Consider the following 56,935-nt stretch of genomic DNA (forward strand, 5'->3'; position numbering starts at 1 on the left):
TTAGTCATTTTAATATTTTTATTTTAGTTACTATATAAATTTAAAAGGGATGCAAATATAGGAATTTAAAATTCAATATTTCAAACCTAATTCATTAAAATTTAAGATTATAAACGTTTATTTTTGCACGTTCTATAAATTCAATTAATGAGAGTCTCAAAAATATTAAACCATTGGTATTCAAATAATAAGAGAGATCTTCCGTGGAGGCAAACAAATAACCCATATTATATATGGTTGTCAGAAATTATTTTACAACAAACACAAATTAAACAAGGGTTACCATATTATGAGTCATTTATAGAGAATTTCCCAACAGTTTTTGATCTTGCGAATGCTGATGAAAGTGAGGTCTTAAAGTTATGGCAAGGTTTAGGATATTACTCAAGAGCAAGAAATTTACATGCAACTGCAAATTATATTGTAGATGAATTAAATGGAATATTTCCTACTAATTATAAGGATTTATTGAAATTAAAAGGTGTTGGTGATTATACGGCAAGTGCAATTGCTTCTATTTGTTTTAATCAGCCAACTGCCGTAGTTGATGGAAATGTTTATAGAGTATTATCACGGTATTTTGGTATCAAAACACCCATAAACTCTTCAAATGGGATTAAAGAATTTAAGCAACTGGCTCAAGAGTTAATAGACTATAAAAATCCAGCCGATTATAATCAAGCTATCATGGAATTTGGTGCGGTGCAGTGTAAACCACAAAACCCTGATTGCAATGTTTGCCCGTTTCAAAATAGATGCGTGGCATTCCAAAAAAACCTAGTTGATATATTGCCTGTTAAAAAAAAGGCGAAAAAGGTTTCAAAGAAACACTTTAATTTTTTAGTAATTATTTCCAACAACAAAACATTTTTAGAAAAAAGACAAGGCAAGGGTATTTGGCAAAATTTATATCAATTCCCGCTAGTTGAAACAGAAAAAGAGGTCACTCATAATGAGGTTAAAACAATTTTAAAAGATTTTAATTTTTTAAAAGGTTTTAATTTTGATTTGTCTCTTTACAATAATCAACCTGTTGTGCATAAACTATCTCATCAACATTTATATACTAAATTTTGGATTTTAACTACGAATGATGATATATCTCATGGTATTTTTTTTAAGGATGTGCACACGTATCCGGTGCCAATTTTAATTGAGAATTTTATCAGAGATTTTAATTTTTAAGGCTTTCTTATATAAATCATATTTTTTTATTAATTTTAAGAAAATGAGAAGCAATTACTTAATTTTGCTTTTTAAATTAAATAAATTTTATGGCAGGTACATTAAATAAAGTAATGCTTATTGGGCATTTGGGTGATGAAGTAAAAATGCATTATTTTGAAGGTGGTGGTTGTGTTGGCCGTTTTCCGTTAGCAACAAATGAAACCTATGTAAGTAAGCAAACTAATGAGCGCGTTAGCAATACAGAATGGCACAATATTGTAGTTAGAAACAAGGCTGCTGAAATTTGTGAAAAGTATTTAAGTAAAGGTGATAGAATTTATGTTGAAGGACGAATAAAAACAAGAAAATGGCAAGATGATAGTGGGAATGAAAGATATTCAACCGAAATTCAATGTACGGATTTCACGTTTTTAACCACTAAAAAAGAAAGTGAAGGCCAAATGGCTAGTAAGGCTCAAGAACCAAAGCCAGCTAATAATCAAAATGAGACGAAAGAGTCTGTTGAAGAAGAAGATGATCTTCCATTCTAATTGTTTAATTAATCCCGTGATATTTGGATCCTGATCCCCCGAGTTTGAAAGCACTATTTTTAACAATTGACTTTTCAATGGTTACAGGTTTTGCGCTATTATTTTTATTGTTATTATTTTCTGCGCTTATTTCTGGCGCCGAAGTAGCATTATTCTCTCTTACTAGAGCCGATATTGAAGACGGTTTAGAACAAAAATCTAAACGGATTCAAATTATTTCAAGATTATTAGAAAGACCTAAAAAATTATTAGCAACCATACTTGTTGCAAACAATTTTATTAATATCGCCATTGTTATTTTGTTTGCTTATTTGGGAGGATTCTTATTTGAAGGCTTAACATCGGCTGTTCTTAGATTTATTTTAGAAGTGTTTATCATTACATTTCTAATCTTATTATTTGGTGAAATATTGCCCAAAATTTATGCCAGTAGAAATAATCTTAAGTTTGCCAGTTTTATGGCATATCCACTCAAAGTTTTAGATGTTATATTTTCACCACTAAGTTTGCCAATGCGAAGTGTTACTTTAGGTATACACAAGCGATTAGGTAGGCAAAAGTTAAATTTAAGTGTCGATCAGTTGTCACAAGCCTTACAATTGACAAGTGAAGAAGACACTACAAAAGAAGAGCATAAAATATTACAAGGAATTGTGTCTTTTGGAAATACAGACACTAAACAAGTTATGCGTCCAAGAATAGATATTTTCGCTTTGAGTGTCGATCAAAAATATTTAGAAATAATGAAGGAGATTATTGAAAATGGATATTCTCGAATTCCTGTTTATAAAGATAATATAGATAAAATTCAAGGCATTTTATATGTAAAGGATTTATTGCCCTACGTTGATAGAAAACAATTTGATTGGACATCTTTATTGCGTGAACCTTTCTTTGTGCCAGAAAACAAAAAACTGGATGATTTAATGGCAGAGTTTCAAGAGAAAAAAGTACATCTTGCTGTAGTCGTAGATGAATATGGAGGCACATCTGGCTTAATTTCTCTTGAGGATATTATTGAAGAGATTGTTGGAGACATAAGCGATGAGTTTGATGACGAAGATTTGAAATATTCAAAATTGGATGATCATAATTATGTGTTCGATGGGAAAACGGCGTTAAAAGATTTTTATAAAATTATAAAAGTTGAAGATGATAGTGTTTTTGAAGTTGATAAGGGTGAGGCAGAAACCATAGCGGGCTTTGTTCTTGAAATATCTAGAAATTTTCCAAAATTAAATAGTAAAATAAATTATAAAAACTACGTTTTTACTATTGAAGCTTTAGATAAAAAACGAATCAAATTAGTAAAATTTACCATAACGGAATGAGAAAAATTTATTATTTAATTTCAATAGTTATTTTTTGCGTTGCTTGTAATGATGATGTTATTCCAAAGCCTAAAGGGTATTTGCGTTTAGAATATCCAAAGGCGAAATACTTAAATACAACTATTGAAAGCATTCCATTTTCTTTTGAAGCTAATGAATTAGGTAAGAAGGTAACTTCAAAAAAACTAATTAGTTCAACTGAAAGTTATGGTGTGAATATTGAATATCCAATGCTAAAGGGAACTATCTATTTAACCTATAAGTCAATTGAGAACAATCCCGATAATTTAATTAATTTTTTACGAGATGCTCAAAACTTTACACAGAAGCATACAAGTAAGGCAGATGAAATTAAAGAAAAGGAATTTTTAAGCCCATTGAATAAGGTTTATGGAATGTTTTATGAAGTAGGAGGAAATGCAGCGTCACAATCTCAGTTTTATGTAACAGATAGTACGGCACATTTTTTAACGGGGTCTTTATACTTTTATGCAAAGCCAAATTATGATTCTATTTTGCCGGCTGCTAAATATTTAGAAAAGGATATAAAGCATATTATGGAAACAATTAGATGGAAATAAAAAAAGCTCCTCATTTTGAGAAGCTTTTTTGTATTATTTAATTTTCTCTTATGCTTTTTTAGAGGCAGCGCAACAGGGTTTATCACAATCTTTAGCGCAAGCCATTTTTTCAGCTTCAGTTTTATCCGCACATTTTGCTTTGCAAGCTTCAACTTTTGCTTTACAATCGTCACAATCTTTTTTAGTGCAGTCTGGATTGCATTTAGCAGAACATTCTTTCGTTACAGTTGAGAAGTCATCAACTGTTTTCATGTCACTTACTTTATACATATCACCAGTTTTAGCAACTATTTCAGAAAGAGATGCCTTCGTAACTTTAGCCTCATTATATTCAACCATTGCTATTTTCCGGTCAAAATCTACGGTGGCAGCTTTAACACCATCCATTCCGGCAATTTTCTTTTCAATGGTTTTAGCACAACCCATAGCACAGGTCATACCTTCAATGGTAAATTCTGCTTTAGCATAGGTAGCATTTGGGTCAACTTCTTGTGTTGTTTCTGCAGCATTTTCAATTTCAATGGTTTTTACTTCAGGATTCGCTTTGTCTTTACAGCCAAATGATAGTAAAAACATAATTAAAATGACCATAACATGTTTAATAGAATTCATTTTATATACGTATTAATATTTACACAAAAATACTAAAAATCTGTATGTTTTATAATGTTAAATTGGGTTTTAATTATTTTTAACAACTTATTTTCCCGATATTTAAGTGCAATAAATTCAAGTTATTATGAAAAAAATAATCCTTCCCGTTAGATTTGGACTTGTTACAAGTGCCGTTTTAATTGCTTATTTTTTGGTGCTAGGAATGTTTAATCAACATACAAACCCAATTTATAGTTTTTTAAATGCCGGTATTACGGCATTTGGTATTTATGAAGCAATACGGGTTTTTAAACTAGAACAAGGAGATCTTTTTAATTATACGAGTGGATTTTCAGCAGGTCTGTTAACTGGTGGCACGGCTACCGTTGTATTTACTGTTTTTTTCTTATTTTATTCTACAGAAATTAATCAAGATTTTCTTCCGCAATTATTAACGTCTTTAAATGGTAAATTTGATATTAATAACGGTCTAATAACCTTTATTGTTGGTATTATGGGACTTGTGAGTACCGTTGTTGCAACCCTCACTATCATGCAGCTTTTTAAAAATAGCAGAAATATGTCTCAAAAGAAGTAAAACGTTTGTAAATTAATTTATTAGCAGTATATTTGCACTCATTTTTAAATAAATTAATTAATAAAAACGTTACGCTATGTACGCAATTGTAGAGATAGCAGGGCATCAATTTAAAGTTGAAAAAGACCAAAAAGTTTTTGTTAACCGTTTACAAACTGAAGAAGGAAAGCAAGTAGCTTTTGATAACGTTCTTCTAATTGGCGATGGTGACAATGTAACTGTAGGCGCCCCGGCTATAGACGGAGCTCAAGTAGGAGCAAAAGTCTTAAAGCACCTGAAAGGTGATAAAGTTATAGTTTTCAAAAAGAAAAGACGTAAAGGATATCGTAAGAAAAACGGTCATCGTCAATCTTTAACCGAAATTATTATTGAAAGTATTGCTGCTTCGGGAGCTAAAAAAGTCACCAAAGCTGAAAAGAAGGCAGAACCAAAAGTTGAGGCTACTGCTCCAAAAGTAGAAGCTAAAAAAGAGGCTCCTGCAAAAGCAACAAAAAAAGCTGAAACTGCTGCTCCAAAAGCAGAGGATAAACCAGCAAAGAAGGCAGAAGCTACTCAAGATTTAAGTAAACTAACAGTTGCTCAATTAAGAGAGATGGCAAAAGCAAAAGATATTACAGGATATTCTTCAATGAAGAAAGCTGAACTAATAGCTGCTTTAAGTTAATTTTAATAAAATAAAATCGAAATAAAATGGCACATAAAAAAGGAGTCGGAAGTTCGAAAAACGGTAGAGAATCAGAATCAAAACGCTTAGGGGTAAAGATTTTTGGTGGTCAAGCTGCAATAGCTGGGAATATTATCGTTAGACAAAGAGGAAATACACATCACCCAGGTGAAAATGTATATTCTTCAAAAGATCATACATTACATGCTCAAGTTGATGGTCTTGTAAAATTCACAAAGAAAAAAGATAATAAATCTTACGTTTCTATTGAGCCTTTTGAGGCTTAATTAGCAACTTCTTTAAAAATTAAAAAAACCCTTTCTGTTTCCAGAAAGGGTTTTTTCTTGTTTGTATTTATGAATTGCGATAGAGATTGCAGTGGTTAGCTTTTGCAAAACTACCATTTATGGTTTTGCAAAACTAGTAACGAAAAGCGCGGTTTGTTATGATACTAAAGGTCAAAACAAAATTGCCGAAATTATCGATATAATTCCCTATGCTTTGGAAACCACTCGAAGGGACAAAAAAAACCCAAACATGTCTGCCTGGGATTTTGAATTTTATTCATTAATTAGAGATTAGCAGGTCGCAACCTTCTCATAATGACTTATTAATATCTGTAATATTCAGGTTTAAAAGGACCTTCAACTTTAACACCAATATATTCTGCTTGCTCTTCGCGAAGTTCCGTTAACTCTACGCCAATTTTTGCTAAGTGTAATTTTGCAACTTTTTCGTCAAGATGTTTTGGTAACATATAAACATCGTTTTCGTATTTATCACCATTTTTCCAAAGTTCAATTTGTGCTAACGTTTGGTTAGTAAACGAGTTACTCATTACAAAACTAGGGTGACCTGTAGCGCAGCCCAAGTTTACTAAACGACCTTCGGCTAAAATGATAATATCTTTACCATTAACAGTGTATTTATCAACTTGAGGTTTAATAGTGTTTTTTGTATGACCGTGGTTTTTATTTAACCAAGCCATATCAATTTCATTGTCAAAATGTCCAATATTACAAACAATAGTTTTGTCTTTTAAAGCTTCAAAATGTTTTGCTTGCACAATGTCTTTATTACCGGTAGTTGTAATAACAATGTCAGCAGTTGGAGCTACCGTTTCAAGTTTTTTAACTTCAAAACCATCCATAGCCGCTTGAAGCGCACAAATAGGATCAATTTCTGTAACCGTTACAATACTTCCTGCGCCTTTAAAAGAGGCAGCTGTGCCTTTTCCAACATCACCATAGCCACAAACAACAACACGTTTACCAGCTAACATGATATCAGTAGCTCTTCTAACGGCATCAACAGCACTTTCTTTACAACCATATTTGTTGTCGAATTTAGATTTAGTCACTGAATCGTTTACATTTATTGCCGGCATAGGTAAGGTGCCATTTTTAACACGTTCATAAAGTCTGTGAACACCTGTTGTAGTTTCTTCACTTAAACCTTTAATACCAGAAACTAATTCTGGGTATTTATCTAAAACCATATTGGTTAAATCACCACCATCGTCAAGAATCATGTTTAGTGGTTGTCTGTCTTCGCCAAAGAATAGCGTTTGCTCAATACACCAGTCAAATTCTTCTTCCGTCATATCTTTCCAAGCGTAAACAGCAGTTCCTGCAGCAGCAATAGCAGCAGCAGCCTGATCTTGTGTAGAGAAAATGTTACAAGAACTCCAAGTAACTTCTGCTCCCAAAGCTTGCAACGTTTCTATTAAAACAGCCGTTTGAATGGTCATATGTAAACAGCCAGCAATACGTGCCCCTTTGAGTGGTTGTGAATTTCCGTATTCTTCACGAAGACTCATTAAACCTGGCATTTCAGCCTCTGCTAATTCTATCTCTTTTCTACCCCATGCACCTAGTGATATATCTTTAACCTTATTAGGAACGTAAGCAATTGTTTTTGTGTTCATATTAGTATATTTGTATTTAACAATTTTTGTCTGCAAATATAACTAATAACTTTCAGAAAATTAAATGCCGCTTTACAAAACCCTTTCCCCAAACTCACAAACTACTGTTAAAATATGGAAGATTGCGGAATCTTATAATGACTTGATAGCAGGAATCACGTTAAAACCAGAAAATTTGGAACGTGTTTTGGGGATGAAAAGTGAACTGCATCAACGCGGTTTTTTAAGTGTGCGCCATTTGCTGGCTGAATTTGGGTATCAAGATTCCGACTTATTTTATGACGAAAAGGGAAAACCTCATTTACATGATGGAAAATATATTTCAATTACACATTCGTTTACGTTTTCGGCCATTGTTGTAAGTGATGATGCTGTTGGGATAGATATTGAAAAGCAGCGTGATAAAATCACTATCATTGCCCATAAGTTTCTTGATTATGAATTTGCTTATTTAGATGAGAGCGATCCATATTATATTAAAAAGTTAACTAGGATTTGGTGTGTAAAAGAATCTCTATATAAACTGTTTGAAACACCTGGATTAAGTTTTAAAGACCATTGTTTAGTAATTCCTTTTGCTATAGAAAATGATACAACCTTTGCCTGGATTGATTATGAAAATAAAAAATACCGCTACTATATTAACTTTTTAGAGTTTGAAGGCTTTACCTGTGCCTATGCCTTAGTTTAAATGAGGACGATTTATAAAAACATACAGGCCTCAGTAAAAAATAGTGAAAAGTTATTTGCTGTTTTAATTGACCCCGATAAGATATCTTTTACTAATATTGCAAGTTTTATAAAAAAGCTGAATATGTCTATTGCAACACATATTTTTGTTGGCGGAAGTACTGTAAAGGAACATACTACAAATGATGTGGTTGTCGAAATAAAAAAGCACACTAATCTTCCTATTATACTATTTCCCGGAGATATCCAGCAAATAACAGATAATGCCGATGCACTTTTATTTTTATCATTAATTTCAGGAAGAAACCCCGAGTATCTTATAGAAAAACAAATTGAAGCTGTTTCAAAATTACGTACAATGAATCTTGAGGTAATTCCAACAGGATATATGCTTATTGAAAACGGAAAACAAACAAGTGTTGAAAGAGTTACCGGAACAAAACCCATTTCAAGAAGTGACATTCAAAACATGGTGGATACGGCTAAAGCAGGTGAATTATTAGGTATGAAACTAATTTATTTAGAAGCAGGTAGTGGTGCTTTAAAACCGATAACCACGGATATTATGAGTGCTGTTAAAAAAGAATTAAATATTCCTTTAATTGTTGGCGGTGGCATTAAAACCAAGAAACAATTAGATGAAGCCTATAATTCAGGAGCTGATTTAGTGGTCGTTGGTACGGCTTTTGAAGACGATGAATCGTTTTTTGAAGAACTAAAAAAAGAATAATGAATCTAGAAAAAGGAATAAAGACAAAGTTTCTATATTCTCTTATCTATAATCTAAAAAAACATGAAAATATCTATAGATTTAACCTTATCACCATTACAAAATGATTTTGAATTGCATATCATCAACTTTATAAAATCATTGAGAGCTTCAAAATTTACTGTATTGGAAAATCCGTTAAGTACACAAATTTATGGTGAGTATGACGAATTAATGCTGTTTCTTACTCAAGCTATTAAAACATCTTTTGAAGAAACCGATATATCTGTTCTCACCATGAAGATTGTTAAAACAGACAGAAGCGATTATGAACCACATTTTTGATTTTTTTATAGACGCCTATCGCGATGTTCCAACCTATCAAATTGTTTTAGAAGCCATTGCTTTTGTATTTGGAATTATGAGTGTTTGGTATGCTAAAAAAGAAAATATTTTGGTATATCCAACCGGACTAATTTGTACTATTATAACCGTGTATTTATTATATATTAGCGAATATTTTGGTGATATGATGATGAATTTTTATTATTCAGTTATGAGTGTTTATGGATGGTGGAACTGGTCTAGAAAAAAGGGAAACAAATTTGTGGTGCCCATTTCAAGAACCACAACAAAAGAAAAATTTATAGGTGTTGTATTATTTGTGTTAACCATGATAGTCACTTATTTTGTTTACAAAGGATTTGATTACACTTTACAAATCCCTAATTATATTGATATTGTAACGTCGGGCATTTTCTTTACTGCGATGTGGTATATGGCTGTTAAGAAATTAGAAAATTGGACCTTATGGATAATTGCAGATTTAATAACTATTCCCTTATACGCTTATAGAGGTTTAGGGATGTTATCTCTTCAGTACTTAATCTTTACTATATTAGCAATTCAAGGATACATGGCATGGAAAAAAATCTTAAACAACAACCGTCAAACTGTATAAAAGTGGTTTTGTTTGGCCCAGAATCTACGGGAAAAACGACACTTTCAAAATATTTAGCACGATATTATAATTCGGTTTGGGTGCCAGAATATGCAAGAGAATATCTTCAAAACAAATGGAATGAAGAACGTAAAACTTGTGAACCAAAAGATCTGTTGCCAATTGCAGAGGGACAAATGTTGTTAGAAAATAAATTGGCGCAAAAAACTGATTCGGTGTTGATTTGTGATACCGATTTATTGGAAACAAAGGTCTATTCTGAGGCGTATTATACGGGATCTTGTGATCCCATTTTGGAAAAACATGCCATAGAAAATTCTTACGATTTATATTTTTTAACGTATATTGACACGCCTTGGGAAGCTGATGATTTACGCGATAGACCAGAGGAAAGAGAACTTATGTTTAAAGCTTTTGAAGATGCTTTAATAAAATATAAAAGACCTTATGTTTTGTTAAAGGGTGGTAAGAAAGAACGTTTAGAATTAGCGGTAAAACATATCGATACATTATTAAAAAGTAAAAAATGATATTTTCAGAAAAGGACACGATTCAAATTGAAAGTCATGGTTTAACTATTGATAAAATAAATAAGCAAGCTTCCCTTATTAAATCTGGGATGTCTTATTCACATTTAAAAGAGGCTGCTACTATCGAAAATGGGATTTTTAAAATTGAAACCAAGAAAGAATCTCATTACATTAGTTTATTTGAAAGTAGACGTAATGAGCTCTTCATGGTAAAGTTTGTTCCGGCTTCTGGTGCTGCTACCAGAATGTTTAAATTTTTATTTCAGTTTTTAAATACCTATAATATTAAGGAAGAAACCCTTGAAAATTATATAGCAAGAACGGCCAATAAAAACCTTCAAACTTTTATAAATAACCTTGAGAAATTGCCATGCTTTGAAGACGTAATTCATAAAATTCATAAAGTCATTCCTAATTATAACGACTTGCCTCATGATGAACGCTGTGTAGAATTTGTAAAAACCATGTTGGATGAAGATAGATTGAATTATAGTTTTTATCCAAAAGGACTGTTGCCTTTTCACAAGTACCAATCACATGTTTGTACGGCTTTTGAAGAGCATTTATTTGAAGCAGCTTTTTATGCATCCGCTAATAAAAAAGCAAATCTGCACTTTACTATTTCTAAAACACATCAAGATAGATTCCAAGAAGAGCTTAATCATATTTTAGAAGACGTAGAAAATCAAACGGGAATCAGTTTTAATATCTCGTTTTCATATCAAAAACCTACTACCGATACTATTGCATTAACTAAAGATAGCGAAATTTATAAAGAACAAGACGGTTCTATTTTATTTAGGCCATCAGGGCACGGCGCATTATTAGAAAACTTGAATGATCTTGATTATGATATTATTTTTATAAAAAATATAGACAATGTTGTTGTGAAAAACCATCATGAAACTATTTCAAATTATAAAAAAATATTAGCGGGTGTGTTGTTGGAAGTTCAAGACCAGGTATTTAAGTTTCTACAACAGTTAGAAGAAACAGATGTTGATGAAAGTGATATAGATTCTATAATCCAGTTTATGATTAATAAATTGAACATTGTTATACCAGCTGATTTTGCGACGGGATCTTTAGAGTCTAAAATATTTTATTTATTGGAGAAATTAAATAGGCCTATTCGGGTTTGCGGAATGGTTAAAAATGAAGGAGAACCTGGTGGTGGTCCGTTTTGGGTAGAAGATAACAAAGGAACTGTTTCGTTGCAGATTGTCGAGTCTGCTCAAATTGATAGTACTATAGAAAGCCAAATAAGTTTATTAAAAAATGCGACCCATTTTAATCCAGTTGACTTAGTTTGCGGCATTAAAAACTATAAAGGAGACTCTTTTGATTTAACCAAATACGTAGATTATGATGCGGCATTTATAACTACTAAAACTCAGTCAGGATCGGATATTAGTGCCTTAGAACTTCCAGGACTATGGAATGGAAGTATGGCCTATTGGAATTCTATTTTTGTTGAGATGCCGCTTATTACATTCAATCCGGTTAAAACAGTTAATGACTTGCTTAAACCAGAACACCAAATGGCATAATGGTTTCTGAAGACGCACTCATATCAGAATTAAGTTTTAAAGCTATAAGAAGTTCAGGCAGTGGCGGCCAACATGTAAATAAAGTATCGTCTAAGGTTGAATTGGCTTTTAATTTAACTGAGTCTTCGGTGCTGAGTGATTTACAAAAAGAACGATTATTGAAAAAATTAGGGAACAGATTGACAAAAGACCACATTCTTATGCTACAATGTGACGAAAGCAGAAGTCAGCATAAAAACAAGGAGCTGGTTATCAAGCGTTTTTTAGATCTTATTAAAAACGGCTTGAGAGTTCCTAAAAAACGTATTCCTACAAAAAGATCTAAAGCGGCTATTAAAAAACGTCTTAAAAGTAAAAGACAACTATCTGAAAAAAAAGTAAATAGGAAGAAACCGAGCTTAGAGTAAAAAATAATTATCAATTATCAATTGTCAATTAGTAATTGTTATTACCTTTGCAATGTTCTCAAAAAAGGGGTGCCTATAAACGGCTGAGATCATACCCAATGAACCTGGAACAGGTAATGCTGTTTAGGGATGGTGATAGTCGCCAATTTAATAAATAGTAACCAGAATAATTACCTCTTTTTATTCGATTATAGTATAATCGTAATGAAAAACTTATTCAAAATGTTAGCACTCTTTGTGTTGTCTAACTCAGTTTTAGCGCAAGAAAAACCACAAGATTCTACAAAAATCCAAACATTAGATGAAATTCTATTATCCGCTACAAGGGCAAAAGATAAAACACCTGTAGCATTTTCAAATATCACAAAAGAAGAGCTAGAGTCTACAAATTTAGGCCAAGATTTACCCATTTTATTAGACCAATTACCTTCTGTAGTCACGACTAGTGATGCAGGTGGTGGTGTAGGTTATACCGGGATTCGTGTTCGTGGTACTGATGCTACAAGGGTCAATGTTACTATTAATGGAATCCCTTATAACGATGCCGAAAGTCAAGGGACTTTCTGGGTAAATATGCCCGATATTGTCTCTTCGGTAGAAGATATTCAGTTGCAACGTGGTGTAGGAACAAGCACGAATGGCTCTGGTGCTTTTGGTGCTAGTTTAAATTTAAAAACTTTAAAACCTTCTGAAGGTGGTTATGCAAGAACCAGCCATGTTATAGGTTCTTTTGGCACCCGAAAACATAATATTAGTTTAGGTTCGGGTTTGAAAAACAACTTTTACACTGAAGCGCGTTTGTCAAAAATCATGAGTGATGGGTATATTGATAGAGCATCTTCAGATTTATCATCCTTTTATATTGAAAGCGGATTTTTAAACGAAAATACGTCTATAAAAGCGATTGTTTTTGGCGGAAAGGAGGAAACTTATCAATCTTGGTATGGAACGCCGGAAGCTGTCGTGAATGGTGATGTTAACGAAATTCAAGCCTTTATTGACAGAAATTACTCGTCGCCAGCCGAAGCTGACAACCTTTTAAATTCTGGTAGGACCTATAATTTTTATACCTACGATAATGAGGTAGATAACTATGAACAAACGCACTATCAGTTACATTTTTCTCAACAAATTACGCCTAATTTTTCAGCAAATATTTCAGGGAATTATACGCGTGGAAAGGGGTATTTTGAACAATATAAAGAAGGCGAAAGCGTAGGAGATTATTTTCCCAATAGCCCCAATGCCGGTGAAGAAGGCGATGTAATAAGAAGACGATGGTTAGACAACGATTTTTATGCGCTTGTTACGTCATTTAACTACCAAAAAAATAATCTAAATCTTTATTTGGGCGGTGGTTTTAATCAATACGATGGCGATCATTTTGGAGAGTTAATCTGGGATTCGTTTCCTGTTTCAATTCCTATTAGAACAGATTACTACACCAGTATTGGGAAAAAGAAGGATTTTAATTCCTATTTAAAAGCTGAATATACAATTAATTCAAAATGGTTTGCCTTTGCAGATGTTCAATACAGATTTGTAGATTACAAATCAAATGGTTTAAGTTCAGATTTAATACCCATAAATGTTGGAGAAGCCTATCATTTTTTTAATCCGAAGGCTGGTTTAACGCTTATTATTGATAATTATAATTCCGTTTACGGGTCCTTAGCAGTTGCTAACAGAGAACCTAATAGGGATGATTTAACTAAAAATCCAACACTCCCAAAGCCAGAACGCTTATACGATTATGAATTTGGATATAAATTAAAAACACCCAATTATTATGTAACGGCAAACCTGTATTATATGAATTATAAAGACCAATTGGTATTAACAGGCGATTTAGATAATGTAGGCGATCCCATTCGTATCAATGTTGATAAAAGTTACAGAGCAGGGATAGAATTACAAGCCGGATATAAGATTCTTGACAATCTTAGAATGGATGCTAACGTTACATTCAGTAAAAATAAGATTAAAAATTTCGATTATGTGGTTTATGACGCTCAGTACGATCCGAATACCTTTGAAACAGTTTCCTATGAAGCTCTTACAACATCATACGAAGATACAGATATCTCTTTTTCGCCTGGTATCATCGCTGGCGCAACAATACGTTATTCACCTTTAAAAGATTTAGATTTAGGATTTATTTCTAAATATGTTGGAAAACAATATTTAGATAACACATCGAGCAATAACAAAAGTATGGATGCCTATTTTGTAAATAATTTTAACGTGACGTATAAATTGAAACCAACGTGGATAAAAGAAATGGCTTTTAATCTATTGGTAAACAATATATTTAATAGTAAATATGTTTCAAATGGATATACCTATAGTTATTTTTACAGGCCAGAAGGTTCTACTGATAATGCAATTACCGAAAACTTTTATTATCCGCAGGCCACTACCAACTTTTTATTAGGGGCGACTTTAAAATTTTAGACGTCAATTAAATTGAGGGAGAAGAGCGACTTATTTTAGGTCGCTCTTTTTATGTTTTAATTTGAAATTAAAAGCAAATTTCCACTTTTTTCAACACGATAATTTTTTAAACCACATTGAAGTGAACCGTCATTCAAAGCCTGCCCAGTAACTAAACTGTATGTGTTTTTGTCATCGCAACTGCAAGTAGCTGTAAGGTCAAAAGTATTTATGTTATTAGTAGGTTTCAACTTACAAGTGCCATTAAATGTATGGTTTGGATCTGCTGCATCCCAAGCATAGTAATCCAAACCAACTTGACTTACTATAATTCCTCTATGCAAAGAGCTTTCGACAGGGATGGAGGTTCCTGAAGATAATTTGTTACCTGGCAAAAGAGTTAAATTAACCCTTTCATAGATGTCAATATCAAGCAAAAATCTGCAATTTGGATTATCAACGGAATCACCACTACAGGCAGTCAATAAAATAAAGGAAAATAGTAGAAATAATGATCTCATAAGAGCAAGCTATTTTTATTGCAATTTACAACAAAAAATATGTTGAGTTAAAAATTTTGTATATTTGTATATAATCTCGTTGTATGCGAGATTTTTTTTATGCTGAACTTGGTTCAGCATCTTTTTATTAATAAAACGATGAAGTTATGAGTAAAGTATCATACTATACACCAGAAGGGTTAAAAAAATTAAGAGACGAACTTAAGCAGTTAAAAGACAAAGAACGTGTAAAAGCTTCAAGAGCTATTGCAGAGGCTAGAGATAAAGGAGATTTGAGTGAAAATGCAGAATATGATGCTGCTAAAGAAGCACAAGGCATGTTAGAAATGCGTATTTCTAAATTAGAAGATGCATTGGCAGGAGCACGTCTTATCGATGAATCACAAATGGATGTATCAAAAATTTTGGTATTATCAAAAGTTAAGATAAAGAATCAAACAAATGGTATGGAAATGAATTATACCTTGGTTGCTGATGGTGAAGCCGATCTAGCATCAGGAAAAATTTCTGTAAATTCACCCATAGGAAAAGGTTTATTAGGTAAGTCAGTTGGGGATGTTGCCGAAATTCAGGTGCCTAATGGTGTTATGAAATTTGATATTATAGAGATTTCCAGATAATAAAATGATAAAATATTTTTTAAAAAGATTCCTAATTGAATATCATTAGGAATCTTTTATCTTTACATAGATTCATAACTCTTAATGTACTATGTCTTCAATCTTCACAAAAATAGTTAATGGCGAAATACCATGTTATAAAGTTGCTGAAACAGATAAGTTTTTGGCTTTTCTTGATGTTAATCCCAATAGTAAGGGACATACACTGTGCATCCCTAAAATAGAAGTTGATAAAATTTTTGATTTAGATGAAGAAACCTATAATGGTTTAATGAGTTTTGCAAGGCGAGTGGGTATTGCTATTGAAAAATCCATTCCATGCAAGCGAGTGGGCATAACCGTTATTGGCTTAGAAGTACCACATACCCATGTGCATTTAATTCCGCTGCATACGATGGAAGATGCCCGTTTTATTCAGAAAACTAAATTAACGCCAGAAGAGTTTCAGGAAGTAGCTAAGTCTATTCAAGCTAATTTATAGCACGTTTTAATGCAATTTGAAAGGTGGTGCCTTTACCTATTTCGGATTGTAAGACTTTAATTTTTCCGTCATGGAATTCTTCAATAATTCGTTTTGTTAAAGACAGGCCTAAACCCCAACCGCGTTTTTTAGTTGTGTAACCAGGTTCAAAAATAGCATTAAATTTATTTTTAGGAATTCCTTTACCATTATCGGAAATCAGTACTTTTATATCATCTTCAAGTTCAGAAATTTCAATGGTAATTTTGCCGCGACCTTTCATAGAATCAATAGCATTTTTCACTAAATTTTCAATAGTCCAACTAAAAAGTTGCTTGTTAAGGTTCACAAGAATCTCTCCGCTAGGCGTGCTGATTTCAAACTCTATCAACTTCGAAGATCGCGTTTTAAGATAACTATAAGAATCAATGGTTTCTTTAATAATGTCAAGAGGTTCTAGCGTAGGCACAGAACCAATTTTACTAAAGCGTTCTGTAATGGTTTGTAGCCTATCGACATCTTTAGTCATTTCGGAAATATAATCAGGATTTACATGTTCACTTTTCAAAATTTCTGTCCAACCAATTAAAGAGGATAAAGGCGTGCCAATTTGATGCGCTGTTTCTTTTGCCATACCAGACCACAATTTATTTTCGGTAGCATTTTTGTTACTTCGGTAAAAGAAATAAACCACAGCAGCAAAAAGCACAATAATGAGTAATAAGGCTAATGGATAATATTTTAGTTTATTTAAAAGGGGGGAATTTCCATAATAGATGGTTGCAAAAATCTCATTTTCATAAATAATTTCAATAGGCTTGTTTTCACTTTTAAATTCTAGAATAAGTTTATTAATGTAAATAGAGTCATTAACCTTAGTATCGTTAATATTGTTATAAGTACCCAAGCTCCCATCTTTATTAATAACGAGCATTGGAGTTGTCTTATTGCTGCTTAGAATTTTAAGCGTGAGGTCTAGATTATCATTTGTCTCGCTATCTATAAAATCACTTTGGGCTTCGGCCCAAATGTCCATTTTAGTACGTTCTTCGGCTTTGAAATTCTGAAAAAATACATACGTATTCCATAAAATGAGGGAAATAATAATGAAAGAAGCCACAATCATAACCCAACGAAATGTGTTTCTATATTTTGTGAAAATCATGAATAAGCAAATTTGACATCAATATAATGCAAATCTGTTGATATTATTGTGCCAGATGTTAGTAAATCGGTTTTTAGTTGAAAAGGAGATTGGTTACATTTGCGTAAATAGTAATATTTACTATAACAGACAAAGCAAAATTAACATAACTTTTTTGTTAAGCAGAATCCGAAGAAATTGTTAGTTTTGTAAAAACACAAAGGTTTAATGACATCTTTTGATCCAAAACAGATACCAACCAATATATTGCATGGTTATTTACTAAGTGCCGTTGCGCCCAGGCCAATAGCTTTTGCAAGTACAGTAGATGTTAATGGCAAACCAAATTTGTCGCCTTTTAGTTTTTTTAATGTGTTTAGTGCAAACCCGCCAATTTTGGTCTTTTCACCTTCAAGAAGAGTTAGAGATAATACTACGAAGCACACACTTGAAAATGTTGAAGCAACAAAAGAAGTTGTTATTAATGTGGTGAATTATGATATGGTTCAACAAATGTCTTTAGCCAGTACGGAATACCCCGAAGGTGTTAATGAGTTTGAAAAGGCAGGTTTAACCATGTTGAAATCTGATATGGTTAAACCATTTAGAGTGGCAGAATCTCCTGTGCAGTTTGAATGCAAGGTGAACGAGATTATTAAGTTAGGGTCCGAAGGAGGTGCCGGAAATTTGGTTATTTGTGAAGTCTTAAAGTTTCATATCGATCCAGAGGTGCTTAATGATGATAAATCTATAAATCAAAAGAAATTAGATTTGGTTGCAAGAGCTGGTGGAAGTTTTTATAGCAGAGCGAATAAGGGTTTTTTTGAAATTCCGAAGCCATTAAATTCTCTTGGAATTGGAGTAGATATGCTGCCAGAGGATGTTAAAAATAGCATGGTTTTAACTGGTAATGATTTAGGTATGTTGGCAAATGTAGAGGCGTTACCAAGTAAAAAGGACGTTATTGATTTTGTCGATAATTTAGGAGACCGGTATCCTAATATTAAAAACGCATCGCATAGACAGAAGCATAAGTTAGCTCGTAATTATTTAAGTTACGGAGATATAACGAGTGCATGGAAAATATTGTTAAGTTAGAGTAGATTAATAAATACATATAAATTATAATAAATGGAAGTTCAAGGAAGAATTAAAATGATTGGAGAAACTCAAACCTTCGGGAATAATGGGTTTAGAAAAAGAGAAATTGTGGTAACAACAGATGAGCAATATCCACAACATATTATGGTAGAATTTGTTCAAGATAAAACAGATTTACTAAATAATTATAAAGAAGGGCAACAAGTAAAAATAAGTATAAATTTACGAGGTAGAGAATGGGTAAACCCACAAGGAGAAACTAAGTATTTCAATTCTATTCAAGGTTGGAGAATTGAAGCATTACAAGAAGAAGCAGGCGATGGCAGTTTACCACCAGTACCACCAATGGATGCTTTTGAACCTGCTGGAGATTTAAAAGAAGAAGATCATGACGATTTACCTTTTTAACAGCGAACAGTTTCTTTAAAATAAGAAACTCAATAAATAAAACCTCAATGTTAATTGTAATGTTGAGGTTTGTTATTTTCATAGTATTATGAAACGTCTTACTAAGCACATACCATTTCCTAATGTTTCTAAAGCCTCAGAAGAAGGCTTGTTAGCTGTTGGAGGCGATTTATCTGTTGAAAGATTGTTAGAAGCCTATTCACATGGCATATTTCCTTGGTTTGAAGCAGAAGAACCTATTTTATGGTGGTCACCAGATCCAAGATTTGTGTTGTTCCCAGAGAAACTTAAAGTGTCAAAAAGTATGAAACAAGTATTGCGTCAATGTGATTTTGAAGTTACCATTAATAAAGATTTTAGAGCTGTTATTAAGGAATGTGCTCAAATGAAGCGCGACGGGCAATCAGGCACATGGATTACTAACAACATGATTGAGGCTTACGTACAATTGCATGAGTTAGGTTATGCAAAATCAGTTGAGGTTTGGAAACAAGATCAATTGGTTGCTGGCCTTTATGGTGTTGATTTAAATAATGGTATTTTTTGTGGAGAAAGTATGTTTACTAAAGAAAGCAATGCCAGTAAAGCAGGCTTGATTACATTTATTAAAAACACGAAGTACAAATTAATAGATTGCCAAGTATATACGCAACATTTAGAAAGTCTTGGGGCTGAAGACATTCCTAGAGAAAACTTTTTGAAATACTTAAATAATAATTAAATGGAAAATTTTTGGGATACCCGTTTTAAACAAGAAGCATATGTTTACGGCGTTTTGCCAAATGCTTTTTTTAAAAGTAGTATAGATACGCTTAAACCTGAAGGAAATATTTTGTTGCCGGCAGAAGGTGAAGGGCGTAATGCAGTTTACGCTGCTAAATCAGGCTTAAATGTCTTTGCTTTTGATACGAGTATGGAAGGTAAAAACAAAGCCATGAAACTAGCAGATCTTAATAATGTTAGTATTCATTATGAAATTGGAGATTTTTTTAATCTTAAATTAATAAACAAAAAATTTGATGTTGCAGCACTTATTTTCGCTCATTTTACAACAGATATTGTATCAGAATACCATAGAAAAGTTGCGGAATTATTAAAACCTAATGGCATCATTATTATAGAAGGGTTTAGTAAAAACCATGCAGACTTACAAAAGACAAATCCAAATGCTGGCGGACCAAAAAATGTAGATATGTTATTTTCTAAAGAGATCATGAAAAGAGATTTTCCAGATTTTGAGATTCTAAAACTTGAAGAGGTAGAAGATACGCTTAAAGAAGGCGAATTTCACAACGGTAAAGCCAGACTCATAAGGTTTGTGGGAAGAAAGAAGAGCTAACGTTATTAATTTTTTATCGAGTTATTTTTGACGCTATGGCATTTATTTAGATGATGTTTTTTTAGTAAATTGTAAATCATGAAATTCTTTAACACAATCATAATATCTCTATTAATTTTTTCTTCTTGCAATTTTGAAAAAAGGAACAAGGTTAAATTAGAAAGTTCATCTCTAGAAGGTGCTAATGAATTAGTTGTTTCAAGAGACAAATACTACAATCAATTATATGGGTTTTGGTTAGGGCAATGTATTGCGAATTGGACAGGGTTGGTGACAGAAATGGATAAAATTGGAAACATTGGAGAGATTAAAACTGGAGATTTCTATACAAGAGAAAACTGGGGTAAACCCGATCAACCTAGTATTTGGGGAGAAGGCATTCCAAGTAACTTGTCAGAGACCATCAATTTCGTGTTTAGAGACACAAGTGAAATCTGGGGAGCAGATGATGACACAGATATAGAGTACATGTATCAACATTTGCTGTATACTAATAAAACAGCGATATTATCACCCGAGCAAATTCGTGATGGATGGTTAAAACATATCAAAGATAAAGAAGAGAATTTTTTGTGGGTTTCAAATCAAAGAGCATTTGATCTTATGCAGGAAGGGTTTTTGCCGCCTGAAACCGGCAATCCCATCAATAACGAACATTTTGAAATGATTGATGCACAGTTAACTACGGAAATTTTTGGATTGTTCTCACCTGGAAGACCGGATATTGCTATAAAAATAGCTCAATTGCCTATCCAAACTACGGCGAGAGAAGAGGCTGAATATGTTTCAAAGTTTTATGTAACCATGTATTCTTTAGCCTCAAAAGTTGATGCTGAGATGCCTATTGAAGAGCAAATAATCTGGATGGCAAATCAAGCTCGAACCGTACTACCTGATAGCTCATATCCGGCTAAAATGTTTGATTACACAAAAAAAATGTATAGGTCTGATATATCATGGGAACAAACAAGAGATTCTATATATTATAGATATCAAGTAAATCAAGAAGATGGATATGATATTACATCAAAAAACTTATACTGTAATGGTTGTTTTGCATCAGGCATAAACTTTGCATCGAGCTTAGTGAGCTTGTTTTATGGTAAAGGTGACATAATTGAAACCATAAAAATTGGAACTCTTTCAGGATGGGATTCAGATAATCCAACTGCTACATGGGGCGGTTTACTGGGTTTTATGATTGGAAAAGGAGGAGTTGAAAAAGCTTTCAACAAAAAATTCTCTAACCGGTTTAATATTCATAGAACTAGACAAAATTTTCCTAATAATGGAATCGACTCTTTCGAAAATATGGCTAAAAAAGGAATCGAAATAACAGACAGGGTTGTTAAAGAGCAAATGGGAGGAGTCCTTGATTTAGAAAACAATACCTGGGTGATTCCTATCAAGGGAATGGAAACAGAATAAAAGATTAAATCTTAATATTAGGTTAGATTTCCTTATATCAAAAGCAATTAATTCTACGATTGTTTAAAATTTTTTTCAAAATATTTATAAAGGTGTAATAATCGTTAACTTCTGCCACTAATCTTTAAAAACAGTGTTTGAGTAACGATTTTTATATATCATCTATTTTACCCTATTCCGGAATAATAATCAAAATATGTAGGGCCTATACCGATTCACAGGAAGATTTCGAAGATTATTATCAAGAGGTCTGCTTACAAATATGGAGAAGTCGAGATAAGTTCCGCGGTGATGCTAAATGGTCTACTTGGATATATAGATTATCACTTAATATATGTTTAACATTAATCAAAAAAAAGAAAAGAAATCGTCAATATTATGATTTAGATTATAAGATTCAAAATGAAGTTGTAGAGGATGAACGTACGTTTTCAGATGAATCGCTTAACCTGTTATATGACGCTATTAAACAATTATCAGAAATTGATCGAGCGGTTATTCTGCTTTATCTGGAAGAAAAACCAAATAAGGAAATAGCAGAAATCTAACTGAAGCCGATTTGTTGTCAATAGAAAATGAACTTAAAATATTGAATTTAAAGTCGAATCCTGAAAGCAAAAGAAAATATTTTGGTAAAAAACTTAATGACTTTAAAGCCTATTTAAAAAAGGAGTTCTCTTTAATTCCTTACGGCTATTATACAGGTATAGGAATGAGTTTAGAAATGTGCTTTGGAGTTGCTATTGGAGCAAGTTTTGGAACATCTAACATTTCCATAGGTCTAGTTATAGGTATGTTAATTGGACTTGTTATAGGTAGAGCAAAGGACCAAGAAGCTGAAAAGCAAAATCGCGTATTGAAAACAAGAATCAATTAGAATTTTTCAGGACGAATTAAACTTCATCATATCTAAAACAACCAACTTCATGGTCGTTTATCATGCCAGTAGCTTGCATATGAGCATAAATTACGGTACTACCTACAAATTTAAAACCACGTTTTTTTAAATCTTTACTAATGTAATCACTAAGTGCTGTATTTGCAGGAGCCTCTTTGTAGTTTTTAAGTTTATTTTTAATAGGTTCGCCATTAACAAACCCCCAAATATATTTTGAAAAACTTCCAAACTCTTTTTGAATTTCTATAAAGGCTTTTGCATTGCATCTGGTAGCGTTTATTTTAAGTTTGTTTCTTATAATACCAGCATCTTGCAAAAGAGAGTCAATTTTATCTTGTTTGTATGTTGCTATTTTACTGTAGTTAAAATTATCAAACGCTTTTCTGAAGTTTTCTCGTTTTCTTAAGATCGTAATCCAACTTAATCCCGCTTGAAACGTTTCTAAAATTAAGAATTCAAACAGCGTAGCATCATCATAAACAGGAACGCCCCACTCTTGGTCATGATAAGCTTCATATAAGGCATCTCCCTGGCACCAGCCACATCTGTTTTTATTCATTATTAATATTGTAAGTATTCCTATAAATGTATGACAAATATCATATATAAGGAAACATCAAGATTGTAATTTTGTTTCGTTAAATTCAGAAAAACATGAATGCAGTTATAAAAGAAGGAATAGAACGCAGTATGTCTTATTCAACCTATAGAAGTTTGGTAAAGCGACTGGTGGAAGATAATTCCAATACAGGTTTAGAAAAAAGTGAAAGTTTAGCAGAATACACCAAGCTTAATGATAGGAGAATGAATCGCTGGGATAAAACCTTAAAAATTTCAGAAGAATCTAAAACTAAGTTATCTCATTTTAATGACAACATAACCTGGTTAGTTATTACAGAAAGCTGGTGTGGTGATGCGGCTCATATTGTACCTGTTTTATATAAAATAGCAGAATTTATTAATATCAATTTTAGAGTCGTACTTAGAGATGAAAATTTAGAGTTGATGGATATGTTTTTAACCAATGGAGCCAGAGCCGTTCCAAAATTGATTATGATTGATAATGTAACTGGTGAGGTTTTGAACACGTTTGGGCCAAGGCCTAGTGAAGCCACGAAAATGGTCGTTGACTATAAAGCGGAACATGGTGTTATTACACCAGAATTTAAAGAAGAGTTACAAGTTTGGTATAATAAGAATAAAGGTCAAAGTGTTGTAAATGATATTACTGAGATACTTTGCAAATTTGAACCTAGTATTTGCCAACAAAATTAAATGTAATAGAGCCTAATTGTGATTTTTTATTAGGACTAGCATTAAATTTGGCTTCTTTAGCATATTCTATAGCACTTTCAATTAAACACTCATTTGTTGAAGTTGACGATGTATTAACGTAAGTATCAATCACATTACCTTTAGAATCTACCGTTATATTAACAACAATTTTTCCACCGGCTTCACAGAGGTAAATGGGGATGGGTAAATACTCATCGGTTCTATCTACTAAAGAATATCTAATGGTGCTTTTCCGGTTGGAAGACTCAGGAGCATCTTTTTTCTTGGTTTGATTCTTTAAAAGGTCATTTACTTTTGAAAATGAAGATATTTCTTCATGATTTAAATCAGAAATATCATTATTACTACTAGATGATTGACTAAAATCTTGATTTTCATTAAACTCAGGTCTTACATAATCTTCAGGAGGAGCAATAGGCTTGTAAGCTTCGGTAAAAGACTTTTCTTTAGCCGTTTCATTAAATGCTTTGTTGGTTTCTGCTTTACTATTATTTAATTGTTCTAAAGCTTCAAGCACTTTAATTTCTTCTTCGTTAAGCTCTTTTTCGGGTTCTATTTCATAATAACTTTCAGAAGATAATTTGTTTTGTTTTTGAAGACTTAAATTAAAAACAGAAAGAACTATGGTTCCTGCAATTAGGAACGTAAGTAATAGCGCTTTTTGTTGATTATTGAAATTCAAATATAATTTGCTTTAAACATGGACACAATATATACGGCAAATTAAGATAAAAAGTTTAAAATAGCATAAATTCAATAAAAATAGAAACACTAGATAAACCCTCAAGTGTTTTATAACCAAACCGTTTTCTGGTAAAGTCTAGACCAATTAAAAATGAATTTCTATAATTTTTATCAAAAATTTGAGAGCCTACTCCGAATTTATACATATTTCCTTTTTCAAATGAACTTCCCAAACCTAAAAGGGTTCCATATCCACCTCTAATAAAAACATTATCATCATTTGCAATGACATTATATTGAAAACTTAAATAGGCAGGCGCAAAATGAAGGCCTTGTTCCGAATGCCAATCATATTCAAAATTTAAACCAATTACAGAGCGTTTATCAAATTGATAACCAATTGTATTATTTACAAAAAGGGCACTAGGTTCAATAAGTGTGCCGTCATCATCGTCATCAAAAGCTGAGTAGTCTTCATTTATGGTCAACGTCGTGGCCAAAGAAATTTTGTAGAAAAAACCATTTGTCTTTTCAGTTTCAATTTGCGAAAATGTAGAAAAAGAGAGAAATAAAACGAGAGGATAGAAAAGGTAAACTTGCTTCATAAAAATGAGGTATTAAGATGCAATTATGATAACAACAACTATTCCGAAGTAAGTTTTTTAATAAAATTCTCAATAGAAGAAGCATTTTCAACATTAAAATCACCAATTTTTGTTCGTCTTAATGCCGATAAATGAGCCCCGGACTGAAGCGCTTTTCCAAAATCATGGGCTAACGAGCGAATGTAAGTTCCTTTACTGCAAACGATTCTGAAATTAATATTTAGTTTATCAATTTTAGTGATTTCAAATTCCGAAATGTATATTTGGCGTGGTTTTATTTCTACTGTTTCACCAGCTCTAGCAAATTCATACAAACGTTTGCCATCTTTTTTTAATGCCGAAAAAACGGGAGGTTTTTGTTCTATGTCACCTATAAACTGCTTTGTGGTTTCATGAATTAAATCATGCGTAATATGACTGGTTTCAAAAGTGTTATCAATCTCAGTTTCTAAATCGAAAGAAGGTGTTGTGGTTCCTAACACAAGTGTGCCAGTATACTCTTTTATTTGTCCTTGAAAGGTATCTATTTGTTTCGTCATTTTGCCTGTGCAAAGCACCAATAAGCCTGTTGCAAGTGGATCTAAAGTACCAGCATGACCGACTTTAATTTTTTTTAATTTAAAAACTTGACGAATTTCCCAACGTAGCTTATTGACTACTTGAAACGAGGTCCAATGCAAGGGTTTGTCAATTAGCAATACTTGACCGGATAAATAATCTTCAGACCTTAACATTATACGGTAGTTAAAGGATATAAAAAGTAGTGGATAAGCAACAAGCCAAAACCTAAAATAATACGGTAATATCCAAAAATCTTAAAACCTCTTTTACTTAAGTAATCTATAAAAGATTTTATGGCTATTAATGCTACAACAAATGCAACTATATTGCCTATAATTAGATAGTTGATTTGGTCACCATTTAGTTCAAAACCGGCTTTATTATAATCATATAGTTTTTTCGCAGTGGCACCAAACATCGTAGGAACAGCTAAGAAAAATGAAAATTCTGCAGCTGTTTTTCTATTTAATTTCTGTGTCATACCACCAATAATGCTAGAGCCACTCCTTGAGGTCCCTGGAATCATGGCAATACATTGAAAGAAACCAATTTTTAAGGCGGTGAGATAACTTATTTTGGTGTGAGCTTCAGGATTTTCTTGATCAAATACCTCATTAGCTTTAAACCAATCATCTACTTTTAATAAAATAAAACCACCAATAATTAATGAAATAGAAACAATCAATGGGCTTTCTAGTAATTCGTCAATAACATTATTTAATAACAATCCCAAAACAACAGCTGGAATAAAAGCAACTAATAATTTAAAATAAAAATCTAAACTTTGAAAAAAACGTTTCCAATAGAGAACAAGAACCGATAAAATAGCGCCCAGTTGAATAACGATTGTAAATAATTTAGTAAAGTCATCACTAGCTATTTTCATAAGTGATGAAGCGATAATCATATGTCCTGTTGAAGATATAGGAAGGTATTCTGTAATACCTTCAATAACAGCAAGTATAATTGCATCAATTAAATCCATGCGACAAAAATATCAAAATTGAAGATGTATTTTGTTAAATTGTAGTTTATTTTAATTCATCGTATGAAATGAGCAGGCTAAAAAGCTTCTAACCTCAAGAAATGATTAATAGCGAACAGTATGTAATCTTTGAAAAACAATAAAATAAACACATGAAATTTGTAATTGCTCCAGATAAATTTAAAGGGTCATTAACTGGTATGCAGTTTTGCAACGCTGTAAAAACAAGTTTAAATATAATATTTCCAGATTCTCAAACAGTTTCTTTACCACTTGCAGATGGTGGTGATGGTACCATAGACATATTAGAATATCATCTAAACGGAAAGCGAATACAATTACGAGTGAATGACCCGTTGTTTAGAGATATACAGGTTTCCTATTTATATGTAGACAATATTAAAACAGCCTTTATAGAAATGGCTGCGGCTTCAGGAATGGCTCTTTTAAAACCAGAAGAGCAGAATTGTTATCATACAACATCACTTGGAACAGGGGAACTTGTTAAACACGCCATAGAAAAAGGTGCTAAAACCATAATTTTAGGCATTGGAGGCAGTGCGACTAACGATTGTGGTATGGGTATGGCTGTGGCATTAGGTTATAAATTCGAAGACAAAAACGGAAAGGAACTTAGTCCTATTGGAAAGAATCTTTCGAAAATTCAATATATAAATACAAGCTATGTTTTAAAATATTTAGATGAGATTGAATTTAAAGTAGCTTGCGATGTAACCAATCCTTTATTTGGTAAAGATGGTGCTGCATTTGTATATGGACCTCAAAAAGGAGCTTCTAGTGATGAAATAAAACAGTTAGATAATGGCTTAAAAAACATCGCAGTTATTTTTAAAAAACAATTTGGAAGAGATGTGCAACATGTAAAAGGCGCTGGTGCTGCCGGCGGTATGGGTGCTGCTGCTATCGTTTTTTTAAATGCTGAATTACAATCTGGAATTAATTTGGTAAAAAGTTTAGTTGAATTTGATGCTAAAATTAATGGTGCCGATTGGATTATTACTGGTGAGGGAAAATTAGACTCACAAACCCTTTCAGGAAAAACCATTCAAGGCGTGATATCTTCGGCGAATTTGAAACAGATAAAAGTGGCTGCATTTTGTGGGGCTATAGCTTTGAGTCAAAATGATATTAAAAACTTTGGAATAGAATACGTTGATGCGGTATTAAACTATTCTAAAAACGTAGATGATGGTATAAAAAACACGTATCGCTATGTTGAAGAAATGACTAAAACATTTGCCAAATCACTATTATACTTGAAGAGAAGTCCTAATAATTTTAAAAGAGAAAGGAATTGAAAACTATTTTTTATCTGGATTCAATAAAACAGCATAAATCTGAATTCCAAAACCGACAAGCACAAACATAGGTGCTAAACGAATACGTCTGAAACTAAAAATTTCAGGATTAAAAACATTAGGATCATCACTACCGCCACCAGACATTAAAATAAAACCTAAAGCAATACATACCATCCCTATGAACATAAATTTATAGTTTTTCTTTCCAAATACAAAGACACTCTTTGTAGCTTCTTTACGTTTTTTCTCTCCCATGATGATTTATAAACTAAGATGCAAATTAACGGATTTATTTAAAATAGCCTTGTTAAGAATATAATAAATTGTATTTCTTACCAAAGCCAACAATGAACAATTAATAATACAACTGATCTGTTTTTAAATTTAAAAAGCGCTGTGTTGCGATATGCGTGCTAATCCATGTGATAATAATTCCTAAGGTAAAAACAAACAGAAACAGTATCGTAACGATTATAGGGTTACTTAATAATTCTAATTCCGGAAATGTTTTATTGAGATAAAATAATACAATAGCCATTCCTATAAGCGCAATAAACCCGCCAATAATTCCTAAACGTACACTTTTCCAAACAAAAGGTCTTCTAATAAACTGCTTGGTGGCACCAACCATTTGCATGGTTTTAATGGTAAATCGTTTAGAATAAACGGCTAGACGAATGGAGCTATTTATAAGTAAAACAGCTATTAATGTAAAAATGCCGCTAATCACCAACACCCAAAAACTTATTTTTTTAACGTTATTGTTCATTAAGGTTACCAAATCGTTATCATAGTCAACATCGTCAACAAAGTTTTTGCTTAGTGCTTCATCAGAAATTTTTTCTAATTGATCAGAGGTTACAAAATCTGCTTTTAAATGAACATCAATGCTATTTTGTAGCGGATTATAGCCCACAAAATCCATAAAATCTTCACCATTTTCAGCTTTCATAAATTCAGCAGCTTGCTCTTTAGAGACGTATTCGGTAGATTTAACATAATCGGCCATGACCAGGCTTTTTTCTAGTTGTTTTATTTCAACGTCTTTTGCAGTGTCTTTAAGGTAGATTGTTAATACCACTTGTTCTTTAAAATGGTCAGATACTTTTGAGGCATTTAATATTAACATACCTAATAACCCTAATAAAAATAGAACCAATGCGATACTTAAAACGACTGAAAAGTAGGATGAAATAAGCCTGCGCTTTTGATGTTTTTCAAATGATGAACTCATATACAAGTTATTAACGTTGTAAAAATAATAAAGTATATTTAAACTGTATTTATATAAACTAAAACATATGAACATTGTTGTAATTGGTGCAGGTGGTGTTGGCGGATATTTTGGTGGAAAGTTAGCTAAATCTGGTTATGATATCACGTTTATAGCACGCGGAAAACATTTAGAAGCTATAAAAAACAAGGGATTGCAGGTAAAAAGTATTCTGGGCGATTTTACGGTGTATCCGAAAGTGACTGATAATATAAATGACATAAAAAATCCTGACCTGATTATTTTAGGCGTTAAGTCGTGGCAGATTATGGGCATTGCAGAACAATTAAAAGCTGTTATTAGCTCAAAAACAATGGTGCTTCCGCTTCAAAATGGCACTGACAATGCTGATAAATTAAGGTCTGTTTTACCAGAAGAACATGTTTTAGCGGGGTTATGTAAAATTGTAAGTAAGGTTGAATCTCCGGGGGTTATTAATCATTTTACGTTTGAACCTGAAATTGTTTTTGGAGAATATGATAATCGGAAAACGGAACGCGTTCAAAAAATTAAGTCTGTTTTTGATAAGGCCAGATTTAAAAACACCCTATCTGAGGATATTCATTTCGATATTTGGAAAAAGTTCTTATTTATTGGAAGCATTAGTGGTATCGGTGCTTTAACTCGAGCCGTTTTTGGTGTGATGAGAGAGAGTCCAGAGGTTAGAAAAATAATTTTTGATACCGCTAAAGAAATAGTAGCTATTGCCAATGTAAAAGGTGTTGGGTTAACGCTTCAAGATGTAGAAATGACAATAAACGTTATTGATAGTTTAGATTTCAATACAACAGCATCTATGCAACGCGATATCATGGAAGGAAAACCTAGCGAACTTCAAAATTTTAACGGCTATATTGTTGCTCAAGGAAAAGAATTGGGTATAGAAACACCAACCAATGCATTTATCTATCATTGTCTGATGCCGCAAGAAGTCAAAGCACGAAGCTAAGAAATGCTTTTCGGCTTTTTACTTACCATATAAACGCCTATAACTACTAATAAACAACTGACTATTTTGATAGCATTAATGTCTTGTATATATTGTTTTTTAGACAATACATTTGCATAAATAGCGACCATAACAAAACTTATTAAAGGCTGTAAATAAATATAACTACTGGTCACAGATGGCGACACATAACTAAGGGAATAAATATTAAATAAGTAGGCAAAAAAGGTTGTAAATAAAACCACAAAACCAACAACCAAATAGGTGTTTAAGGTAAAGGCGCTAAAGTCTGTATTGATAAAATCTCCTATTCCAACGGGAAAGGTAAATAGGAAACCGAATAAAAACACCCAGCTAACCACCGTTACAGCTTTGTATTTCTTCATGAGAGGTTTTACAAAAACAAGATAAAGTGAATAGCTTGTGGCATTTAAAAATATAAACAGGTTGCCAAGAAGCGAGCTGGTTCCGGAGGCTTTGTTGCCGTATAAAATCAACGCTAAAGCACCTATGCCGCCAATAGCGATGCCTAATAATTTATTTTTAGTAATGCGTTCTTTCAATAAAAAGGCACTAAAAACCAAAACAATAACGGGAACAGCTGTCATGATAATGGATGCGTCAATGGGCGAAGTAAGATTGATGCCATGAAAAAATAAAAGTTGGTTGGCGGCGGCACCAAGTATACCGCAAAGCATCAAACGTAACATATCACTTTTTGCAACACGTTCTTTAATAACAAAGGTTTTTAAAATCCAAAACATGGGTGTTGCGAAAAGCAATCGTATAAACACAAAAGATGATGGCTCAATTTTATCGGGCATAATGCCTTTGGCAATAATGTAGTTGACACCATAAATCAAGTTGGCACCAAGTAATGCTAAATGCGCTTTGTATATACTCTTGTTCAATCTTTTATCATTTTATGGCGTAAAAGTAAATCATATTACAATAATATATCATGTTTACTAATACAAAGAGCACTATTTATTAGGCTATAAAGGTTTTACAGTTTGTTTATAAAGCGTAAATTTGCGCTTTTAATCGTCATTACGAGGAGCGAAGCGATGCGGTAATCTTTAAAAGTTAGCAGATTGCTTCACTTTATTCGCAATGGCGTTAATATTTATAGTGTAATGAAGTACCATTTTAACGAAATTGAAGCCAAGTGGCAAAAATATTGGGCAGAAAACCAAACGTTTAAAGCCGAAAATAGTAGCGATAAACCTAAATTTTACGTGTTAGATATGTTTCCATATCCTAGTGGTGCGGGGTTACATGTTGGGCATCCGCTAGGGTATATTGCGTCAGATATTTATGCACGTTATAAACGCCATAAAGGATTTAATGTACTTCATCCGCAAGGATATGATAGTTTTGGATTGCCAGCTGAACAGTATGCGATTCAAACAGGGCAACATCCTGCCATTACAACTGCTGAAAACATAAAAACCTATCGCCGTCAATTAGACCAAATTGGGTTTTCTTTCGATTGGTCTCGCGAAGTACGAACGTCAGACCCAAGTTATTATAAATGGACCCAGTGGATTTTTATTCAACTGTTCAACTCATGGTATAATAATGATACTGATAAAGCAGAAGATATTTCAGAGTTAGTTAAATTATTCACTTCGGAAGGAAATACTAATGTAAATGCGGTTTGTGATGATGATGTTGAATCATTTTCTGCTGACCAATGGAACTCGTTTTCTTCAGTAAAACAACAGGAAATTTTATTACAATACAGACTTACTTATTTAGCTGAAACTGAAGTGAACTGGTGTCCTGCGTTAGGAACCGTATTGGCCAATGATGAAATTGTGAATGGGGTTTCAGAACGTGGTGGTCATCCGGTTATTAGAAAAAAAATGACACAATGGAGTATGCGTATTTCGGCGTATGCAGAACGTTTGCTTCAAGGTTTAGATAAAATTGATTGGACTGACTCTTTAAAGGAAAGTCAGCGTAACTGGATTGGAAAATCGGTTGGTGCATCAGTCTCGTTTAACGTCATTGCGGACCGCGAGGAACGAAGCGGGAAGCAATCTCATATTATTAACGTCTTCACAACAAGACCCGATACCATTTTCGGAGTTAGTTTTATGACGCTTGCTCCAGAACACGAATTAGTATCTCAAATAACTTCACCAGAACAAAAAGCTGAAGTAGACGCTTATATTCAAGCGACTGCAAAACGCAGCGAACGAGATAGAATGGCCGATATAAAAACTATTTCAGGTGCTTTTACAGGTGCTTTTGCAGAGCATCCGTTTACGAAAGAACCTATTCCGGTTTGGATTGGTGATTATGTCTTGGCAGGTTATGGAACTGGGGCAGTGATGTCAGTTCCTTGTGGTGACCAACGTGATTACGATTTTGCAAAGCATTTTAATATCCCAATTCCTAATATTTTTGAAGGCGTTGATATTTCTGAGGAAGCTTTCGCTGATAAAGACAAAACAGTGATTGGAAATAGCGATTTCTTAAATGGCTTGAATTATAAGAAAGCGACGAAACGCGCTATTTATGAATTAGAAAAAATAGGTCAAGGTGAAGGAAAAACGAATTATCGTTTACGTGACGCGGTGTTTAGTCGTCAGCGTTATTGGGGCGAACCATTTCCTGTATATTATGTAAATGGCATGCCACAAATGATTGATACCAAACATTTGCCAATTACCTTACCGGAAGTTGAAAAATATTTACCAACCGAAACCGGCGAGCCACCTTTAGGAAACGCCACGGTTTGGGCTTGGGACACCACCAAAAATCAAGTCGTTTCAAACGATTTGATTGATAATAAAACCATCCATCCTTTAGAGTTAAATACCATGCCAGGTTGGGCAGGAAGTTCGCAGTACTTTAATAGGTATATGGACCCACATAATGATAATGAAATTTTTTCACAGGAAGCCATAAACTATTGGCAACAAGTTGACTTATATATTGGTGGAAGCGAGCACGCTACAGGTCATTTACTATACTCACGTTTTTGGCAAAAATTTATGTTTGATAAAGGCTTAGTGCCTTACGATGAGTTTGCTAAAAAACTCATTAACCAAGGGATGATTTTGGGGACGAGTGCTTTCATCTACAGAATAAATGAGAAACCTGAGTTTTTTGTTTCTGGCGATATTTTTAATAATTATATGAATTTTAAAAAGAGAATTGAAACTCTTGAATTCATTCAAGGATTCACCGGACAGTCTTTGCAATCAATCCAATTAGATGAAGTTCACGTTGATGTGAAATATGTTAATTCATCAAATGAAATAGATGTTTCGGCATTTAGAAATTGGATGAAAGAGTATAAATATGATCAATTAAAATTTATAACGACAGAAGAAGAAAGAAAAAAGGATATTGTTAAGGTGAATCGAGACGTTGAAAAAATGTCTAAATCTAAATATAACGTCGTTAATCCAGACCAAATTTGTATCGATTATGGCGCAGATAGTTTACGTCTTTACGAAATGTTTTTGGGGCCATTAGAGCAATACAAACCTTGGAATACTGCTGGTATTACTGGTGTTCATTCGTTTCTTAAAAAAATGTGGAAATTATATTTTGATGATAACGGATTGAATATAACCAATGAAGAACCATCAAAAGATAGTTTAAAAACCCTTCATAAAACCATTAAAAAAGTAGAAGAAGATATTGAAAATTTCTCATTTAATACCTCTGTATCTACCTTTATGATTGCGGTCAATGAGTTAACATCGCAAAAATGCACCTCTAAAGAGATTTTGGAGCCATTATTGATTTTAATTTCACCGTATGCACCGCATATCGCTGAAGAGTTATGGAGTCAGTTAGGTCATAACGAGTCTATTGCAACCTTACCGTTTCCAACATTTGATGCTAGTTATTTGGTAGAAAGCAATAAGGTGTATCCTATTTCTTTTAATGGTAAGATGCGTTTCACGATGGAATTACCTTTAGATTTAAGTAAAGAGGCGATTGAAGATGCTGTGATGGCATATGAAAAAACCAAAGAACAATTACAGGGTAGAACACCTAAAAAAGTGATTGTGGTTCCTGGAAAAATCGTCAATATTGTTGGCTAACGTCATTACGAAATGCGGATCGACGACGTAATTTTTATAAATAAGAAGTTTCAATTAAAAAGATTGCCACAACTTTTTAACAAAAGTTTCGTAATGATGATAATATGAATAATTTATGTTTGAAATAGAAAGCATTGAAATCATAGGATTTATAGCGGCCATTTTAACAACGGCTGCCTTTCTGCCACAAGTTTATAAGACCTGGAAAACTAAAGATGTTTCTAGCTTGTCATTACCCATGCTTTTAATGTTTTTTATAGGGATTATAGCTTGGTTAATTTATGGGATTCTGAAAAGCAGTCCATCTATGATCTTCGCCAATACCATTACCGTGATATCGTCTTTTCTTTTAGTTTATTTTAAAATTAAGTACTCCCTAAAATCATAGAATGTTCATTTTATACAAGGGTTAAAAAATATTTAAATATTTTTTAACCCTTAATATGTTATGGTTTTTGACGAGAAACAAATAAATTGTGTTGAGCTACTCCTATTTAATTTTGGGGTATAAATTAAAATATTCAATTTTGACTTGTTAAATAATTGATATCATGACAATAGGTGTACCCAAAGAAATTAAAAACAATGAAAGCAGGGTAGGGATGACTCCTGCTGGTGTTTATGAATTAGTAAAGAACAATCATGCCATATATGTTCAAAAGGAAGCTGGATTTAGAAGCGGTTTTTTTGACAAAGACTATATAGAAGCAGGTGCTAATATTCTTGAAACTATTGAAGAAGTTTATGCACAAAGCGATATGATTGTAAAGGTTAAGGAACCCATTGAGCAAGAATATGCCTTAATAAAACCCAATCAGGTATTATTTACTTATTTTCATTTTGCTTCTGGTGAAGTCTTAACTAAAGCCATGATAGACAATAAGTCTGTGTGTATTGCTTATGAAACGGTTGAAGATGATGATGGTTCATTACCGCTTTTAGTTCCTATGTCTGAAGTCGCGGGACGCATGGCCATTCAGCAAGGCGCTAAATATTTAGAAAACCCCATTAAAGGCCGTGGTGTATTACTTGGTGGTGTTCCTGGCGTTCCTCCCGGAAAAGTGTTGGTATTAGGTGCTGGTATCGTTGGGATTCAGGCTGCTAAAATGGCGGCTGGTTTGGGCGCACATGTCACTATTATGGACATTAATATGAAACAGCTGCGCTATGTAAACGATATTATGCCCAATCATGTAGTCACTGAATTTTCCAGTCAATATAATATTCTAAAACGTATTAAAGAAGCTGATTTGATTATTGGTGGGGTTTTGATTAAAGGTGCCAAAGCGCCAAAACTAATTACCCGCGATATGCTAAAAAACATGCATCCGGGAGCAGTTATTGTAGATGTAGCGGTCGATCAAGGCGGTTGTATTGAAACTACAAGACCTACAACGCACGAGGATCCAACCTTTTTCATTGATGATGTGGTACATTATTGTGTAGCCAATATGCCTGGGGCAGTTCCTTATACATCTACGGTAGCACTAACCAATGTCACGCTACCATATGTGTTAAGATTAGCAAATCAAGGTTGGGAGCGAGCTTGTGAAAATGATAAAACCTTAGCAAAAGGCTTAAATATTGTAAAAGGCGAGGTGGTTTATAAAGAAATTATTGAAGCTTTCCACTGGGGTTAAACTTTTTTATCTGACAAATTTTCATAACAATATATTGGCTCTATTTTTGTTATATTTAGTTTGTAATTAAAGAATAACAAAAAATGATTGGATATTATATATTAATAGGTGCTATTGCCTTAGTAAGTTGGTTAGTAAGCAGCACCTTAAAAAGAAAATTTGAAAAGTACTCTAAAGTACATTTAAGAAATGGCATGAGTGGTAAAGAGATAGCAGAAAAAATGTTATCAGATCATGGTATTTATGATGTAGAAGTAATTTCTGCACCAGGAAGATTAACAGACCATTACAATCCAAAAAACAAAACAGTAAATCTAAGTGAGTCGGTTTACAATCAGCGTAATGCAGCATCTGCAGCGGTTGCAGCACATGAGTGTGGTCACGCCGTTCAACATGCTAAAGCCTATAGCTGGTTGCAAATGCGATCTTCTTTAGTACCTGTGGTAAGTGTCACTTCTGGAATGTCTCAGTGGTTAATTATTGGAGGTCTTGTTTTAGGTGGTGCTGCTGGCATAGGTTTAGGTTGGTGGGTTGCTGCCCTAGGTGTTACCTTTATGGGTTTTGCTACTTTATTTAGTTTTATTACGTTGCCAGTAGAGTATGATGCTAGTAATCGTGCCTTAGCTTGGTTAAAAAACAGAAATATGGTGACACCAGATGAATATGCTGGTTCTGAAGATGCCTTAAAATGGGCTGCAAGAACCTATTTAGTGGCGGCTATTGGAGCCTTAGCCTCTTTGTTATATTGGGCATTGCAAATTTTTGGTGGTAGAGATTAATATTGAAAAAATTTATATAAAAGCCCTGAATTACTTTAGGGCTTTTTTTGTTTCTTTAAGCATCAATCAAAATACAACATGAATCATCCTTTAGATTACTACAAAGAGAAATTAATATCATATCAAGCCGAAGAACAAAAACGAAACAAGCAAATGGTTTTGTTAAGTTCCTTTAGGGTTTTGGTATTTATAGCAACCGGTTTTGCTATATATATACTCTTTAATAACTGGCAATTTGCTGTTTTGTCAGTTGTTGTTGGTGTCGCATTATTTATCTATTTACTCTCAAAATATAACGACGTAAAGAGAGAACGAAATTTTTATAAAGAACTTGTAAAAATTAATCAGGAAGAAATCAATATTAATTCTGAAAATTTTCATCACAGAAATAATGGCTTGCAATTTCAAGATGGCAATCACTTTTATAGTTTGGATATTGATTTATTTGGTCGCGGATCTTTCTTTCAATATATAAATAGAACAACCATTAAGGAAGGTGCTCATAAGCTGGCAGATGCTTTAAAGGCTAATGATATTTTAAATATTAAGTTACGTCAAGAAGCTATTAAGGAGTTAGGTTCAAAACCCGAATGGCGCCAACATTATGCTGCCACGTCTGGCCTTGTAAAAGTTGAAACGCCGGCAACAAGTATTATCAATTGGTTAAAAAATCATAAGCCTTTTCTAACAAAAACAATAAAATGGTTGGCTGTAGGTTTTAGTTTGATGTCTTTAGTACTATTAGGTTTGACTGTTTTTGATGTTATTGATAAATCATTCATCGGGTATTGGTTGCTTGTTGGATTAGCGATAACTTCTGTATATCTTAAAAAGGTAAATAATTTGTCTTCAAATTGTGATAAGATAAAAGATACGTTTCGTCAATACGCTCTGCTTTTAAATCAAATAGAAGGTGAGATATTTACTTCTAAATTATTACAACAAAAGCAAGGTCAAATAAAGTCTGAAGGAAAAAAGGCCTCAGTAATTTTTAAAGAGTTTTCAAAAGTTTTAGATGCGCTTGATAACCGCAATAATTTAATTTCAGCCATTTTTGGAAACGGATTATTTCTTTTAGATTTAAAAAACAGTTACCAAGTTGAATATTGGATTTCTCAACATGCTGACAAAGTAGCCGACTGGTTTGAGGTGGTTTCATTTTTTGACGCTTATAATTCGTTAGGAAATTTTGCCTTTAATCATCCTGATTTTGTCTTTCCGGATATTTTAAACAACGGGTCAGTTATAAAAGCCACCGAATTGGGGCATCCATTACTCATTAAACCAAAGCGAATTAATAGTGATTTGGCGATTGATAACGAACACTTCTTCATTGTAACCGGAGCTAATATGGCCGGAAAAAGTACCTTTTTAAGAACGGTTTCATTACATATTGTTATGGCTAATATGGGATTGCCAGTTTGTGCCAAAAAAAGTCAATACAGCCCCGTTAAATTAATAACCAGTATGAGAACTTCAGATTCTTTAACAGATGAAAGTTCCTATTTCTTTTCAGAATTATCACGTTTGAAATATATCGTGGATGCGATAAAAAAAGAACCTTATTTTATTGTTTTAGATGAAATTCTAAAAGGCACCAATAGTACCGATAAAGCGATTGGTTCCAGAAAGTTTGTTGAAAAATTGGTAGCCTCCAATGCTACGGGAATTATTGCAACCCACGATTTAAGTTTGTGTGAGATTGAAAAAGAACTTGATGAGGTTAAAAACTATTATTTTGATGCAGAAATTATTAATGATGAACTCCATTTTGATTATAAATTGAAAACAGGAGTATGTAAAAATATGAATGCTTCTTTTCTTTTAAAAAAGATGGATATTGTATAGATTATTTATTGCTGTATAGGTCATTTTTAAATTAAGAAGTCACTATATTTACTAGTATGCAATATATTTCTAAACTTCCTAATATAGAGACTACCATTTTTACTGTGATGAGTGCTTTAGCAACCAAGCATGATGCTATTAATTTGTCACAAGGCTTTCCAGATTTTAAAAGCGATTCAAAACTGATTAATTTGGTTACTAATGCCATGCAAAATGGTTACAATCAATATGCGCCCATGGCAGGTATTTTAGAGTTGCGCGAGCAGATAGCAGAAAAATTTAATCTTCTCTATCAATCAAGTTATCATCCTGAATCAGGAATTACCATAACAGCAGGTGCTACACAGGCTATTTTTTGTATTATTTCAGCTTTCGTAAATAGGAATGATGAGGTTATTATTTTTAAGCCGGCTTATGATTCTTATGAACCCTGTATTGAATTGAATGGTGCAAAAACTATATCAATTCAATTAGAAGCACCGCTTTATGAAGTTAATTGGGAATTGGTGAAAGAACATATTAATCATCATACCAAAATGATTATTATTAATTCGCCTCAAAACCCAAGTGGTAGTATTTTTTCAAAAGAAGATATGCTTCAATTGCAAGCACTAACTAAGGGAACTAATATTGTGGTATTAAGCGATGAAGTATATGAGCATATTATTTTTGATGGTGAAAAGCACCAAAGTGTTTGTTTGTTTCCTGATTTAAAATCGAGAAGTTTTGTAGTAGCCTCATTTGGAAAAACCTTTCATAATACAGGGTGGAAAGTAGGGTATTGTTGTGCACCCGACGCATTGATGAAGGAGTTTAGAAAAGTGCATCAGTTTAATGTGTTTTGTGTAAATCATCCTATACAAAAAGGATTAGCAGAATATTTAAAAGAGGCCAAACATTATTTAGACCTGCATCAATTTTATCAGGAGAAAAGAGATTTATTTTTAAGTCTTATTAAACCCTCTAGGTTTAAGTTTTCACCTTCTAAAGGCACCTATTTTCAGGTTTTAGATTTTTCAGAAATCACTTCAGAAAATGATGTGGAATACGCAAAGCGATTAACTATTGAATCAGGTATTGCATCTATACCATTATCTGTTTTCAATCACAACAATTTAGATAACCACGTCCTGCGATTTTGTTTTGCCAAGAGCAATGACACGATTAAAAAAGCAGCGGATATATTAAATAGCCTATAATCATGCACGAACAACTTAATGTAGCTCTTATCCAAACAAATTTAGTTTGGGAAAATCCTAAGAAAAATAGAAAACATCTAAAAGAAAAAATAGATAGTATCTCGCAATCAGTAGATGTTTTTATTCTTCCAGAAATGTTTTCTACTGGTTTTACAATGAATGCTAAAGATGTTGCTGAAACAATGGATGGTAAAACGGTTACTTGGATGAAAAGGCGAGCCTTAAAAACCGATGCTGCTATTGTTGGAAGTCTTATTATTTCTGAAGGTGATAAATATTATAACCGCTTGCTTTTTGTAGAACCTTCTGGGGATATTCAGACATATGATAAACGGCATACGTTTACCTTGGTTGGCGAAGATAAAGTATATGCAGCTGGTATTAAGAAATTAATAGTTGATTATAAAGGTTGGAAAATCTGTCCCTTAGTTTGTTATGATTTACGTTTTCCTGTTTGGGCAAGAAATACGGAGGATTATGATGTTTTAATTTATGTTGCTAATTGGCCAAAGCCAAGAATATTGGCATGGGACGCTTTATTAAAAGCCAGAGCGATAGAAAATATGTGTTATTGTATAGGTGTTAACCGTATTGGTTTAGATGAGGACCAAAATGAATACTCAGGTAATTCAGCCGTTTATAACGTGTTGGGAAATTCGATTTCTACAATAAAGCCAAATACGGAAGAGGTTGAGGTAATTACCTTAGAGAAAAAGCATATTGACTTTTACAGAAATAAGCTGAAGTTTTTATACGATAAGGACGACTTTACTCTTCTCACTTAAAAACAAGAGTTTCTGGATAGCCCCAATCAGCACGAATTTCTATTTCTTTAAAATGACTAATAAGTTCTGGTTGTATTTTTTTTAGATAATTGCCTGTGTCATATTTTTTATTGCCGTTAGCATCAAAAACGGTTCTAATAAAATATTTTCCGGGTGTTAAATTTAAAAAATCCAGGGGTTCTTTTTTTGTAGTATATTGTTCATATTTAACCTCTTCTTTTGAATCAGTTAATTGCACAATAAGAGGATATTTTGCGTTTACTAATGTGAATCTGGCATACCCAAAATCTGATTCTTTTTTTGTTCTTAATTTATAATTAAGGGTGTCATTTTTATTATCGAAAAAATCAAAAAAGCCTTCAGGTAATATTTGAATATTATAACTGTTTTCTGGTGTTTTTTTAAAACTAAACTCATAGCTATTATTGATTGTATCAAGAGAAGACGTGTAATCAACAAACGTAGAATCTTTGTCCATAATGGTCATTTTTGACGCATCAAATGATTTAAAAGGAATACTTCCTTTAATTTTAAAAACGTCGTCATATCCAATTGATCCAGACGGTGAACCTTCAATAGTTAAGGAGTCACGTTCTAAGTCTCTCAACTTAACGGTATATTCTTTTTCAAATTCAAGATGGGATACTTTAAATATTAACGAGTCAACTTCAAGTTTTGGTTTATACCAGTAGTAAAGAGAGTCGGCTTTTTCGTCTTTAGTTATTCTGTGTTCTAAAGTCTCTGGAGTTTCAGAAAGTAATTCAATGCTCGTATTTTCGTAACTACCTTCGTAACCAAATGCAATTTTTTGGCCCGCTATTAATTTAGGTCTCGACGCTTTAAAATCTAGTTCTTCACTAAACAACTTTAAATCATATAATGTGTCTGTTGGAACTTTTATAAACGTTTTATGAAACCCAATCTTATCACTTTTTTGCTGAAATTTATTATCGCCATTTTCGTCTTTAAGCGCATAAAGCATGTAGGTGCCTTCTTTTAAGTTTTCAATTGAAAACGTACTTAAACTGTCTAAGGTATTAGTAACATATTTTGGATTTTCTTTATATATAATGGAATCATTATAAGTAGAGTCAACTTCATATAAGCCAACAGAAACAAAGGTGTCGGGTTTTCTTTTTAAGGCATCAAAAATTTGGCCATTAACCGTTAGTGAATCTATATAGTCTCCAGTAGAAAAAACATATCTGTAATATGGAAACAGGTTACCTTCATTATTATCCGAAATACTATTTCCAAAATTAAAAGCGTACGTGGTTTTGTGTTGAAGGGTATCAAATATTTTAATGGTTATATACTTACTAGCACCACCTAAAGGCATGATTTCAGGCAGTGTTTTCATTGGTGGAGAGATAATCAGCTGTTTTTGAATATCTTTAATTTTTATATATTCATCAAAATAAATTTTAATTTCTTTAGTGTTAAAATTTGTTGAATAGTTCTCAGGTTCAGAACTTACAATACTTGGTGGCGTGATATCCTTTTCTCCTCCCTGTGGTGTTCCTTTATTAGCACAATTAATAAAAATAAGACTTATAAAGACTATAAAAATATAATTTGAAAGCGTTTTATTCATGTGTAAATAATAAATGTTTTTTAATTGTCACATGTAACATTTTAATAATCATTTTTAGTGTTTTAAAAATTCTTAATTACAGATGTTTCATCACCAACATAAAATTTAAGCAAACCTACATAATTTTACAAATATAACGACAAACTGATTACGCAATTGCCATAGATGCCACACTTATTTTAATATTTTCTGCTTGATTTAAAATGGTGATGCAAGCTTCCATGGTTGCTCCAGTAGTAATTAAGTCATCAACCAAAAGAATATGTTTATTGGCGATAGTATTTTTGTTTTGAAGCGTAAATAATTCGTTATTATCATTCCATCTTGCCAGACGTTTTTTGAGTACTTGTGATTCTGTGTTGGTTTCTTTTAAAAGCACTTGATCTATATAAGGAACATTTAAAGCCGCAGCAATTTGTTGTCCAAATTTACTGACTTGATTATACCCTCTTTTTTTAAGTTTCTTTTTATGAAGCGGAACCGGAATTACGACATCAATATCTTCATAGGCTTGCACCGTTTTTAATTCACCACCTAACCAATCTCCCAAAAAAACACCAATTTTTTCTTGCCCTTTGTATTTTAAGCCATGAATAAGTTGTTGAACCATGCCTTTTTTTTCAAACCGTAATAATGCCGTGGCATGTTCTATCTTAACACGACCATAAAACACTTTTAAAACCGTATCGTCATCATTAAAATGAAAGTTAGTTACAGGTAAATTATTTCTGCAATCGGTGCATATATCTTGCTCATTATCGTTCAATAAGTCATGGCACGCATAACATACTTTAGGGAAGAATAGATTAATAACAGACTGTAACATTTAAAAGCAGATATGAACTTTTGTAAACTTAAATAAAAAATAAAAGAATTGAATACTTATTTTTCAACAAACAAGCTATTTGTTTGAAGCGGTTTTATATTTTTGCACCATGGCAAATCAAGACGATCAATTTAAGAAGGTAATTTCGCATGCAAAGGAGTACGGTTACGTATTTCAAAGTAGCGAAATATATGACGGTTTAAGCGCAGTTTATGACTACGCACAAAACGGCGCAGAATTAAAGAAAAATATCCGTGATTACTGGTGGAAAGCGATGGTGCAGATGAATGAAAATATAGTAGGTATTGACGCCGCTATATTTATGCATCCAACCACGTGGAAAGCATCAGGACATGTTGATGCGTTTAATGACCCTTTAATTGATAATAAAGATTCCAAAAAACGCTATAGAGCCGATGTGTTGATTGAAGACTATTGCGCTAAAATAGAGGCTAAAATAGATAAAGAAGTTGCTAAAGCAGAAAAACGTTTTGGCGACGCCTTTAATAAAGAAGAGTTTGTGTCTACTAATGGCCGTGTTTTAGGGTATCAGGAAAAAATAAACACAACACTTTTGCGGATGGCAAAATCTTTAGAAAATGAAGATTTGGCGGATGTTAAAGCACTTATTGAAGAATTAGAAATTGCGGATCCGTTAACGGGAAGTAGAAACTGGACTGACGTAAAACAGTTCAATTTAATGTTTGGAACCAAACTAGGTGCTTCCGCTGAAAACGCGATGGATTTATACTTAAGGCCAGAAACAGCACAGGGTATTTTTGTTAACTTTTTAAATGTACAGAAAACAAGCCGTTTAAAAATTCCGTTTGGTATTGCTCAAACGGGAAAAGCGTTTAGAAATGAGATTGTCGCAAGACAATTTATTTTTAGAATGCGTGAGTTTGAACAAATGGAAATGCAATTTTTTATTAAACCGGGCACACAGGCAGAATGGTACGAGCATTGGAAAGCAACCCGAATGAAATGGCATTTAAGTTTAGGAATGGGCGCTGAGAATTACCGTTTTCATGATCATGAAAAATTAGCACATTATGCCGATGCGGCGGCTGATATTGAATTTAAATTCCCATTTGGATTTAAAGAATTGGAAGGCATTCACTCACGAACCGATTTTGATTTAAGTCAGCACGAAAAATTCTCAGGCAAGAAACTACAATATTTTGACCCTGAAGAAAACAAAAGTTTTGTGCCGTATGTGTTAGAAACATCAATAGGTTTAGACCGCATGTTTTTAGCCGTATTTTCAAATTCTTTAGTTGAAGAGGAATTAGAAAACGGGACCACACGAACGGTCTTAAAATTACCAAGTGTATTGGCACCGGTAAAAGCAGCTATTTTACCATTGGTTAAAAAGGATGGTTTGCCAGAAGTAGCCAGAAAAATTGTAGACGAATTAAAATGGGATTTTAATGTGATTTATGATGAAAAAGATGCTGTTGGAAGACGTTACAGACGACAAGATGCCAACGGCACACCATTTTGTATTACGGTTGATCATGATACTTTAGAAGATAATACGGTCACAATTCGCCACAGAGATACTATGAAACAAGAACGTGTTAATATTGGTGATTTAAGAGATTTAATTAAGAAGGAAGTCGATGTACGTTCTTGGTTGATGAAAATGTAATTAATTTTTGTGAAAGCAAGAATCTTATTAAAACAAAACCCCAAGCCTTGGCTTGGGGTTTTGTTTTAGATACTAATTTGTCTATCGATTTGTTGATCAAGAGAAATAAAAGTTTCCGTTCTTGAAACGCCTGAAATAGACTGTATTTCTTTATTGAGTAAATGCATTAAATGCTCATTGTCTTTACAAAGTATTTTTATAAACACACTCCAATTTCCTGTAGTGTAATGGCATTCTAAAACTTCGGGTATTTTTTTTAGTTGTTTTACAGCTTCAGGGTTACTCATGGCCTTGTCTAAATATATACCTATAAAAGCCATGGTGGTATAACCTAAAACTTTTGGATTGATTACAAATTTGGACCCTGCAATTAATTTTGATTTTTCAAGCTTTCTTAATCGTTGGTGAATAGCGGCTCCTGAAATCCCTACGTTTCTTGCAATTTCAAGAATGGGTGTTCTGGCATCTTCCATAAGTGCGCGAAGTATTTTTTTATCAATACCATCTATGTGTACATTCTGATTTGAAATCTTCATTACTTATAATGTTTTAAATAAAAACATAAAAGTAGTAAAAGGATTTTAATTTGAAACTAAATGTCGCGTTAAGGATTACTCATGTATTCTATTTTAAATTTTTGAATTCGTGAGTACTCCGTATTTGAGCAAGTTGTGTAAGCTCTTTTTATGTTTTGAGCATAAAAAAGCGAGTTGCGAAAGCCTGACCCGATTTGGGAACGCCTAAAAATTAAATATTGAGTGGATTATAACCAAGATAAGGCACTTCTTTTTCTTTAAACGAGATACCTGAAGCTGCAAGTTCTTTTAAAATAGGTTGATAGACTTCTTTTGTAATAGGAATTTGAACGCCAGGCGTGGTAATTTTGCCATTTAAAATAGCAAGCGTAGCAATAGCTACGGGTAAGCCTACTGTTTTTGCCATAGCCGTATAAGTCTGATCGTCGCCTAGTGTGACCATAGTGGCATCTATTTGATGATTTTTACCATCAAGTTCATAGCCAAATTTATGGTACATGACTATCATATCTCTATCATCTTTATCAAGCGTCCAGCTATCCATCAGTATTTTTTGCAGGATTTGGGCTGGTGTTGCCTTTTTAAGTTCTACCATTTTTTTAGAATTGAATATATCGAGTTCCAGTAGCTTGTCCCAAACGATATCATCTTGATCAATTTTTAAGGTATGTCTTAATTTTAATTCTACAGAATCTGATGGGCTATAGGGTAAAAAGGCATTTACGAAATCTCTATAACTCATGTTTTCACTATCCTCGATAGTATAGCTATCGTCTGTCATACCTAGCATCACAAATATATTCCATGCACGACTAAACCCAACACGCCTCATGGTACCGCGATATAAAGTTTTAATGGCGTTTAAACCATAAACATGTTGATATTTTAGGGAGTCACGGTTAGCGTAGACTTCAAATCTGCCATAATCATCAACATCTAAAAACTCGGTTCTTCTAAATAATCTGTGATACGGAATGTATTTATAGGTGCCTTCTTGTAGAAATTTGGCCGCACCGCCTTGACCTGCAACCACAACATTTCTTGGGTTCCAGGTAAACTTATAATTCCAAAGATTATTGTCACTTTCAGGAGCGACTAGGCCGCCGGTGAATGATTCAAACAAAATCATTTTCCCTCCTTTATCTCTAATGCTATCAATTACTTGCATAGCACTCATGTGGTCAATCCCAGGATCAACACCTATTTCATTCATGAATATCAATCCTTTTTCAACAACATCATCATTGAGTGCTTCCATTTCTGGACTTATATAAGAGGCGGTAACCATATTTTTCCCAAATTCAATACAATCTTTGGCCACATCAATATGTAAACGCGCTGGTAGCATGGAAATAATTATATCAGCATTTTTAATAGCCTCGCTTCTAGATTGTATATCATAAATATCTAGTATAATTGCTTTTGCGCGATTGTTATTATTAATGAGTTTAATAGCATGGCTAATATTGATGTCACCTATAGTTATAAATAAATTTTCAGTTTCTGATTTATCTAATAAATATTTTATTAAATAAGAGGTAGATTTTCCTGAACCAATAACTAAAATGTTTCGCATACTGAGTTTTGTTAAGTAATTTTGTTGTGACTAATGTAATAAATACAAAAGGTTTTATAAACTCAAATTCACTATAAATATGAACAAAACAATTTTAATTTTAGCATCAATTTTAGGTTTTACAGCCATTGTTTTAGGAGCATTTGGAGCACATGGATTGAAGGATTTAATATCTGAAGAATCGATACAAACGTTTGAAACTGGCGTGCGTTATCAAATGTATCATGCACTATTACTACTTTTTGTTGGAACTACTACGTTTGTTACAGCGAAAATTAAAAAGCTAATATTTTATTTTGTTTTAATAGGATGGTTTCTTTTTTCTGGATCTATTTATGGGTTAGCAACTAATTTGTTAACAAATTTTGATTTTAAAACCATTGCATTTGTAACTCCTATAGGTGGTTTATGTCTTATAGTTTCTTGGTTTTTTCTATTTATGAATTTCGTAAAAATAAAAGCTAAAAATTAATATATTTATGATATAACATAAAAATATTGTTTTATTTTTGCTGAATAATCATTTTTATTGAAAATTATGGCAAGCTACAACCCAATTACGAAAACGATTGCGTTAGAACAATATGGCATTAAAAATGCTAAAATAAGGTATCAACTTTCATCAAAAGAACTTCACCACATAACCATTGAAAAGGGTCAAGGTGTTGAAGCATCTTCAGGAGCTTTGGCTGTGAACACAGGAGAGTTTACTGGCAGATCTCCTTTAGACAGATTTATTGTTAAAGATGACAATACAAAGGACGACATCTGGTGGGGAAATATTAATATCCCGTTTGCTCCAGATTCCTTTGAAAGCCTATATAATAAGGTAGTGGATTATCTTTCTAGTAAAGAGGTTTTTGTTAGAGATTGTTACGCCTGTGCAGACGATGATTACAAGCTTAATATAAGGGTGATTAATGAATACGCCTGGAGTAACCAATTTGCTTATAATATGTTTCTTCGTCCAACAGAAGAAGAATTAAAAGCGTTTAATCCAGAATGGATAGTTGTTAATGCACCTGGTTTTAAGGCTATTCCAGAAATTGATGGAACCCGTCAGCATAATTTTGCCATTTTAAATTTTACAAAAAAGATTGCGTTAATAGGAGGTACTGGTTATACAGGAGAAATTAAGAAAGGCATTTTTTCAGCTTTAAACTTTATTTTGCCAGTATACAAAAAGACGTTACCAATGCATTGTAGTGCCAATATTGGTAAAGATGGCGATACAGCTATTTTCTTTGGTCTTTCTGGAACTGGAAAAACAACGCTGTCTACAGATCCAAATAGAAGTTTAATTGGTGACGATGAGCATGGTTGGACAAGGGAAAACACCGTATTTAATTTTGAAGGTGGTTGTTATGCCAAAGTCATTAATTTGTCCGCTGAAAACGAACCAGAGATTTTTGATGCTATTAAATCTGGCGCCATTTTAGAAAATGTGATACTAGATACTGATGGGCATGTTGATTTTGCAGATACTACCATCACTCAAAATACAAGAGTAAGTTATCCTATTAATCATATTGAAAACATTCAAGTACCCTCAATAGGGAAAAACCCAAAAAATATTTTCTTTTTAACGGCTGACGCCTTTGGCGTTTTACCTCCAATTTCAAAACTGACACCTAGTCAGGCAGCCTATCATTTTATTTCTGGTTATACGGCTAAAGTTGCAGGAACTGAAGCAGGTGTTATAGAACCTCAACCGTCTTTTTCAGCTTGCTTTGGAGCACCTTTTATGCCGTTACATCCAGCTAAATATGCTGAAATGTTAAGTAAAAAAATGAAAGAAGCTGGTGTTAATGTCTGGTTGGTTAATACGGGATGGACCGGTGGTCCTTACGGTGTTGGAACACGAATGAAATTAAAATATACGCGTGCCATGATTAATGCAGTTTTAAATGGTGATTTAGGCTTGTATACTTATGATGATTATCATATTCATTCTGTTTTTGGGGTTGCTCAACCTAGACAATGTCCTGGTGTGCCAACAAAAGTATTAAGTCCTAGAGCCACTTGGAATAATGATAATGCCTATTATAAAACAGCGTTTAAATTAACGAATGCTTTTAGGGAAAACTTTAAAAAATTTGAGTCGTTTGCCAGCGAAGAAATACGAAGAGGTGGACCACAACGGTACGCATTTTAATGATAAAAAAAGAGCGACTTTTAAGTCGCTCTTTTTAATTTATAAAGGAGTTAATTATTTTCTTTTATTAACTTTATCAATATATTTTTGTAAAGCCATTGTCATTGACGGTGTTTCTTTAGTAGGGGCTGCAATATCTACACGAAGTCCTTTTTCTTCTACAGCTTTAATCGTTGTATTTCCAAATACGGCAATGAGCGTATCGTTTTGCTTAAAATCTGGAAAATTATGGAATAAAGATTCAATACCTGACGGGCTAAAAAATACTAAAACATCATAATACACATTAGCTAAGTCTGTAAGATCACTAATCACCGTTTTGTAAAACGTTGCAAGTTTCCAATCAACACTTAAAGAATTCATTGTTTCTGCCACTTCAGGTTTTACCTTATCAGTGCATGGTAATAAAAACTTTTCGTCTTTATATTTTTTGATTAAAGGAGAAAGTTCAGAAAAAGATCGTTTACCAACATAAATTTTACGTTTTCTATAGACTACGTATTTTTGTAAATAATAAGCTACTGCTTCAGATTGGCAGAAGTATTTCATAGAATCAGGTACTTTAAAACGCATTTCGTCTGCAACTCTAAAATAATGATCAACAGCATTTCTACTTGTTAAAATAATAGCCGTATAGTTATTTAAATCTACTTTTTGCTGTCTAATTTCTTTTGCAGAAACACCTTCTACATGAATAAAAGGTCTAAAATCAATTTTTACCTTTTGCTTTTCTTGAAGATCAAAATAAGGAGAATTTTCTATTTTAGGCTCTGGTTGTGATACTAAGATTGTTTTCACTTTCATTGGGCACAAGTAATTTTGTATTAATTATGAAATAAAAACCTCATATAATATAATATAAGGCGCAATTTCAAGAGCGCAAAGATACAAAATAAAATAAAATAAATTTTCTTTTATTAAACTTTGATTTGTTTTAATTGTAGTAATTAGTCCAATAATGTTTATTAAAAGAATTATAATGAAAATTATAATCAAGATTGTAATTGTCGGCTTAAAACTAAATATAAAAAGTAAGTTTATCGGTACTAGTATAAGACCTAAAAAATTTTTATAACTTATTTTTTGAAAAAGGTATTGGTCAATTAATTGGTCTATTTCAAAAAGACTTCCTAATAAGCGTTCTAAAAGTACTTTTATCAAAATAATAGCCCCAATACCAAAGGTTAATTTAAATAACGTGTCAATAGAAGGTTCTAATATGGGGCTATTATGGTTTAGGCATATGAAACCAAAAGTACCAGCTGATAAAATTAAATTTGCAAAAAGTAAAGCATCAAATTTGTCAAAGAATTTTTGTTCTCTAGCATATATTTTAAGATATTTCGAATTTCCTAAAACAAAAACAAAATCATTAAATCGTTTAGGAGAAAAAGCTTTTGCAGCAGCAACAAACGTAATTCCAACAACAATTAGAATAGTAAACAATTCGTACGAAGGGATGTTTCTAAGCATGGTATAAAATTATTATAAATTATAACATCCTATCCAAATTATTAATTAATATTTAAAAAAAAGTATCTTCTAAATAATGTACATTTGCTAAAAAATATACAGTTTTCATGATTTTAAGGCTTTTATAAACGCCTATTTAAAGAATATTAGAAATAGGAATCTCTATGAAAAATGCGGTTGTAATTATACCAACATATAATGAAATTGAAAATATTGAAGCAATTATAAAAGCGGTATTTTCACAATCTAAAGATATAAATATTCTTGTTGTAGATGACAATTCACCTGATTTAACAGCGTTAAAAGTAAAGGAGTTGCAACATGAGTTTGAGGGTAGATTGTTTTTAGAGTTGAGGAAAGAAAAATTTGGCTTAGGAACAGCTTATATTCATGGGTTTAAATGGGCTTTGAAACATGCGTATCAATTTATTTTTGAAATGGATGCTGATTTTTCTCATGACCCCAAAGACCTCATCAAATTATATGAAACATGTCATACTCAAGGTGCAGATGTAGCTATTGGTTCAAGATACATTACCGGTGTTAATGTGGTTAATTGGCCTTTAAATAGGGTGTTAATGTCTTATATGGCTTCTGTTTATGTAAGAATGATTACGGGCATGAAAATACACGACACTACCGCTGGTTTTGTTTGTTACAAAAGAAAAGTTTTAGAAACCATAGATTTAAATAAAATTAAATTTATAGGCTATGCGTTTCAAATAGAAATGAAATTTAAAGCATATCTTAACAAGTTTAATATAGTTGAAATTCCAGTAATATTTACGGACAGAACAAAAGGAGAATCTAAATTAAGTTCTGGCATAATTTCTGAAGCTATTTTTGGAGTTTTTTCAATGAAAATTAAAAGTATTTTTAAAAAGTAGTAGGGATTATGAAATTAAAAACAATACTAATAAAAAACGTAAATATCGTAAATGAGGGTGCCGTATTTAGTGGGGATTTATTAATAGAAGGTGAGTATATAAAAGAGATTAGTGAATCAATTAGCGCTAAATCATCCGATGTGCATGTTATTGATGCCGAAGGTAAGTTTTTGTTACCTGGTGTTATTGACGATCAAGTGCATTTTAGAGAACCAGGATTAACTCATAAAGCAACTATTGAGTCAGAATCAAGGGCAGCCATTGCAGGTGGCATAACTTCTTTTATAGAAATGCCTAATACTAATCCACAAACTACTACGATTGAAGAATTAGATAAAAAGTTCGAGATAGCTTCAAAAACGTCTTATGCTAACTATTCTTTTATGTTTGGTGGTACTAATGATAATTTAGAAGAAATTTTAAAAGTAGATGCTACACAGGTGGCTGGTTTAAAACTGTTTCTTGGTTCTTCAACTGGGAATATGCTGGTAGACGATCCAAAGGTTTTAGAGAAGATTTTCAAAAGCACTAATTTGTTAATTTCGGTGCATTGTGAAGATGAAAATACTATAAAAGCAAATCTGGAGACTTACTTAAAAAAGTATGGTGAAGATATCCCTATGCAATGTCATCCTGAGATACGTAGTGAAGAAGCCTGTTATTTATCGTCTTCAAGTGCCATTGAATTAGCAAAAAAAACAGGAGCAAGATTACATGTGTTTCATTTATCAACCGGAAAAGAAACTAATTTATTCAGTAATAAAATTCCGTTAAAAGATAAAAAAATAACAGCCGAGGTTTGTGTTCATCACTTATGGTTTACAGATGAAGATTACGACAAAAAAGGGACCTTAATTAAATGGAATCCAGCGGTGAAATCAAAAAAGGATAAAGACCAATTATGGAAGGCATTATTAGACGATAGAATTGATGTAATAGCTACAGACCATGCACCACATACTTTAGAAGAAAAGAAAAACGTTTACACGAAAGCGCCCTCTGGTGGGCCATTGGTTCAACATGCCTTACCAGCTATGTTAGAAATGTTTCATAAAGGAAAAATTTCCATTGAAAAAGTGGTCGATAAAATGTGTCACAATCCAGCTATTTTATTTCAAATTGAAAAAAGAGGTTTTATTAAGCAAGGTTATTATGCAGATTTTGTTTTGGTAGATTTAAATAATCCATATACCGTACAAAAAGATAATATTTTGTATAAATGTGGATGGTCTCCATTTGAAGGTACTACATTTAAATCTAGAATAACGCATACGTTTATTAATGGGAATTTAGCTTTTGAGAATTTTAAATTCCATAATTTTAAATCGGCAAAACGATTAACTTTTACAAGATAATGTTTAAACAAATCATCGTATCTCTATGTGTGGGTTTGTTAATGGTTTCATGTTATACCTTTAATAAACCAAAAAAGCCAAATCATTTAATTTCAAAAAAGGAAATGATTAATATTATTATCGATTTGAGATTAATGGCTTCTGCAAACGGATCAAACCAAAGATTATTACAGAACCGCAACATATATTCTGATGATTATATTTATAAGAAATATAATATTGATAGCTCAACTTTTGCTTTGAATAATAGTTATTACGCCTATTATGTAGAAGAGTATAATGACATATATACTAAGGTTAAAGACAGTTTAGATATATTGAAAAAAGGCCTAGAAGACCTAGTAAAAAAAGAAGAAGAAGAAAAAAGGAAAACAGATTCTATTAATAGAATTAGAAGGAAAGACTCTTTAAGGCTAAAAAGAAAAAATGATTCTATCAAGTTAAGGCAAGGGATTGATACTATTTTCAGGGAAAAAGTTAATAAAATTGAACCTAAACTAATTAAACCTGCTTCAGATAAAGGCGACCAATCTTAATGATACTATGGTTTACAAGCTTGAACTCATAGTTTAAATGAGATTTTATTTTGATATTGCTATATGATTTTTTAGTAGACAAGGTTTTTACTAAATGTTTTGTTAGTTGTCTGCGTTTGCCAGTTAGTTTGTGTGTTAACCAATCTAATCTCCAACCTACTTGTAATAACCATTGCGGAGCCATTTTTTCTGGAGGAGGAGCTTGAACTGATTTTGCCATTTTCTTCAAAAACTTTTTGTAACTCCAGCATTCTGAAACTAAGATAAAACGCTCATTTTTAATATCACTTTTTATTAAGGTTATCATTATTGAAACCACATCTTCAACATCAACAAGTCCAATAGATCCCGACGTAAAATGCTTAAGACCATTATGAGCTTTTTTAAATAAGTTTCCGCTGCCATAACGCCAAATACCAGCACCCAAAATAACACTCGGGTTAACTATAACCATATCTAATCCTTCTTGAGAAGCTCGCCAAACTTCCATTTCTGCGCCATACTTGGTGATGGCGTAAACATTGTTACTAGCTTCAGGGTTCCATTCACTTTCTTCGGTTAATACTTCTGTGTCGTTTGGTGTCCCTATTGTAGCAATGGAACTAACATAACACATTTTTTTAATTTTATTAGCAATGCTAAGGTTAACCATATTGGCAGTTCCTTCAATATTGGTTTTTCGTAAAAGGTGGTATTTATCAGGTTCAAACGACACAAAAGCGGCACAATGATATACATAAGAAATACCAGAAAAAGCTTCGGTTAAAGACGGAACATCCAAAATATCTGCTTGCACCCATTCAATAGACTCAAATAGAGATGTGTAATTATCTGTATAGCAAGAGAACACGTTTTTTATATTCTCTAGTTTATGTTCACTTCTATATATAGCTCTTACTTTTTCACCATTACTTATTAATTTATATAATAAATGTGAACCAACTAAACCTGTACTACCTGTTACTAAAATCATATAACGAATGTAAAGAATTATTCAGAATTCATCAGTAATTATACATTGATTTTTATCTTTGCGCTAGATTACCAAAAATATTATAATATGATAAAGAATTTTATAGAAGAATTGACTTGGAGAGGCATGATACATACCGTAATGCCTGGTGCAGAAGACCATTTAATGGAAAGTATGCGAAGTGCTTATGTTGGGTTTGATCCTACGGCAGATTCTTTACATATAGGGAATTTAGTGCCTATAATGTTGTTGGCTCATTATCAACGTTGCGGACATCGTCCGGTAGCATTGGTTGGAGGGGCCACAGGGATGATTGGTGATCCTTCGGGGAAATCTAGCGAGCGTAATTTATTGGATGAAAAGACCTTACGTCATAATCAGGAAGCTATAAAAAATCAATTATCTCACTTTTTAGATTTTGAAAGTAATGAGAACAATGCCGCTATATTGGTGAATAATTATGATTGGATGAAGAATTTTTCTTTTCTTGAATTTATTCGTGATGTCGGTAAGCATATTACAATAAATTATATGATGGCTAAAGATTCTGTAAAAAATAGGATTTCATCTGATTCTTCAGAAGGCATGAGTTTTACTGAGTTTACCTATCAATTAGTTCAAGGCTATGACTTTCTGCATTTATATAAAGAAAAGAATTGTACCCTTCAAATGGGAGGGAGTGACCAATGGGGAAATATCACAACGGGAACGGAATTAATTAGAAGAATTGACAATGGTAAAGGATTTGCCATTACATGTCCCTTAATTACAAAGTCCGATGGATCTAAATTTGGTAAGTCTGAGGGTGGTAATGTATGGTTAGATTCGAATAGAACATCACCATATAAATTTTATCAGTATTGGTTAAACTCTAGTGATGAAGATGCAGAAAAGTATATTAAAATATTTACATTTTTAACGGAGTCTGAAATTAAAGGATTAATAGAAGTGCACCAAGAAGCGCCACATTTACGCGTTTTGCAAAAGTGTTTAGCTGAAGAAATAACCACGATGGTGCACTCTAAAGAGGATTTAAAAAATGCGATTAAGGCTAGTAATATTTTATTTGGAAATTCTACGAGTGATGATTTAAAGCACTTAAATGAACAAACATTTTTAGATGTATTTGATGGTGTACCTCAATCAGAAATTGCTAAATCTGAAATAGAAGATGGGCTAGATATTATTGCTGCTTTGGCTGAAAAAGGAGGGTTTTTGAAATCAAATGGAGAAGCAAGAAGAGCGCTTAAAGAAAACTCCATTTCTGTAAATAAAGAAAAAGTAAAAGAAAATTATAAAATTACATCATCAGATTTGATTAATAATAAGTTTGTTTTGCTACAACGTGGTAAGAAGAACTATTTTGTAATTTGTATATCATAAAAAAAGCCTGATGGGGGACATCAGGCTTAAAACTAACCAACCAGCTAGAAAATATTTTCTTTTTCTTAGCTGGTTTTTTTGTCGTATTTTTTTAGGAAACCTTACAGTTATAATACCATTAAATTACAACCGCGAATATCTGAATGGTCAAAGCGTCCAATTACTTCAAAGGAACCATTAGTATGAACGCTTCCTATATCTTGGGTTGCAATAAAAGAGCAAGAATTTATGTTTGCTAAATCTATGACATTGATGCCTCCTGTTTTTCCTTTAGATTGAATTGTTAAAGCATCTTGAGTATCACGGGTTAAAATACGCATCCAGTTAGGGCCATTAAAAACACCATGCCCTTTAGAATAGGCCTGACTCAATAATTCAGTCATACCATATTCGCTATGGATGGTTTCAACCCCAAAACCTTGTTTTAATTGCTTGTGGAGTTCTTCACGTATCAGTTCTTTACGTCGCCCTTTCATACCTCCTGTTTCCATAACAATGGTGTGTTTTAAGTTGAATTGGTAGGTTTCAACCAAATCTAAGAGTGCAAATGAAACACCAATGAGCAATACTTTTTTTTCTAAAGAATCCAAATGAATTAAGGTGTCTTTTAATTCAGCCAAATTGTTGAGGTAAAAACCACTTTCAGGTTGGTTTGACTGCTTTATAAAAGCATCAACCATATAAACCAATGAAGACCCTTCACGTTCTAAATAAGAGGGGAGCAAGGCCAAAACCACATAATCTTCAATAGGCCCATAAAAACCTTCAAAACCTTTTCTAAAGCTGGTTTCATAAATATTTAAATCTGTAACAAAATGATTGCTGGTTGCACTTTCTGTAGTGCCGGAACTGGTAAAAGTAGTTTGAATAGGCTCATTCGAACTTAAAACGGGATGTGATTTAAAAAATTGAATGGGTAAAAAGGGAATTTCTTTAATGGATTTCACATCACTGGGATGAATATAAAGCAAATCGCAAAACGAACGGTAGACTTGGTTATTTTCAAACTGGTAGTTAAAAATTTTTAAAGCTAAATCACTGAAATCCTGTTCAGATTGAATATTAAAAATGGCATTAGTGTCTATCATTAAAAAAACTGTCAGTTCGAGTGAAAATTGTGATACAATTTTTGTGTTGATAACAAAACACAAAAGTACTAAAATTAAAAAGCGTTGCCACTGGCAACGCTTTTTAATTTTATAAGGTTTAATGCTTATTGAATCACTAATTTTTTAGTAACATGAGTATTGTCTTGAATAACTTTCATGATATAAATACCCGAGTTTAGACCAGATACATCAAGTTTATTACTACTAAGCGTTTTGTTAAAGACTTGCTTTCCTAACAAATCAAATAGCGAAACACTCATTTGAGCACTGTTT

General features: G+C 32.7%; 62 protein-coding genes (1 of these 62 cut by a window edge). 41 read left to right on the forward strand and 21 right to left on the reverse strand.

Features of this window, described 5'->3' with window-relative positions:
• The first annotated feature begins 147 nt into the window (after nt 1-147).
• From mutY to gldD, 4 genes are all read left to right on the forward strand, one after another.
• Nucleotides 148-1,185: an A/G-specific adenine glycosylase gene (gene mutY, locus AC15TD_RS10820; RefSeq protein ID WP_484452161.1), complete on the forward strand. Its 1,038-nt coding sequence runs from the start codon at nt 148-150 to the stop codon at nt 1,183-1,185.
• 89 nt (nt 1,186-1,274) lie between these two features.
• The gene (locus AC15TD_RS10825; RefSeq protein WP_484452162.1) at nt 1,275-1,718 is read left to right on the forward strand and encodes a single-stranded DNA-binding protein; all 444 of its coding nucleotides are present in this window, start codon (nt 1,275-1,277) and stop codon (nt 1,716-1,718) included.
• 23 nt (nt 1,719-1,741) lie between these two features.
• Nucleotides 1,742-3,049 carry a gliding motility-associated protein GldE gene (locus AC15TD_RS10830; protein WP_484452163.1) on the forward strand — a complete coding sequence of 436 codons (1,308 nt, stop codon included), beginning with the start codon at nt 1,742-1,744 and terminating at the stop codon, nt 3,047-3,049.
• Nucleotides 3,046-3,630 carry a gliding motility lipoprotein GldD gene (gldD, locus tag AC15TD_RS10835; protein ID WP_484452164.1) on the forward strand — a complete coding sequence of 195 codons (585 nt, stop codon included), beginning with the start codon at nt 3,046-3,048 and terminating at the stop codon, nt 3,628-3,630. Before AC15TD_RS10830 ends, gldD begins: the two co-directional genes overlap by 4 nt.
• A 48-nt stretch (nt 3,631-3,678) precedes the next feature.
• Here gldD and AC15TD_RS10840 read toward each other — a convergent pair whose 3' ends face one another.
• On the reverse strand, nt 3,679-4,242 hold the full coding sequence (locus AC15TD_RS10840) for a heavy-metal-associated domain-containing protein (protein WP_484452165.1): 564 nt from the start codon (nt 4,240-4,242) through the stop codon (nt 3,679-3,681).
• A 127-nt stretch (nt 4,243-4,369) separates the two neighbouring features.
• Here AC15TD_RS10840 and AC15TD_RS10845 point away from each other — a divergent pair, with 127 nt between their 5' ends.
• The 3 genes from AC15TD_RS10845 to rpmA all read left to right on the forward strand — a co-directional run bounded on the left by AC15TD_RS10845 (nt 4,370) and on the right by rpmA (nt 5,773).
• Nucleotides 4,370-4,822 (forward strand): DUF4199 family protein, encoded by a 453-nt coding sequence (locus AC15TD_RS10845; protein ID WP_484452166.1) that lies wholly within the window; start codon nt 4,370-4,372, stop codon nt 4,820-4,822.
• Nucleotides 4,823-4,898: 76 nt separating this feature from the next.
• Nucleotides 4,899-5,486, forward strand: coding sequence for a 50S ribosomal protein L21 (rplU, locus tag AC15TD_RS10850; RefSeq protein WP_484452167.1), 588 nt, complete (start codon nt 4,899-4,901; stop codon nt 5,484-5,486).
• A gap of 26 nt (nt 5,487-5,512) precedes the next feature.
• On the forward strand, nt 5,513-5,773 hold the full coding sequence (rpmA, locus tag AC15TD_RS10855) for a 50S ribosomal protein L27 (protein ID WP_484452168.1): 261 nt from the start codon (nt 5,513-5,515) through the stop codon (nt 5,771-5,773).
• 323 nt (nt 5,774-6,096) lie between these two features.
• Here the strand turns inward: rpmA and ahcY are convergent, their stop codons facing one another.
• Entirely contained in the window at nt 6,097-7,413 is a 1,317-nt protein-coding gene (gene ahcY, locus AC15TD_RS10860) for an adenosylhomocysteinase (protein ID WP_484452169.1), read from the reverse strand.
• Between the two features lie 64 nt (nt 7,414-7,477).
• Here ahcY and AC15TD_RS10865 point away from each other — a divergent pair, with 64 nt between their 5' ends.
• The 8 genes from AC15TD_RS10865 to AC15TD_RS10900 all read left to right on the forward strand — a co-directional run bounded on the left by AC15TD_RS10865 (nt 7,478) and on the right by AC15TD_RS10900 (nt 14,714).
• Complete coding sequence (locus AC15TD_RS10865; RefSeq protein ID WP_484452170.1) at nt 7,478-8,104, forward strand: 4'-phosphopantetheinyl transferase family protein; 627 nt, start codon at nt 7,478-7,480, stop codon at nt 8,102-8,104.
• The gene (locus tag AC15TD_RS10870) at nt 8,105-8,833 is read left to right on the forward strand and encodes a phosphoglycerol geranylgeranyltransferase (protein WP_484452171.1); all 729 of its coding nucleotides are present in this window, start codon (nt 8,105-8,107) and stop codon (nt 8,831-8,833) included.
• A 63-nt stretch (nt 8,834-8,896) separates the two neighbouring features.
• On the forward strand, nt 8,897-9,157 hold the full coding sequence (locus AC15TD_RS10875) for a YkoF family thiamine-binding protein (protein ID WP_484452172.1): 261 nt from the start codon (nt 8,897-8,899) through the stop codon (nt 9,155-9,157).
• Nucleotides 9,141-9,773: a nicotinamide riboside transporter PnuC gene (gene pnuC, locus AC15TD_RS10880; protein WP_484452173.1), complete on the forward strand. Its 633-nt coding sequence runs from the start codon at nt 9,141-9,143 to the stop codon at nt 9,771-9,773. The genes AC15TD_RS10875 and pnuC overlap by 17 nt, the downstream gene beginning before the upstream one ends.
• A complete protein-coding gene (locus AC15TD_RS10885) occupies nt 9,734-10,303 on the forward strand; it encodes an AAA family ATPase (protein ID WP_484452174.1) in 570 nt (189 codons plus the stop codon). Before pnuC ends, AC15TD_RS10885 begins: the two co-directional genes overlap by 40 nt.
• Nucleotides 10,300-11,853 carry a DUF4301 family protein gene (locus AC15TD_RS10890; RefSeq protein ID WP_484452175.1) on the forward strand — a complete coding sequence of 518 codons (1,554 nt, stop codon included), beginning with the start codon at nt 10,300-10,302 and terminating at the stop codon, nt 11,851-11,853. Before AC15TD_RS10885 ends, AC15TD_RS10890 begins: the two co-directional genes overlap by 4 nt.
• On the forward strand, nt 11,853-12,260 hold the full coding sequence (gene arfB, locus AC15TD_RS10895; protein ID WP_484452176.1) for an alternative ribosome rescue aminoacyl-tRNA hydrolase ArfB: 408 nt from the start codon (nt 11,853-11,855) through the stop codon (nt 12,258-12,260). Before AC15TD_RS10890 ends, arfB begins: the two co-directional genes overlap by 1 nt.
• 222 nt (nt 12,261-12,482) lie before the next feature.
• Nucleotides 12,483-14,714, forward strand: a complete 2,232-nt coding sequence (locus tag AC15TD_RS10900) for a TonB-dependent receptor (RefSeq protein WP_484452177.1) — start codon at nt 12,483-12,485, stop codon at nt 14,712-14,714.
• Between the two features lie 56 nt (nt 14,715-14,770).
• On the opposite strand, the gene AC15TD_RS10905 is transcribed toward AC15TD_RS10900, so the two are convergent.
• Nucleotides 14,771-15,214 (reverse strand): hypothetical protein, encoded by a 444-nt coding sequence (locus tag AC15TD_RS10905; protein ID WP_484452178.1) that lies wholly within the window; start codon nt 15,212-15,214, stop codon nt 14,771-14,773.
• 146 nt (nt 15,215-15,360) lie between these two features.
• Here AC15TD_RS10905 and greA point away from each other — a divergent pair, with 146 nt between their 5' ends.
• Nucleotides 15,361-15,834 carry a transcription elongation factor GreA gene (gene greA / locus AC15TD_RS10910; protein WP_484452179.1) on the forward strand — a complete coding sequence of 158 codons (474 nt, stop codon included), beginning with the start codon at nt 15,361-15,363 and terminating at the stop codon, nt 15,832-15,834.
• 91 nt (nt 15,835-15,925) lie between these two features.
• The gene (locus AC15TD_RS10915; RefSeq protein WP_484452180.1) at nt 15,926-16,315 is read left to right on the forward strand and encodes an HIT family protein; all 390 of its coding nucleotides are present in this window, start codon (nt 15,926-15,928) and stop codon (nt 16,313-16,315) included.
• Here AC15TD_RS10915 and AC15TD_RS10920 read toward each other — a convergent pair.
• Complete coding sequence (locus AC15TD_RS10920; protein WP_484452181.1) at nt 16,305-17,459, reverse strand: sensor histidine kinase; 1,155 nt, start codon at nt 17,457-17,459, stop codon at nt 16,305-16,307. The two genes, AC15TD_RS10915 and AC15TD_RS10920, sit on opposite strands and share 11 nt — an antisense overlap.
• Before the next feature lie 207 nt (nt 17,460-17,666).
• On the opposite strand from AC15TD_RS10920, the gene AC15TD_RS10925 reads away from it, so the two are divergent.
• The 7 genes from AC15TD_RS10925 to AC15TD_RS10955 all read left to right on the forward strand — a co-directional run bounded on the left by AC15TD_RS10925 (nt 17,667) and on the right by AC15TD_RS10955 (nt 22,591).
• Nucleotides 17,667-18,536: a flavin reductase family protein gene (locus tag AC15TD_RS10925; protein ID WP_484452182.1), complete on the forward strand. Its 870-nt coding sequence runs from the start codon at nt 17,667-17,669 to the stop codon at nt 18,534-18,536.
• Between the two features lie 33 nt (nt 18,537-18,569).
• Complete coding sequence (locus AC15TD_RS10930; RefSeq protein ID WP_484452183.1) at nt 18,570-18,947, forward strand: DUF3127 domain-containing protein; 378 nt, start codon at nt 18,570-18,572, stop codon at nt 18,945-18,947.
• An 88-nt stretch (nt 18,948-19,035) separates the two neighbouring features.
• Nucleotides 19,036-19,668 carry a leucyl/phenylalanyl-tRNA--protein transferase gene (gene aat / locus AC15TD_RS10935; RefSeq protein ID WP_484452184.1) on the forward strand — a complete coding sequence of 211 codons (633 nt, stop codon included), beginning with the start codon at nt 19,036-19,038 and terminating at the stop codon, nt 19,666-19,668.
• Nucleotides 19,669-20,286, forward strand: coding sequence for a class I SAM-dependent methyltransferase (locus AC15TD_RS10940; RefSeq protein ID WP_484452185.1), 618 nt, complete (start codon nt 19,669-19,671; stop codon nt 20,284-20,286).
• A gap of 78 nt (nt 20,287-20,364) precedes the next feature.
• Nucleotides 20,365-21,714 (forward strand): ADP-ribosylglycohydrolase family protein, encoded by a 1,350-nt coding sequence (locus AC15TD_RS10945; RefSeq protein ID WP_484452186.1) that lies wholly within the window; start codon nt 20,365-20,367, stop codon nt 21,712-21,714.
• Nucleotides 21,715-21,851: 137 nt separating this feature from the next.
• Entirely contained in the window at nt 21,852-22,262 is a 411-nt protein-coding gene (locus tag AC15TD_RS10950; protein ID WP_484452187.1) for an RNA polymerase sigma factor, read from the forward strand.
• A 41-nt stretch (nt 22,263-22,303) separates the two neighbouring features.
• Nucleotides 22,304-22,591 (forward strand): glycine zipper domain-containing protein, encoded by a 288-nt coding sequence (locus AC15TD_RS10955; RefSeq protein WP_484452188.1) that lies wholly within the window; start codon nt 22,304-22,306, stop codon nt 22,589-22,591.
• A 16-nt stretch (nt 22,592-22,607) separates the two neighbouring features.
• Here the strand turns inward: AC15TD_RS10955 and AC15TD_RS10960 are convergent, their stop codons facing one another.
• Nucleotides 22,608-23,171 carry a DNA-3-methyladenine glycosylase I gene (locus AC15TD_RS10960; RefSeq protein ID WP_484452189.1) on the reverse strand — a complete coding sequence of 188 codons (564 nt, stop codon included), beginning with the start codon at nt 23,169-23,171 and terminating at the stop codon, nt 22,608-22,610.
• Between the two features lie 95 nt (nt 23,172-23,266).
• Between AC15TD_RS10960 and AC15TD_RS10965 the strand changes: the two genes are divergently transcribed.
• Nucleotides 23,267-23,887, forward strand: coding sequence for a thioredoxin family protein (locus AC15TD_RS10965; protein ID WP_484452190.1), 621 nt, complete (start codon nt 23,267-23,269; stop codon nt 23,885-23,887).
• On the opposite strand, the gene AC15TD_RS10970 is transcribed toward AC15TD_RS10965, so the two are convergent.
• The 4 genes from AC15TD_RS10970 to AC15TD_RS10985 are packed head-to-tail and all read right to left on the reverse strand — an operon-like array spanning nt 23,865 to nt 26,743.
• Complete coding sequence (locus AC15TD_RS10970) at nt 23,865-24,590, reverse strand: TonB family protein (RefSeq protein WP_484452191.1); 726 nt, start codon at nt 24,588-24,590, stop codon at nt 23,865-23,867. The genes AC15TD_RS10965 and AC15TD_RS10970 overlap by 23 nt on opposite strands.
• Before the next feature lie 55 nt (nt 24,591-24,645).
• Nucleotides 24,646-25,197: a hypothetical protein gene (locus AC15TD_RS10975; protein WP_484452192.1), complete on the reverse strand. Its 552-nt coding sequence runs from the start codon at nt 25,195-25,197 to the stop codon at nt 24,646-24,648.
• 38 nt (nt 25,198-25,235) lie between these two features.
• On the reverse strand, nt 25,236-25,931 hold the full coding sequence (truB, locus tag AC15TD_RS10980; RefSeq protein ID WP_484452193.1) for a tRNA pseudouridine(55) synthase TruB: 696 nt from the start codon (nt 25,929-25,931) through the stop codon (nt 25,236-25,238).
• Nucleotides 25,931-26,743, reverse strand: coding sequence for an undecaprenyl-diphosphate phosphatase (locus AC15TD_RS10985; protein ID WP_484452194.1), 813 nt, complete (start codon nt 26,741-26,743; stop codon nt 25,931-25,933). The genes truB and AC15TD_RS10985 overlap by 1 nt, the downstream gene beginning before the upstream one ends.
• Nucleotides 26,744-26,895: 152 nt before the next feature.
• Between AC15TD_RS10985 and AC15TD_RS10990 the strand changes: the two genes are divergently transcribed.
• On the forward strand, nt 26,896-28,062 hold the full coding sequence (locus AC15TD_RS10990; RefSeq protein WP_484452195.1) for a glycerate kinase: 1,167 nt from the start codon (nt 26,896-26,898) through the stop codon (nt 28,060-28,062).
• Between the two features lie 3 nt (nt 28,063-28,065).
• On the opposite strand, the gene AC15TD_RS10995 is transcribed toward AC15TD_RS10990, so the two are convergent.
• Both AC15TD_RS10995 and AC15TD_RS11000 read right to left on the reverse strand, forming a co-directional pair.
• Entirely contained in the window at nt 28,066-28,320 is a 255-nt protein-coding gene (locus AC15TD_RS10995) for a DUF3098 domain-containing protein (RefSeq protein ID WP_484452196.1), read from the reverse strand.
• Between the two features lie 100 nt (nt 28,321-28,420).
• Nucleotides 28,421-29,299, reverse strand: a complete 879-nt coding sequence (locus tag AC15TD_RS11000; protein WP_484452197.1) for a cell division protein FtsX — start codon at nt 29,297-29,299, stop codon at nt 28,421-28,423.
• Nucleotides 29,300-29,366: 67 nt separating this feature from the next.
• Between AC15TD_RS11000 and AC15TD_RS11005 the strand changes: the two genes are divergently transcribed.
• The gene (locus tag AC15TD_RS11005) at nt 29,367-30,287 is read left to right on the forward strand and encodes a ketopantoate reductase family protein (protein ID WP_484452198.1); all 921 of its coding nucleotides are present in this window, start codon (nt 29,367-29,369) and stop codon (nt 30,285-30,287) included.
• On the opposite strand, the gene AC15TD_RS11010 is transcribed toward AC15TD_RS11005, so the two are convergent.
• Nucleotides 30,284-31,198 carry a DMT family transporter gene (locus AC15TD_RS11010; protein ID WP_484452199.1) on the reverse strand — a complete coding sequence of 305 codons (915 nt, stop codon included), beginning with the start codon at nt 31,196-31,198 and terminating at the stop codon, nt 30,284-30,286. The genes AC15TD_RS11005 and AC15TD_RS11010 overlap by 4 nt on opposite strands.
• Nucleotides 31,199-31,423: 225 nt before the next feature.
• Here AC15TD_RS11010 and AC15TD_RS11015 point away from each other — a divergent pair, with 225 nt between their 5' ends.
• From AC15TD_RS11015 to AC15TD_RS11045, 7 genes are all read left to right on the forward strand, one after another.
• Nucleotides 31,424-34,357 carry a leucine--tRNA ligase gene (locus AC15TD_RS11015; protein ID WP_484452200.1) on the forward strand — a complete coding sequence of 978 codons (2,934 nt, stop codon included), beginning with the start codon at nt 31,424-31,426 and terminating at the stop codon, nt 34,355-34,357.
• Between the two features lie 115 nt (nt 34,358-34,472).
• Nucleotides 34,473-34,745 carry a SemiSWEET family sugar transporter gene (locus tag AC15TD_RS11020; RefSeq protein WP_484452201.1) on the forward strand — a complete coding sequence of 91 codons (273 nt, stop codon included), beginning with the start codon at nt 34,473-34,475 and terminating at the stop codon, nt 34,743-34,745.
• Nucleotides 34,746-34,908: 163 nt separating this feature from the next.
• On the forward strand, nt 34,909-35,997 hold the full coding sequence (ald, locus tag AC15TD_RS11025; protein ID WP_484452202.1) for an alanine dehydrogenase: 1,089 nt from the start codon (nt 34,909-34,911) through the stop codon (nt 35,995-35,997).
• An 83-nt stretch (nt 35,998-36,080) separates the two neighbouring features.
• Nucleotides 36,081-36,776 carry a zinc metallopeptidase gene (locus AC15TD_RS11030; RefSeq protein ID WP_484452203.1) on the forward strand — a complete coding sequence of 232 codons (696 nt, stop codon included), beginning with the start codon at nt 36,081-36,083 and terminating at the stop codon, nt 36,774-36,776.
• 78 nt (nt 36,777-36,854) lie between these two features.
• Complete coding sequence (locus AC15TD_RS11035) at nt 36,855-38,624, forward strand: MutS-related protein (RefSeq protein ID WP_484452204.1); 1,770 nt, start codon at nt 36,855-36,857, stop codon at nt 38,622-38,624.
• A gap of 56 nt (nt 38,625-38,680) precedes the next feature.
• Complete coding sequence (locus AC15TD_RS11040) at nt 38,681-39,823, forward strand: methionine aminotransferase (protein WP_484452205.1); 1,143 nt, start codon at nt 38,681-38,683, stop codon at nt 39,821-39,823.
• 2 nt (nt 39,824-39,825) lie between these two features.
• Nucleotides 39,826-40,608: an amidohydrolase gene (locus AC15TD_RS11045; RefSeq protein ID WP_484452206.1), complete on the forward strand. Its 783-nt coding sequence runs from the start codon at nt 39,826-39,828 to the stop codon at nt 40,606-40,608.
• Here the strand turns inward: AC15TD_RS11045 and AC15TD_RS11050 are convergent.
• Both AC15TD_RS11050 and AC15TD_RS11055 read right to left on the reverse strand, forming a co-directional pair.
• A complete protein-coding gene (locus AC15TD_RS11050; RefSeq protein ID WP_484452207.1) occupies nt 40,601-42,202 on the reverse strand; it encodes an Ig-like domain-containing domain in 1,602 nt (533 codons plus the stop codon). The genes AC15TD_RS11045 and AC15TD_RS11050 overlap by 8 nt on opposite strands.
• 148 nt (nt 42,203-42,350) lie before the next feature.
• Nucleotides 42,351-43,028 carry a ComF family protein gene (locus AC15TD_RS11055; RefSeq protein WP_484452208.1) on the reverse strand — a complete coding sequence of 226 codons (678 nt, stop codon included), beginning with the start codon at nt 43,026-43,028 and terminating at the stop codon, nt 42,351-42,353.
• A gap of 109 nt (nt 43,029-43,137) precedes the next feature.
• On the opposite strand from AC15TD_RS11055, the gene AC15TD_RS11060 reads away from it, so the two are divergent.
• A complete protein-coding gene (locus AC15TD_RS11060) occupies nt 43,138-44,679 on the forward strand; it encodes a glycine--tRNA ligase (protein WP_484452209.1) in 1,542 nt (513 codons plus the stop codon).
• 65 nt (nt 44,680-44,744) lie between these two features.
• Here the strand turns inward: AC15TD_RS11060 and AC15TD_RS11065 are convergent, their stop codons facing one another.
• Together AC15TD_RS11065 and AC15TD_RS11070 are read right to left on the reverse strand one after the other, a co-directional pair.
• Nucleotides 44,745-45,215: an Lrp/AsnC ligand binding domain-containing protein gene (locus AC15TD_RS11065; RefSeq protein WP_484452210.1), complete on the reverse strand. Its 471-nt coding sequence runs from the start codon at nt 45,213-45,215 to the stop codon at nt 44,745-44,747.
• Nucleotides 45,216-45,426: 211 nt separating this feature from the next.
• Nucleotides 45,427-46,791 carry a saccharopine dehydrogenase family protein gene (locus AC15TD_RS11070; protein WP_484452211.1) on the reverse strand — a complete coding sequence of 455 codons (1,365 nt, stop codon included), beginning with the start codon at nt 46,789-46,791 and terminating at the stop codon, nt 45,427-45,429.
• Between the two features lie 79 nt (nt 46,792-46,870).
• Between AC15TD_RS11070 and AC15TD_RS11075 the strand changes: the two genes are divergently transcribed.
• Together AC15TD_RS11075 and pckA are read left to right on the forward strand one after the other, a co-directional pair.
• On the forward strand, nt 46,871-47,263 hold the full coding sequence (locus tag AC15TD_RS11075; protein WP_484452212.1) for a DUF423 domain-containing protein: 393 nt from the start codon (nt 46,871-46,873) through the stop codon (nt 47,261-47,263).
• A gap of 66 nt (nt 47,264-47,329) precedes the next feature.
• Nucleotides 47,330-48,946: a phosphoenolpyruvate carboxykinase (ATP) gene (gene pckA / locus AC15TD_RS11080; protein ID WP_484452213.1), complete on the forward strand. Its 1,617-nt coding sequence runs from the start codon at nt 47,330-47,332 to the stop codon at nt 48,944-48,946.
• 54 nt (nt 48,947-49,000) lie between these two features.
• Here the strand turns inward: pckA and AC15TD_RS11085 are convergent, their stop codons facing one another.
• Nucleotides 49,001-49,750, reverse strand: a complete 750-nt coding sequence (locus tag AC15TD_RS11085; RefSeq protein WP_484452214.1) for a uroporphyrinogen-III synthase — start codon at nt 49,748-49,750, stop codon at nt 49,001-49,003.
• Nucleotides 49,751-49,774: 24 nt separating this feature from the next.
• Nucleotides 49,775-50,419, reverse strand: a complete 645-nt coding sequence (locus tag AC15TD_RS11090) for a DUF4271 domain-containing protein (protein WP_484452215.1) — start codon at nt 50,417-50,419, stop codon at nt 49,775-49,777.
• A gap of 164 nt (nt 50,420-50,583) precedes the next feature.
• Between AC15TD_RS11090 and AC15TD_RS11095 the strand changes: the two genes are divergently transcribed.
• From AC15TD_RS11095 to AC15TD_RS11105, 3 genes are read left to right on the forward strand one after another with little or no spacing between them, the layout of a single operon-like run.
• Nucleotides 50,584-51,306, forward strand: coding sequence for a polyprenol monophosphomannose synthase (locus AC15TD_RS11095; RefSeq protein ID WP_484452216.1), 723 nt, complete (start codon nt 50,584-50,586; stop codon nt 51,304-51,306).
• Nucleotides 51,307-51,314: 8 nt separating this feature from the next.
• Nucleotides 51,315-52,661 (forward strand): dihydroorotase, encoded by a 1,347-nt coding sequence (locus AC15TD_RS11100; RefSeq protein WP_484452217.1) that lies wholly within the window; start codon nt 51,315-51,317, stop codon nt 52,659-52,661.
• On the forward strand, nt 52,661-53,197 hold the full coding sequence (locus AC15TD_RS11105; RefSeq protein ID WP_484452218.1) for a DUF4296 domain-containing protein: 537 nt from the start codon (nt 52,661-52,663) through the stop codon (nt 53,195-53,197). The genes AC15TD_RS11100 and AC15TD_RS11105 overlap by 1 nt, the downstream gene beginning before the upstream one ends.
• Here the strand turns inward: AC15TD_RS11105 and AC15TD_RS11110 are convergent.
• A complete protein-coding gene (locus tag AC15TD_RS11110) occupies nt 53,163-54,170 on the reverse strand; it encodes an NAD-dependent epimerase/dehydratase family protein (protein ID WP_484452219.1) in 1,008 nt (335 codons plus the stop codon). The two genes, AC15TD_RS11105 and AC15TD_RS11110, sit on opposite strands and share 35 nt — an antisense overlap.
• Nucleotides 54,171-54,257: 87 nt before the next feature.
• Here AC15TD_RS11110 and tyrS point away from each other — a divergent pair, with 87 nt between their 5' ends.
• Complete coding sequence (tyrS, locus tag AC15TD_RS11115) at nt 54,258-55,553, forward strand: tyrosine--tRNA ligase (protein WP_484452220.1); 1,296 nt, start codon at nt 54,258-54,260, stop codon at nt 55,551-55,553.
• 107 nt (nt 55,554-55,660) lie between these two features.
• Here tyrS and AC15TD_RS11120 read toward each other — a convergent pair whose 3' ends face one another.
• Entirely contained in the window at nt 55,661-56,641 is a 981-nt protein-coding gene (locus tag AC15TD_RS11120) for a LuxE/PaaK family acyltransferase (protein ID WP_484452221.1), read from the reverse strand.
• 125 nt (nt 56,642-56,766) lie between these two features.
• Nucleotides 56,767-56,935, reverse strand: partial view of a T9SS type A sorting domain-containing protein gene (locus AC15TD_RS11125; protein WP_484452222.1) — the 3' portion only. The gene runs 1,562 nt beyond the window's last position; the window shows 169 of its 1,731 coding nt (coding positions 1,563-1,731); the start codon falls outside the window, past its right edge; it ends in the stop codon at nt 56,767-56,769.

The organism is Yeosuana sp. (genome assembly GCF_057126245.1).

What these genes read in the sequence shown, in the direction of transcription:
- mutY (WP_484452161.1), top strand. Translation starts at nt 148, where the DNA reads ATGAGAGTCTCAAAAATATTAAACCATTGGTATTCAAATAATAAGAGA.
- AC15TD_RS10825 (WP_484452162.1), top strand. Translation starts at nt 1,275, where the DNA reads ATGGCAGGTACATTAAATAAAGTAATGCTTATTGGGCATTTGGGTGAT.
- gldD (WP_484452164.1), top strand. Translation starts at nt 3,046, where the DNA reads ATGAGAAAAATTTATTATTTAATTTCAATAGTTATTTTTTGCGTTGCT.
- AC15TD_RS10840 (WP_484452165.1), bottom strand. Translation starts at nt 4,242, where the DNA reads ATGAATTCTATTAAACATGTTATGGTCATTTTAATTATGTTTTTACTA.
- AC15TD_RS10845 (WP_484452166.1), top strand. Translation starts at nt 4,370, where the DNA reads ATGAAAAAAATAATCCTTCCCGTTAGATTTGGACTTGTTACAAGTGCC.
- rplU (WP_484452167.1), top strand. Translation starts at nt 4,899, where the DNA reads ATGTACGCAATTGTAGAGATAGCAGGGCATCAATTTAAAGTTGAAAAA.
- rpmA (WP_484452168.1), top strand. Translation starts at nt 5,513, where the DNA reads ATGGCACATAAAAAAGGAGTCGGAAGTTCGAAAAACGGTAGAGAATCA.
- ahcY (WP_484452169.1), bottom strand. Translation starts at nt 7,413, where the DNA reads ATGAACACAAAAACAATTGCTTACGTTCCTAATAAGGTTAAAGATATA.
- AC15TD_RS10865 (WP_484452170.1), top strand. Translation starts at nt 7,478, where the DNA reads ATGCCGCTTTACAAAACCCTTTCCCCAAACTCACAAACTACTGTTAAA.
- AC15TD_RS10870 (WP_484452171.1), top strand. Translation starts at nt 8,105, where the DNA reads ATGAGGACGATTTATAAAAACATACAGGCCTCAGTAAAAAATAGTGAA.
- AC15TD_RS10875 (WP_484452172.1), top strand. Translation starts at nt 8,897, where the DNA reads ATGAAAATATCTATAGATTTAACCTTATCACCATTACAAAATGATTTT.
- pnuC (WP_484452173.1), top strand. Translation starts at nt 9,141, where the DNA reads ATGAACCACATTTTTGATTTTTTTATAGACGCCTATCGCGATGTTCCA.
- AC15TD_RS10885 (WP_484452174.1), top strand. Translation starts at nt 9,734, where the DNA reads ATGGAAAAAAATCTTAAACAACAACCGTCAAACTGTATAAAAGTGGTT.
- AC15TD_RS10890 (WP_484452175.1), top strand. Translation starts at nt 10,300, where the DNA reads ATGATATTTTCAGAAAAGGACACGATTCAAATTGAAAGTCATGGTTTA.
- arfB (WP_484452176.1), top strand. Translation starts at nt 11,853, where the DNA reads ATGGTTTCTGAAGACGCACTCATATCAGAATTAAGTTTTAAAGCTATA.
- AC15TD_RS10900 (WP_484452177.1), top strand. Translation starts at nt 12,483, where the DNA reads ATGTTAGCACTCTTTGTGTTGTCTAACTCAGTTTTAGCGCAAGAAAAA.
- AC15TD_RS10905 (WP_484452178.1), bottom strand. Translation starts at nt 15,214, where the DNA reads ATGAGATCATTATTTCTACTATTTTCCTTTATTTTATTGACTGCCTGT.
- greA (WP_484452179.1), top strand. Translation starts at nt 15,361, where the DNA reads ATGAGTAAAGTATCATACTATACACCAGAAGGGTTAAAAAAATTAAGA.
- AC15TD_RS10915 (WP_484452180.1), top strand. Translation starts at nt 15,926, where the DNA reads ATGTCTTCAATCTTCACAAAAATAGTTAATGGCGAAATACCATGTTAT.
- AC15TD_RS10920 (WP_484452181.1), bottom strand. Translation starts at nt 17,459, where the DNA reads ATGATTTTCACAAAATATAGAAACACATTTCGTTGGGTTATGATTGTG.
- AC15TD_RS10925 (WP_484452182.1), top strand. Translation starts at nt 17,667, where the DNA reads ATGACATCTTTTGATCCAAAACAGATACCAACCAATATATTGCATGGT.
- AC15TD_RS10930 (WP_484452183.1), top strand. Translation starts at nt 18,570, where the DNA reads ATGGAAGTTCAAGGAAGAATTAAAATGATTGGAGAAACTCAAACCTTC.
- aat (WP_484452184.1), top strand. Translation starts at nt 19,036, where the DNA reads ATGAAACGTCTTACTAAGCACATACCATTTCCTAATGTTTCTAAAGCC.
- AC15TD_RS10940 (WP_484452185.1), top strand. Translation starts at nt 19,669, where the DNA reads ATGGAAAATTTTTGGGATACCCGTTTTAAACAAGAAGCATATGTTTAC.
- AC15TD_RS10945 (WP_484452186.1), top strand. Translation starts at nt 20,365, where the DNA reads ATGAAATTCTTTAACACAATCATAATATCTCTATTAATTTTTTCTTCT.
- AC15TD_RS10960 (WP_484452189.1), bottom strand. Translation starts at nt 23,171, where the DNA reads ATGAATAAAAACAGATGTGGCTGGTGCCAGGGAGATGCCTTATATGAA.
- AC15TD_RS10965 (WP_484452190.1), top strand. Translation starts at nt 23,267, where the DNA reads ATGAATGCAGTTATAAAAGAAGGAATAGAACGCAGTATGTCTTATTCA.
- AC15TD_RS10975 (WP_484452192.1), bottom strand. Translation starts at nt 25,197, where the DNA reads ATGAAGCAAGTTTACCTTTTCTATCCTCTCGTTTTATTTCTCTCTTTT.
- truB (WP_484452193.1), bottom strand. Translation starts at nt 25,931, where the DNA reads ATGTTAAGGTCTGAAGATTATTTATCCGGTCAAGTATTGCTAATTGAC.
- AC15TD_RS10985 (WP_484452194.1), bottom strand. Translation starts at nt 26,743, where the DNA reads ATGGATTTAATTGATGCAATTATACTTGCTGTTATTGAAGGTATTACA.
- AC15TD_RS10990 (WP_484452195.1), top strand. Translation starts at nt 26,896, where the DNA reads ATGAAATTTGTAATTGCTCCAGATAAATTTAAAGGGTCATTAACTGGT.
- AC15TD_RS10995 (WP_484452196.1), bottom strand. Translation starts at nt 28,320, where the DNA reads ATGGGAGAGAAAAAACGTAAAGAAGCTACAAAGAGTGTCTTTGTATTT.
- AC15TD_RS11000 (WP_484452197.1), bottom strand. Translation starts at nt 29,299, where the DNA reads ATGAGTTCATCATTTGAAAAACATCAAAAGCGCAGGCTTATTTCATCC.
- AC15TD_RS11005 (WP_484452198.1), top strand. Translation starts at nt 29,367, where the DNA reads ATGAACATTGTTGTAATTGGTGCAGGTGGTGTTGGCGGATATTTTGGT.
- AC15TD_RS11015 (WP_484452200.1), top strand. Translation starts at nt 31,424, where the DNA reads ATGAAGTACCATTTTAACGAAATTGAAGCCAAGTGGCAAAAATATTGG.
- AC15TD_RS11020 (WP_484452201.1), top strand. Translation starts at nt 34,473, where the DNA reads ATGTTTGAAATAGAAAGCATTGAAATCATAGGATTTATAGCGGCCATT.
- ald (WP_484452202.1), top strand. Translation starts at nt 34,909, where the DNA reads ATGACAATAGGTGTACCCAAAGAAATTAAAAACAATGAAAGCAGGGTA.
- AC15TD_RS11030 (WP_484452203.1), top strand. Translation starts at nt 36,081, where the DNA reads ATGATTGGATATTATATATTAATAGGTGCTATTGCCTTAGTAAGTTGG.
- AC15TD_RS11035 (WP_484452204.1), top strand. Translation starts at nt 36,855, where the DNA reads ATGAATCATCCTTTAGATTACTACAAAGAGAAATTAATATCATATCAA.
- AC15TD_RS11040 (WP_484452205.1), top strand. Translation starts at nt 38,681, where the DNA reads ATGCAATATATTTCTAAACTTCCTAATATAGAGACTACCATTTTTACT.
- AC15TD_RS11045 (WP_484452206.1), top strand. Translation starts at nt 39,826, where the DNA reads ATGCACGAACAACTTAATGTAGCTCTTATCCAAACAAATTTAGTTTGG.
- AC15TD_RS11050 (WP_484452207.1), bottom strand. Translation starts at nt 42,202, where the DNA reads ATGAATAAAACGCTTTCAAATTATATTTTTATAGTCTTTATAAGTCTT.
- AC15TD_RS11055 (WP_484452208.1), bottom strand. Translation starts at nt 43,028, where the DNA reads ATGTTACAGTCTGTTATTAATCTATTCTTCCCTAAAGTATGTTATGCG.
- AC15TD_RS11060 (WP_484452209.1), top strand. Translation starts at nt 43,138, where the DNA reads ATGGCAAATCAAGACGATCAATTTAAGAAGGTAATTTCGCATGCAAAG.
- AC15TD_RS11065 (WP_484452210.1), bottom strand. Translation starts at nt 45,215, where the DNA reads ATGAAGATTTCAAATCAGAATGTACACATAGATGGTATTGATAAAAAA.
- AC15TD_RS11070 (WP_484452211.1), bottom strand. Translation starts at nt 46,791, where the DNA reads ATGCGAAACATTTTAGTTATTGGTTCAGGAAAATCTACCTCTTATTTA.
- AC15TD_RS11075 (WP_484452212.1), top strand. Translation starts at nt 46,871, where the DNA reads ATGAACAAAACAATTTTAATTTTAGCATCAATTTTAGGTTTTACAGCC.
- pckA (WP_484452213.1), top strand. Translation starts at nt 47,330, where the DNA reads ATGGCAAGCTACAACCCAATTACGAAAACGATTGCGTTAGAACAATAT.
- AC15TD_RS11085 (WP_484452214.1), bottom strand. Translation starts at nt 49,750, where the DNA reads ATGAAAGTGAAAACAATCTTAGTATCACAACCAGAGCCTAAAATAGAA.
- AC15TD_RS11090 (WP_484452215.1), bottom strand. Translation starts at nt 50,419, where the DNA reads ATGCTTAGAAACATCCCTTCGTACGAATTGTTTACTATTCTAATTGTT.
- AC15TD_RS11095 (WP_484452216.1), top strand. Translation starts at nt 50,584, where the DNA reads ATGAAAAATGCGGTTGTAATTATACCAACATATAATGAAATTGAAAAT.
- AC15TD_RS11100 (WP_484452217.1), top strand. Translation starts at nt 51,315, where the DNA reads ATGAAATTAAAAACAATACTAATAAAAAACGTAAATATCGTAAATGAG.
- AC15TD_RS11105 (WP_484452218.1), top strand. Translation starts at nt 52,661, where the DNA reads ATGTTTAAACAAATCATCGTATCTCTATGTGTGGGTTTGTTAATGGTT.
- AC15TD_RS11110 (WP_484452219.1), bottom strand. Translation starts at nt 54,170, where the DNA reads ATGATTTTAGTAACAGGTAGTACAGGTTTAGTTGGTTCACATTTATTA.
- tyrS (WP_484452220.1), top strand. Translation starts at nt 54,258, where the DNA reads ATGATAAAGAATTTTATAGAAGAATTGACTTGGAGAGGCATGATACAT.
- AC15TD_RS11120 (WP_484452221.1), bottom strand. Translation starts at nt 56,641, where the DNA reads ATGATAGACACTAATGCCATTTTTAATATTCAATCTGAACAGGATTTC.